A 57,671-nucleotide genomic window follows, 5' to 3' on the forward strand; every position below is an offset into this window, starting at 1 on the left:
CGGTTGTCGTTCCCGTCCGCGTCCGTCGAGGTTAATGTACCCGTCACCTCCTGCTGGGCGTTGCTTTCGATGACCGTCGCACTCGCTGAACCGTCAATCACTGCCGCGTCGTTGGTGCCTATCAAGGTAAGCGTGATGACTTGCGTTGTTCCATCAATTGAGCTTACGGTAAACGACTCCTGCTGCTCCTCTCCGTCTTTGAGTTCAGCAGTCAGTGTATAAGTCCATGAGCCGGAGTTATCAATAACAAGTTTTCCATATTCACCCACTTGTTCTTCAGCGGTAAACTGATTATCTGCGTTATCGATATCGGTTGAAAAAAGTTGACCTTTAGCAGTTGAACTCGTTTGGTCAATGCCTGTTGTTTCTGTAAGTTCAACAGAACTATCGCCACTGATCGACGCGAGGTCATTAATACTATTAACCGTGATACTTATGATGATTTCTTTTGTGCCACCTTCGCCGTCGCTCACAGTTACAGTGAAGCTGTCATTGCCAAAAAAGTTGGGATTTGGCTGATATGACCACCTACCATTATCGCTCACAGTGATCGAGCCATTCTGTGTTGCGTCATCTAGTGAATAAGATAGAGACCCGCTATCACTATCAGTGGCAATTATTTGTCCCGATAGAGGCCTGTCCTCGTCAACAAAGACTACTATATTTTCCCCTTCAGGAGAGCTGTTACTTGAGATGGGAGTTCTTAACGCTAAGAATCTTTCGAGAATGGCGAGGCTTTGTGAATCTGGGGAACCTGAAAAAACTTCAAAATTTTGCGTCTCAAACTTTGTGTCGGCTAGCTTTTCGTTTGCATCTCGATCAATGGTATTTGATGAGGTTATGCTAGAACCAGATGTCGTACCCGCGGCAGTAGCAAATTCATCGTCTAACTGAGTCGGGTCCACACCCTGTTCAATGGCGGCTAAGATTTGGTCTATGTCAGAATCGGCAACAGCTTGCTCTATATCAGGGGTAATGTTGGTTTGTTGATTCTCTCCGTCGACTCGCTTGAACTGCGCTAATATCTCCAAATCAGTATTTAGACTTTGCTCTACAACAACCTCACCTAGCTGAGGTAATTCTCCGTCAGCGAGAACGCGCACGTTGCCCAGGATATCGATGACGATGGTCTGCTCAATATCCGTACTGCCTGCCATCACAAAAGAACCAAAACTCATAAGTTATCCTTCATTTTCTGAATATTTTTATCTTTTTATTACCGCTAAACACTGGGACAAAAAAAACATTTCCCACATCTATAAATTATCACTTTTACATTTGTTCAAAAACTCATTTCTGATGAAATGACGTTGCAAAAGTAAGAATACCAATAAAAGTTTATGTCAACTAGTTGGACACACATCTCAATTTTAGCGGAAAATGACCATGTATGCGCACATTATCCTCAGTAGCTCCTAAACTTATATCTAAATGATATTTATGACATTATCAACAAAAATCCGCACTCTAATTTACTGGGTTTATTGTTTTAAAAGTGTTATTTTATTAACTTTAAATATAGCTTTATCTCATTTTTGAGACATAAAAATTGGTTAGTATCCTCGCACGCGAAGGTTTAATGAGGAGGTCCAGAGTGTATCGGAATTTATTGAGAGTAGTCGGGGTATCTATGTTTGTTGGCTTACCAGCACAAGCACAGACATTAGAACAAGCAGTAGCACATACAATAGCAACGAACCCCGATATCAAAGCGTCATACCACGAATTCAAAAGCAAAGCTTTTGACGCTAAAGGGTCATATGGCGGCTACCTGCCAAAACTGGATTTAAATGCTGGTATTGGACATGAGTCTGTTGATCTCGCCTCTGGAACAAAGAGTGACCTTACTCGTAAAGATGCAACATTAACACTCACCCAACTTTTATGGGACGGAGCATCTACGTTAGACAATATAGATAGAACCGTATCGGACGCAGAATCTGTTCGTTTTCAACTTATTTCTGACGCTCAAGATATTGCTTTGGAAGTAGCTAAGATTTATCTCGATGCTTCAAAAGCTTACGAAGTCTTGGCGCTATCTGAATCAAACTTAGCGGTACATAAAGAGATTTACTCTGACATCAAAAGGCGAGTTGATTCCGGTATTGGTTCTACTGCAGATTTATCACAAGTCGAAGCACGATTGGCAAAAGCTCACGGAAACTTGGTTGCTGCCCAAAATAACCTATTTGATGTGCACACTACATTTAAAAAAGTGGTAGGTCAGCATCCCCAAGGGTTAATTTTCCCCAAAGCAGATATTGCGTTTATTCCGTTTACTGTTGATCAAGGCTTGGCTTTAGCTTACGACCAGCACCCAGTAATAAGAGTCGCACAATCCGACGTAGATTCAGCGAAATATCAATATGAGCAAAGCAAAGGTGCAAATCATCCACGTATAACGTTTGAAGCAAATCAAACATGGCGACAAGATGCCGGCGGTATCGAAGGTGATAGTGATGAGTTTTCTGCTATGGTCAGAGTAAAATACAATCTGTTCAACGGCGGCACGGATATGAACAGAACAAGAAGCACGGCCCAACAACTGAACAAAGCAAAAGATCTTCGTGACCGTACTTTTAGAAGCGTCGAGGAAGGACTCCGTTTATCTTGGAGTGCCTTGGACCTAACCTTACAGCAGAAAGAGTTTCTGTCCGATCATGTTGATTCTGCTTCAGAGACTGTTATGTCCTATAAAAAACAATACAAACTCGGAAAACGCACCCTTTTAGATTTGCTTAATACTGAAAACGAATTGTTCGAAGCACGCAAAGGTTACCTTGATGCGAAGTATGATGAGCAGTATGCTAAATACAGAGTCATGAATGCCACAGGTAACCTACTAAAGGCGTTTAGAGTTGAAATTCCATACGAATGGACACAAGAGAAAAATTACTAATATGAATTATCGCTTATCCTTGATCATTGCCGTGTTTTTTTTAGCAGCTTGTTCGTCTAACGAGCAAGCAGACTATACATCAAAATCATTGAGCCAATACAAGGATATGGCGCTCGCCGATGACGATAAAGATGGAGTCATCAACGCTCGAGACCTTTGTCAACAAACTGAACAAGGAACAAGTATCGATAATGATGGATGCGGAAAATATACCAGGGAGAAAGGTAGCCATAATTTGCATATCTTGTTCGAAAACGATTCTTCCGAGGTGAGTCCCATCTATTTATCGCAAATACGCTCTATGGCAGACTTTCTTGATAAATATCCAGACACTTCTGTCGAATTACAGGGTTTTGCTAACCACTTAGGCAGCCACTCTCACAATCTAGAACTGTCAAAACAAAGGGCATCTAATGTCAAAAAGGTCCTGGTGCGCTATGGAGTTGATTTTGAAAGAATATCAATCGTTGGCTTCGGGGACGCAAAAACCAGTCACTCACAAAACAGTGCACAAGATAGAAAAGTCATCGCTACTGTTATCGGAAGTAAAGAGAGCTTAGATAAAGAGTGGACTATATTTTCTAAACTTGAATACTAGTTAGTTTCGTTTTGTTACCTGTAATGTTAGTCTATGCCCTATCAAATTAAATGAGACAACACTATGACTAAATTAACCTCAGATACCCAAGCAAACTTGGAGTTGTTCGTTGCTGAAACTAAAGCTTCACAACTAGTTTGGGGAATGCGCAATGAAGAGGGCTGGTTATCTTGTGATTCCAGCGAATTCGAAAACAGCGAGGTTATGCCTTTTTGGTCTTCTGAAGAGGATGCCAAAGAGCACAATATAGAAGAGTGGGCAGACTTTAAAGTCTTAGAAATACCCTTGGATATCTTTGTGGAAGATTGGTTACTGACTCTGGCAGAAGATGGAGTGCTCGTTGGTACAAATTGGAATGCGCAGTTGGAAGGCAAAGAGGTTGAGCCACAAGACCTCGCTAAAATGTATATCGATTAAAAAAAGCGCCGATTGGCGCTTTTTTGTTATTCATTGCTTGACTGCTTGGCAATCAGATCTTTGGTGATATTGTCTTTGTTGCTCAAGTAATCATCAAGCCCTTTTGTTCTAAGGTGACAAGAAGGGCAATCACCGCAGCCTTCTCCAATAATGCCGTTATAACAGGTTAGGGTTTTATCCTTGATTAGATCCAGTGCACCTAGGCTATCGGCCAATGCCCAAGTCTCAGCCTTATTTAGCCACATTAATGGTGTGATAATATTCAACTGTCGATCCATACCCTGTTCCAGAGCCTTCCCCATTGCTTGAACAAAATCATTTCTACAATCAGGGTAACCAGAAAAATCGGTTTCACAGACGCCAGTAATTAGATCATGCGCACCGACTTGATATGCATAAATGCCAGCAAGAGTGAGAAAAAGAATATTTCTGCCAGGGACAAACGAATTAGGCAGCCCATTTTCTTGCACATCATTCGATACAGCAATGTTATCACGAGTCAATGAGCTGGCTGCTAGATCATTTAACAAAGTAACGTCCATTACTTTATGGGCTTTGACGCCTAGTTCATCTGCAATACTTCGAGCAACTTCGATTTCGAGACGATGCCGCTGACCATAGTCAAAGGTAATAGTATGGACTTCATCGTATTGTTTTATCGCCTGCATCAGGCATGTGGTTGAATCTTGACCACCACTAAATACAACGACTGCTTTTTTCATACTATGACTCCTATTAAGCGATGCTTAGATACTTGTGTGTCTGAATGGATAGACGCCAATTTCTTTTTATGCATACTTCAATACATAATTCTGTTGCCCTTGGCTTCTGACTAATCGGCTGAAGAGCGATCTCAGTGTCTTCTGATAGCGATACACCCGACAATAAGTCGTCAAGGCGGTCAATATCTTTTTGAGTAGCCACCGGGTGTTTTAACTCGTTTGCTCGGATCAGAGCCGAAGGAAGAACTGGCAGTTTCCCCTTCATTGCTATCTTTGGTGACACTGTAACCCATGTATTTGGTGACGTAATCACTTCAGACGTTCCACTCGTCTCAATCTGACACTTACAATTAATAGCTTCAAAGGCTTCTGTTAGAGGAATCAAATCATAGATGCACGGTTCACCACCTGTAATCACAATATGTCTAGCCGTATACCCTTGGCGTAAATACTCCGACACGACATCATTAGCCGAAGCTCTGCACCAAGTCGGAGAGTCAGTTGTTTTCGAAAGGATCTCTTTGAGGGTTCGTTCATCTTTCGGACTGGCATCCCAAGTTTGCTTTGTATCACACCAAGCACAACCTACTGGACATTCTTGAAGGCGGACGAATACAGAGGGTACTCCAGTAAAAACGCCCTCTCCTTGAATCGTCTCAAACATTTCGTTAACTTTATACAACTTTTTCTCGGCTAATTCATAATCAAAGATTTTGCAGGATCGAGACATTAAAGGACAGAGCCCTTGAGGTCAACTAATTAGTACAACCCTACGATTTTTTGTCTATTTATTGGAATAATAAGACTCTTCATAATGATTGGAAAGTACTTCACTGCCGGAAGTTCTATCACCATGTTTGCCTTTATCTACAAACATAGACTGCCGATACAAAAATAGTATTGCAACTGGATATCTGAGCATTTCTAACGCAACCATTGCTTTCCCCTCAGAGACGAAAAAGTGAAATATAATGGTAAGTAAAAAATCAACCGACATTACAGCAAAAAAAGTGGTGTAAAACCTCTTATTCATCCATGCCCCAAACAACCTACCAGAGCCAGAATACGAGACTAAGATTAAAGTAGCTAAAATTATCATCAAGGAAAAAAGTGTGATTAATGGCCAAAATAAAGCCAAAATAAAACACGATACAAGAAGTACTGCTAAACATAGACGCACATGTTCTTTTAAGTAAGTCGAATCGATACCGAGCCACTTTTTGAATCCTAGGTACACCACAAATCCTATAAAAATACTTACAAGCCCATCAGCGAGAAATACTGAGCCTTCTAATACGACTAAGCTCATGTTTAGTGACAAAAATGAGAGGGCCAACCAAGATACGTACCTTCTCTCTTCTTTAAAAAAATCACGGACAAGAAGGCAGAAGAATGACCAATTAACCAAAGCAATGCTTGGTAAGCTGAACCAAGTTTTTGTATCTGTGATGTAGTAAGATGCAAAAATATTCGGAGAGGGATAATTTAGCGACCGTTGCAACAACAAAGCCAACATGTTTATCGTAACAGTAAAAATTAATAGCTTTAATCCAACTTGATAATCGATCCTCCTACAAGCCCACACCAAAATAAGAAATATCAAAATAGGTGAATTCAGCAACTTTGTCACAACAAGTAATATTTGAACTGTATATTGGGATGATTGACTGAGTGAAAAGTAGCTCTGTTCAAGCTGATTAAGAAAATTAACTTGAATATCTTCAACCAAAGACCGCTCTGTGTTGAATGAGGGTACATAAATAATCTCATTATTAGCCGCTCGGCTGAACATTTTCTCAAGCCATGGCAACTGTTGTGGAAGTCGATATTGTGATCCAACAATCGTCGAAGGATCGGCTATCATAGCAAGATTTACTTCCACACCGTAATGAGGTGCTTTCCAAGTTCGTAAATTGTTGCCTTGATACCGATTTTTTGGCTTAAGTGCTTGAACTTTTCCTGCAGGAACACAATCAAAAAAGACCGTCGTTTTGGAACGTCCAAGTTCCCTCATCGGTTTGACTAGTAACCCTGTTTCCTCATAAGTCTCGCGCCTAGCAGTGTTTTTTGGCGTTTCTCCATCAAGTAACCCTCCGGCAGGAATTGATATTTTATTGGTAACGATTTCTTGTGTAAAAACCATTTTATCGTTAAAACGAATAATACAAGCAGCACCTGATATTTCGTCAGGATAAGAAGAAAAGGAAGTAACAACCGAGAAGGTGAGAAAGATTAGATGGATTATTCTTGTTCGTAAAGACACGCTAATTCGAAACCAATTTTTTTCTTAACCAATGTATGTGATTAGAAAATCCACTTTTTGTGTAAAAGCCAAGTGCATTTTTATTAAAATCCCACACTTCAACGAAAACCTCAATCACGCCGTAATCTAAAAAAGTCTGTTCTAGGTGCATACATAGTTTTCGAGCTACACCGAAGCGTCTACTTTCTTTCTCAATAAAAAGCTCATCAATACTGCCCATTTGAACGGGTTTGCTTACACTAGAAATTAGTTCACAAAAATGCCCCGTAACGAACCCCAGAATCTTGTCAGAATGACAAGCAACAAAAACCAAACATTCGGGGTCATCAAGATAACGAGCAATGCTTTTTATTTCTTCAATATCTGAAGCTGACTTGAAGTATTCTGGGCATTGATGGTGGTGCTCATCATGCAAATCGAACATCATTTGATTAAGCGTAACTAAATCGTGAGCGTTCGCGGGTCGAATCGTAATATCATCCATGTTTAATATATAATATGCGAGAGACTTTCCTATAATACACAAAGAGATAAGATAAATCTCTCGCACCAACAAGATCGAAAGCTAATTCTCATCACTAAAACGAGTACACGCTTCCAATTTTTGTTGCTCAAACAAGAGGAACGAAAACCTCTCCCTTCATCAGGATTCGGGCACTTCTGCTCATCGTCGCTTTCGCGATAGACCAACTTGAGTCCTTCTCGATACCACAAGCGCCGACTGTTAATTTTCCCGATGGGTGACCAATAGAGATCTCGGCTTTAGCATTACCCATTAACCCACTCACTAAGGTACCAGGTATACTAGCCGCTGATGCCAATGCTACCGCGGCAGTACCCATCATCGCATGATGCATTTTTCCCATAGAAAATGCTCTCACAACTAAATCAATATTGCTGCTGTCTATTCGGCTATTACTGGATGATGTGTAGGTTTTTGAGGGAGATAAAAAGAGTATCTTAGGTGTGTGCTGTGATTCTTGGGCCTGTTCAATCGAATCTATCAGACCCATTTTTAAAGCACCATGTGCCCTAATCAACTCCACCTTCGCTAGCAGGTCTGATCGATTATTTACCTCTTCTTGAAGCTCTACACCTGATAAGTCGATATCATTTGCAGATAAAATAACCGATGGGATACCAGAATTAATCAAAGTACATTCAAATACCCCTACTTCTGGCACCTCCAACTTGTCAATTCGATTGCCAGTTGGAAACAGACTTCCATCAGAGGCACTAGGACTTAGAAAATCGACTTTGATCTCTGCGGCAGGAAATGCAACACCATCTAAATAAAAGTCTCCCGTCTCAACCACTCTCTGTTTTCTCACTGGCACATGCACGACGATCTCTTTGGCTAGGTTAACCTGCCAAATTCGTACTTTGAGAGTTCCATCCTCCTGCAGTCGTCCTCTATCTATCAAACCAGAGTGCACGGCAAATGGTCCAACTGCTGATGATAAATTTCCGCAATTACCGCTCCAATCAATAACAGGGTTTCCAATTGCAACTTGACCAAAAGTGTAATCAACGTCGTAACCTTCATGTCGACTTTTCGACACAAGGACCACTTTACTGGTGCTTGATGTTGCACCACCGAGTCCATCTATCTGCTTTCCATAAGGGTCTGGACTACCTATCGTGCGGAGTAAAATTTTATCCCTAAATTCACCGGGTTCTCTCGCCTCTGGAGGAAGATCATCAACATTAATGAAAACCCCCTTACTCGTTCCACCACGCATATAGGTTGCGGGTATTTGTAGTATTGATGTCATTATTTATCCTTATTGGCTCAAGAAGTCTTTGGCAAATCGTTGTAAAACACCACCCGCTTGATAAACATTTACTTCATCTTCGGTATCAAGGCGACATAACAAATCAACATTCTCACAGGCCCCATTTTTTCTAGAAACCCTAAGAGTAAGCGACGACCCAGGATAAATATCTCCAATCACATCGTAAGTTTCACTACCATCAAGCTGAAGCGTTTTCCTGTCGGTTCCTAATCTGAACTCAAGTGGTAACACTCCCATGCCAATAAGATTGGTTCGGTGAATTCTCTCAAAACCTTCAGCAACAATCACTTGGACACCAGCAAGTCTCACGCCTTTAGCAGCCCAATCTCGCGATGAACCTTGTCCATAATCCGCACCAGCAATAATTAATAACGGTTGTTTTCGCTCCATATAACATTCAATCGCTTCCCACATTCTGGTCACTTTACCTTCAGGCTCGATACGAGCAAGCGAACCTTGAATGATATTACCGTTGTCTCGAACCATTTCGTTAAACAATTTGGGGTTAGCCAGTGTTGCTCTTTGAGCGGTCAAATGATCTCCACGGTGAGTCGCATAAGAATTAAAGTCTTCCTCTGGTACACCCATGAAAGTGAGATATTCACCCGCCGCACTACTTGCTAAAATAGCGTTAGACGGCGAAAGGTGGTCAGTGGTGATATTGTCCCCTAAAATAGCTAAAGGTCGCATATTCTTAAGTTGGCGTTCACCAGCAAGAGCCCCTTCCCAATAAGGAGGCCTACGTATATAAGTACTTTGGGGACGCCACTCATAGAGAGGAAATTTTGGTGTATTTTCTTCCTCTAGCTTAAACATCTCAATGTAGACCTGATTGAATTGATCAGGCCTTACATGCTTATTTACAATGGCATCAATTTCTTCATCAGTAGGCCATAAATCACTTAAAAATATCGGCACACCATTTATGTCTTCTCCAAGGACACCGCTTTCAATATCAAAGCGAATACTGCCTGCTAAAGCGTAAGCAACGACTAAAGGCGGAGATGCCAAGAATGCCTGCTTAGCATAAGGGTGTATCCTACCATCAAAATTTCTATTGCCAGATAAGACAGCCGTTGTATAGACATCTTGATCTATAATCTCTTTTTGGATTTCAGGGTCAAGCGCCCCACTCATACCATTACAAGTCGTACAAGCATATGCAACAATACCAAAGCCTAAAGCTTCTAGCTCTTTTAAAAGTCCGGACTCTTCGAGATACAATTTAGCAACTTTCGAGCCTGGTGCAAAAGATGATTTAACCCAGGGTTTTCGAGTAAGCCCAAGCGCATTAGCCTTTTTAGCAACAAGCCCAGCAGCAACCACATTTCTTGGGTTGCTTGTGTTTGTGCACGAGGTAATTGCAGCAATGATTACAGCTCCATCAGGTAACGTACCGTTTGAAGGCTGTATTTGCTGACTAGTTGCAACACCTTGAGTCATAAGTTCAGACGTTGGCAAACGTCGGTGTGGGTTTGATGGCCCCGCAAGATTGCGGCACACATTAGAAAGGTTAAATTCAAGGACCCTTTCATACTGAGCAGTTAAGAGTTGCTCCGACCAAAGCCCTACGGTTTTGGCGTAATTTTCAACCAAAGCAACCTGCTTATCATCTCTCCCTGTTAGCTTCAGATAATCAATGGTTTGCTGGTCAATGTAGAACATTGCTGCAGTCGCCCCATATTCAGGTGTCATATTTGAGATTGTCGCTCGATCGCCGATGGTTAGGCCCTTTGTTCCTTCTCCAAAGAATTCTAAATATGATGAAACGACTCGCTTTTGACGAAGAAATTCTGTCAGCGCTAGAACAATGTCAGTTGCAGTAATCCCTGGCTGGCGCTCTCCTGTTAGGTGCACACCGACAATATCTGGTAGACGCATCATTGACGGGCGACCGAGCATGACTGTCTCGGCTTCTAAACCACCCACACCAATAGCAATCACCCCAAGAGCATCGACATGAGGCGTGTGACTGTCCGTACCAACACAGGTATCCGGGAAAGCAACACCATGTTGGCTCTGAACAACAGGAGACATTTTTTCTAGATTAATTTGATGCATAATCCCATTGCCGGCGGGTATAACACTGACGTTTTCAAATGCAGTTTTACACCAATCGATAAAATGAAAGCGATCTTCATTTCTTCTATCTTCAATGGCTCTATTTTTTTCAAATGCGTCTGACTCGAAACCAGCATGCTCGACCGCAAGCGAGTGATCGACAATAAGCTGAGTCTCGACAACAGGGTTCACTTTTGAAGGGTCACCACCTTGTTGGTTTATTGCATCTCTTAACCCAGCAAGGTCAACTAGAGCGGTTTGACCAAGAATATCATGGCAAACAACACGTGCAGGATACCAAGGAAAATCGTGATCTCGCTTGCGGTAAATAATTTGTTCAAGGCTCTGAATCAGGATATCAGAGTCACAACGCCTGACTATCTGTTCAGCCAAAACTCTGGATGTATATGGAAGCTTGTCGTAAGAACCAGAAGACACCGTATTTACAGCCTCACGTACATCAAAAAAATCAAGCTGTGTGCCCGGAAGTGGTTTTCTATAGGAAGAATTCATTTTCATACTACTTTCCTAGTATTAACCCAACCGGATTGAAGGGCTAATACCTCGATTAAATACCAATTATCTTTTCTCGATAGGAATCCAAATTTGCGATTCTGGACCTGTATAGTCTGCGCTTGGTCGTATAATCCTGTTATTTTCACGCTGTTCGTAAATATGAGCAGCCCACCCAGTCAATCGACTCATGACAAAGATTGGTGTAAATAATTTGGTCGGAATATCCATGAAGTGATAGGCAGAAGCATGGAAAAAGTCGGCATTGCAAAATAGACCCTTCTCTCGTTTCATTACTGACTCAACTCGCTCGGATACAGCGTATAAATAATTGTCGCCCACATCTTCGGATAACAATTTAGCCCATTCTTTTATTAAGGCATTTCTTGGATCACTCTCTCGATAAATCGCGTGGCCGAAACCCATGATTTTTTCCTTTTTATCAAGCATACCCATGATCTTTACTTCGGCTTCTTCAGGAGTTCTCCAATCTTGAATCATTTCCATTGCAGCTTCATTAGCACCGCCATGAAGAGGGCCGCGCAATGTACCGATAGCGGCTGAGATACACGAATGCTGGTCTGACAAAGTAGACGCACAAACACGTGCAGCAAATGTTGATGCATTAAACTCATGTTCCGCATAAAGAATAAGTGAACAGTGCATAACTTTCTTATGCATTTCACTCGCTTCTTTACCTGTTAACATCTTTAAGAAGTAACCACCGATGCAAGATTCGGTCTGATCTTCAGTATCAATACGCACACCATCATGACTGTAACGATACCAGTAACATATGATGGCAGGGAACTGTGCCAGTAAACGCTCTGTGACCTGATATTGGTCACCAAAATCCATTTCTTGCTCAAGGTTTCCAAGGAAAGAACAGCCAGTTCTCATCACATCCATTGGATGGGCAGATGAAGGAATTAGTTCCAGTACCTTTTTAAGATCATTCGATAAGCCTCTTAAACTACACAGCCGCGATTTATACTGATCCAATTGGTGTTTTGTTGGTAAGGTTCCACGTAAAAGAAGGTAAGCTACTTCCTCAAACTCGGCATTGTGGGCGAGATCAGTGATGTCGAAGCCCCGATAAGTCAGGCCCGTCCCTGTTTTTCCAACAGTACAAAGTGCCGTTGTACCAGCACTTTGACCACGTAATCCAGCACCACCTAATTCTTTCTTTAATTCAACAGGTTGAGACATGATGAAACTCCTTTTCATTCTTTAATCAAAGCTTCCAATTTAACTAAACTTATAAAGTCACACTAAATAATTAACGAAATATCAACCGTTATTTTTTAGACGAAAATAATCGGTCAAGTTTCTCTTCGTAGGCGTGGTAGTTGAGATGAGTGTAGAGCTCGTTTCGAGTTTGCATTGTATCAATAAGCTTTTCTTGATTTCCCTCTGTGAGAAGGTGTTGATAAACATTCTCCGCAGCTTTATTCATTGCTCTAAAAGCACTCAATGGATAAAGGACCATCTCAACACCCACTTGCGATAACTGTTCACACCCGTATAACGGTGTCTGGCCGAACTCTGTTATGTTTGCAAGGATTGGAATATTTCTACCAGTTCCACTTTTAAGCGCATCAGAAAATGTCTTGTATTGCTCAAGGTTATTTATTGCCTCAGGGAAAATCATGTCCGCCCCTGCCTCCACGTAGGCAATTGCTCTCTCAACTGCGAGTTCAAGGCCCTCGACTGCAAGGGCGTCTGTGCGAGCCATAACTACAAACGCATCGTCGTGTCTTGCATCCACAGCAGCTTTAACCCTATCGACCATTTCGTCTCTGGTAACGATGGCTTTATTGGGTCTGTGTCCACACCTTTTTTGTGCTACCTGATCTTCCATATGTACAGCAGCAACACCAGCACGTTCCATCGATTTCACCGTTCTGGCGATACTAAAAGCACCTCCAAACCCGGTATCAATATCGACCAAAAGAGGCAATTCACAAGCAGAGGTAATCCTTTCTGCATCTATCAGAACATCGTTTAGGGTAGTCACACCAAGATCTGGTAATCCGTGAGATGCATTCGCAACACCTCCTCCAGAAAGATAAATAGCTTTATGGCCTAGATTCTCAGCCATTAGCGCACAATAGGCGTTAATAGTACCTACTATCTGTAATGGCTTATTTTCGTGTATAGCTTTACGAAATTTTTGTCCTTGAGACATTGTCATCCTACATTCCTTTTCTAAAGACTATTTGTAATTAATTTTTGGCTCGCTGAAATATGACGTCGCATTAATAATTCTGCTAGTTCCCCATCTCTATTCCGGATAGCGAACAGAATTTGCTTATGTTCGTTTAAGGCTATAACAGAGCGAGACTCAGATTGGGGCGACTGGTATCTGTACATCCTAAGAAGATGATAAAGCTCATCACACAAGAGTGAGATTAACTGTTCATTTTTACTTCCTTTAATAACGAGATAGTGGAAATCAAAATCACCATACTGATGGAAATATGAAGCTCCATCTACCTCTTCAATATGTCCCAAGTGTCTCTCTAACAATTGCTCAAGATATTCAATCTCACTATCTGCCATATTCGAGGCAGCAAGCCGTGCGGCCATCCCTTCCAAAGCTTCGCGTACGGTATATAGCTCAAACAACTTATCTACGTTCAAACTAATAACACGAGCACCTACATGAGGAATACGCTCAACCAAGCCAAGCCCCATCAAACGCATAATGGCTTCCCTCAGAGGCCCTCTGCTGACTTGATACTGTTTCGCTAGCTCTGGCTCAGAAATCTTACTCCCAGACCCAATCTCGCCGTTGACGATCGCTTCTATAAGCGTTTTCGTTAGGCTTTGTGACTTCGTGTCTAACCTTGTCTCAGGTTCTGGGCTTATCTTCGAATTCATTTTTTACATCAAAATTGTCAACAATATAAAAATAATAATAGCAACTTATCTTCAATTTCCTACACATTCCAATCGAATTGTCGACAATTTGATCTTAAAAGCAAAATAACCATCAAGATGAGTTTTTAATAAAATACCAAGGGTCGAATGTGTGAATTTAGTCAGAAAAATTTAAATGAGGGTTATGACGATAAATAAAGTTCAAACTAGTATGGGTGTATGAAGAAGTCGAAAGGAAAAGATTTGATGCAACCCTGTTTGAGAAAATGGACTCATCTTGGGATGTTAGGGCTTTTAATAGGATGTTCTGGTTTTGATTTGGACAAAGCACCAGACCATTATCCAACTCTAAGCCTAGCGACATTTTCAGATGCAAATGTTCAATTGGCAAATTCTCCAAATATCGTTAAGTCTGCTTTAGAACACAATGAATTTGTCAAAATAGAAAATACAGACAAAGTAAACCACTACATACCGAGAATCTTTGCAGAAGCACATTTAAATGAGGTGGTCTCAGTTAATGATCTCAAAAACGCTCCCTTCCATTCTGCACTTGAGTTGATAGTCAAACAATTTACCTGCGAACTATACGCAAGTATGCAACCCTCTAACTCCGTTCAGTTTTGCCCTAGGGATCGTGACATAGTAACTAATAACTTGGGTTACTTACCGTTTAAAGATGGAGTACGTTATAACCATAGGCTAGTCATTGAAGAAGAAGACGCTAATAGCACGCTCCATATTGAGCTGTTTTTACGCAGCACTCTTGAACGGCCTTTTGAATCCGTTTGGGGAGCAGTTCATGAGTTGGGCTATTTCAAAGGCAGCCGCCTTGACCCAGAAAGCATAGTGCTCACCATAAACCTAAATGCCTATAAAAAATCAAGCAAGGAACATAATTGGCATCTTGCTCACTCAGAACCATTAGTTTTTTTTGTCATAATACCAACGGTTAAGGCTTTAACCCAACGACCCAATGAGATGGAAAGTATGGATTATGCCTATCGTTCCGCTCGGATATTAGTTGTTGACAGTCGACCAAAACAGCAAGAAAACAGATATTCAAACAGTATAGAAACCTTTCCTGAATCAGAATTTTAAATACAGATATATCAATAATTAATTATTATTCCTTTTTTTGTTGAATATATGAACAATTACGCAATAAGTTTTGCAATTCATTATTGCTACAAATAAATAATAGGAATCAATAATCAATTTTAATAATCAGTCTGTAAATTGACTTTGTTGACTTACATCTATCAGTAAATATGTGATTGCTTTACAACAATAAGGAGCTAATTAAATGCAGGTAAGCATCACAACAAATAAACGTTTACTCACTATATTAATCACATCAACTTTTATCTCTGGATGTCATTGGGATACTCCCGAAGAAGCAGCTAATTATGTCAGTGAAAATATTTCAAGAAATGATGTCGTCAGACATTTGAGTGAGCTAGAGTCCAGAGCATCAAAAACAGCACTGGGGAACTCTAGCACCAGAGCAGCCGGAACTGAGGGATATCATCACTCAGTAGATTATGTCAAACAAGTAATGCAAGATCATGGTTACAATGTATCAGTTCAAACACTGGACTTTCGCGCATGGCAAGAGCTTCCCGGTACCAAGCTTAGTGTTAACAACATAGACTTAACGAGTTCTCGTAACACACCGGATAACCTGACCGTAGACTTCACGACTATGTCTTATTCTGGAAATTCACTCGGTTTTATTGATAGTGCCGCTACTTTTATTACACCCGATTTTCAGTTTGATTCTCCCAACTATGACGATACAGATGGATGTGAACCTGAAGACTTTAACAACATCAACCTACAAGGAAGAGTGGCAATTATCCAACGTGGAGGGTGTAGTTTTAACACCAAAGCACTGAACGCGGAATTAGCAGGCGCTAAGGCGGTTATCATCTTCAACCAAGGTAACTCTGAGGGTCGTAAAGACGCGGTTAATGGTACCTTAGGCAGTGATACAGAGGTAAGTATTCCTGCCTTTGGCGCTCGGTATGAGTTAGGTGCACAGTGGTTCGAGCTGGCAAAAGATATTCAGGTTCCCGTCTCTTTTTTCATCAATACGAAAGACGAGTTGGTTGAGACTGAAAATGTCATAGCAGAGACAGTCGGAGGAAACAAAGACAATATCGTAATGTTGGGGGCACACTTAGACTCCGTACCAGAGGGGCCAGGGATCAATGATAATGGCTCAGGAACTGCCGGTCTTCTTGAATATGCCGTGACTATGGCCAAACTTGAAGCACCTGTTGTAAATAAGCTACGTTTTGCTTGGTGGGCCGCAGAGGAGGCTGGTTTAGTTGGCTCACAATATTATACAAATCAGCTATTCGCTCCCTTGCGCTCGCAAGCTGAAAGAGAAATTCTCGATGAATTAGGACTTGATGACCCAAGCCAATTGACTAAAGAGCAGCTTGATCTTGTTGAAAAAAGGTATTACGAACTTAACCGGGTGAAAATGTACCTCAATTTTGACATGATAGGTTCACCAAACTACATATTCGGGGTAATGGATGGAGACCTTTCGGACACAAAAGATAGTCCAGATAATGCCTATACCGGAGACTTTGTGCCACCGTTTGGGACCTCACATATAGAATCAATATTCAATCAATTCTTTAACCAACACTCTATATCAACCGTCCCTCAGGCTCTATCAAAACGCTCAGATTACGCAGGTTTTGCCGACTGGGGTATCGCTTTTGGTGGACTATTTACAGGAGCAGAAAAAACAAAGTCCCAGCAAGAAGCTGAAGACTTTGGTGGCGAAGCAGACACGGCTTATGACCATTGCTATCATCAAGCATGTGATGATTTCAATAATGTCAGCCAGACAGCGCTTTATACCAATACTCAATCTCTTGCTTACGTGACTACTTTTTACGCATTTAGCGAGCCCTTGTTTCCAGCACAACAACCAGACAAGGACGACAAAATAAAAATATCCAGTCAGTTAATCCCAGAGAGATCTAGATTACGTGTAGGAACAAGACTCAAAGCGACAAGTAGTCTTTCTGACCATGGGCATTTCCATGGCGATTTAGACCAAGATATTGATTGATACCCAAACAAATCGGAGATATTTAGCTAACTGAGAAAAGTTTACCTTGCAGATTTATTAGAGATTTTGGCATGCTGTATCAAAGTCGATAATGGCGTCTGCAAGGTAAAAACACTGCCACTTTGAGGCCTACTACATAACCAACTTTATTCACAAGCGACTCAGCAAAAAGCAACGTTTCATTCTAACCATCACTTTTACTCTCACTACTCATAACCAATTAAGTAGAAGACGAAATTTAAGCCTCCAGAAGTACTGATTTTTGAATACTGATTTTAAGGTATTTAATGGAACTGAACTTAAAATACCGAAAATGAATAATCAATATTATTTATTTAAATCATAATACCTGTTATTTTTTGATAATCTTCCATAAGTAAATCGCGTGAGCGTTACTTTAGGCCCTCTTTTACATAAAGCTCAGAAATAGTTTTAAGGAAGTATTATGGCTGAAAAATATTCAGCATCCGCAAGTAAGATGTCTGCTATTGATTATAAAGGGAAGGATCATAAGATAAGTGAATTCTCTGTTAATCAAACACTATCTGAACCATTTGAAATTATCGCAACTGTTATATCAAATAATTTTGACCTCAAAAATCAGCTTGGTCAATTAATGACAGTAAAAAACAATACTAATAATTCTAGCGAGATGGTTTCATCACAATCGTATAATGGTGCCATTATTAAGATAGATACAATTGGCTTTGAAAAAGACCTTCAATACACCGCCTATCGTATTACGCTCAAACCTTGGTTCGAGTTGTTAAAACATAGCCAGTCCTTTCGGGTTTATCAAAATCAAACAACAAAGGATATCGTTACCGATATTTTTGATAAAGCAGGATTCAAAGGTTGCTACAAAGTAGCAACCATGCCCAACACAAAGAGAGAGTACTGTCTTCAATATAATGAATCTGACTACGACTTTGTCTCGAGACTCTTGGCAGAAGAAGGCGTGCACTATTACTTCGAACATAGCTCTAGCGAACACACCATGGTGCTGCATGATGCACAAACACCATTTGATAAAGCGAAGAAAAACAAATTTGATATGGCTGATACCCCTTCGGGATCATTGCCCTTAATCGATAGGTGGGAAACAGGTCTGGCGTTCCATGGTAATAGTGTCGAACTAACGGCTTATGACTACGAGCAGACAAAACTTGTTACCAGTAAAGCTCAGAGAAACAATAATACCATTGCCAATAACACCAATCTTACCAACATATTCTACCCCACGTTAGGTATTTCGGGAGACAAAACAGATCTTGCGAATAATCTTGCCAAAAGACGTTCTGAATACTTGGCTCAAGAATATCAAATGGTATCCATTGAAGCTAAACATGATCTTTTTGAGATTGGGAAATGGTTCTCCCTCGCAAGTCATTTGGAAAGCGAGCAGTTATCTGATTATTCCGTCGTATCAGTATCATCGTATTACACTGACAACGTTGAATGTTACACAAAAGCTATAGCCATACCTAAAAGTACATCTCATTATCCTGAGCCTAGAGGAAAACAAACCGTAAACGGAATACAAAGTGCAACCGTTGCAGGCAAGAAGTTAGGAGATATCAATCAAGATGAATCCGGTAGAGTTAGAATTCAATTTCACTGGGACTCAGATGCTGAAGGAGATAAAACCAGTTGCTATGTAAGAGTTGCACAAATGTTAGCTGGTAATGGCTATGGTTCACAATTTATTCCGAGAGTCGGACAAGAAGTGTTGGTCTCTTTTATTGACGGCGACCCTGACCAACCCATCATCACAGGCAGTGTTTACAATAGTAAGAATGCCCCACCGTACAAAGAAACAAACTCAACAAAGTCTGGAATAAAAACAAAGCTTGACGGCCTTGCGAATGAGCTTTACTTCGATGACAAAAAGGACAGTGAACTCGTCTACCTTCATGCTACGAAAGACTTAAAAAGAGAAATTGAAAATAATCAGAACGACTCGGTCAAAGGTGAGCTTCATCAATCAGTAACTAAACAAATCGCTATAAGTACCGAAGACAACTATAGCCTAACCGTCTCTAAATTACTGTCTGAAAAAGCCAAGACGATCGAAATAGAAGCTGATGACAAGATCAGCTTTAAAGTAGGTAGCAGTAAATTAACCATGTCTTCTTCAGGTATTTTAATTGAAGCGACAGACATAAATATCAAAGCCTCCAGTGCTCTCAAAATGAATGGAGCCAATATTACAAGTAGTGCGAACGCATCGAATAAGCTATCAGGTGCTACGACTGCCATCGAGGCAAAAGGAAGTAGCTCAGTCAAAGGATTAAGTGTTTCCATAAAAGCTGATACAACGCTGAGTGCCGAAGGTTCTCTTAGCGCAGAGTTTAAGTCGGGCCTTAAAGCAACATTTAATGGTGGAGTAATGGGAGAAGTAAAAGGTGCAATCGTAAAGGTCAATTAATGAATTATAAAAAAATCCCGTATAAAGTTTGTAGTCAGGTTTTACCGCGTTTCGCGGCCTCAGACATAGCCAGAAAACATCTTGAACAAGACTTTACCATCGCAAAATCAATAGAAGTGATGGCAGAAAACGAGCTGCACAATGATCTCACCCAGTTCATAGCACATGCCTTACCGGTCAGAGAGGCGATTTGGTGGGCAAGTCTGTGCCTAATGCAAAGGAAAAAGGACTGGGATCAGACACAAATACAGTGTATTGAAGCTGCTAGAGAGTGGGTGCAATCGCCCAATGAGGGACTAAGACGTAGATCAGAGCTTCTATCTAATCGCTTGGGCCTAAACTGTGGTCCATCGTGGCTTGCTCAAGCAGTATTCTGGAATGGCTCCGGCAGTATTGTAAGCCCTGACTTGCCTTCAGTAATGCCTGATCCCTTTCTGTATGCAAAAGCGGTAGCTGGAGCGATTAATCACTCATCTGTTCTTCCGGCTTGGGATAATACAAACAGTATTATATTCAGTCGTTAAAGTACGCTATTGATATAGCAAACGGTGGCGATGGAGGAGAATCATGAGCTTAGCATCACGAATCACAGACATGCACGTCTGTCCTATGCAAACTCCAGCTCTTCCACCCATACCTCATGTGGGTGGTCCTATCATCGGACCGGGCGTTCCAACTGTTCTAATCGGAGGTATTCCAGCGGCAACAATGGGTGACATGTGTGTTTGTGTCGGCCCCCCAGACTCAATAATAAAAGGAAGTACTAGCGTATTGATAATGAATAAACCGGCAGCCCGGATGGGAGACTCGACTGCACATGGCGGTACAATTGTACTAGGTATGCCTACAGTATTAATTGGTGGTTAAGTGCAACTTTAGGTTGCACATATTGACAGTCTCATTTTTGAACCAGGTTCAATATTTCATACTCAAGTGATAGAAATGCAACTGAATGATTAAAAAAAATATAGACTAATCGGCTTTATTCCTGCAACTTAATTTATATAGCTAACAATAAGTTAGATGCATAGTTCAATCATACGGAATGCACATGGTAAATATCACTCAGTTAATGACTCCCATTACAGACGAGTCACCTTCAGGTACATATCTTAAGTTAGACAAGGCTACTTACCGTGCGCTTCGTAACTCCTACAATGCAGCACAATCATCGTTTAGACAATTAATCGAAACACCAGATGCGTCCAGTGATCAAGAGCTTTTGGCGATAAATGATAATGCTTGGGCTATGTTGCAAGACCTCACTCAAGAAGCTCTTTCAAACAAAACAAAAGATTTAGAAATTCTGGGGTGGTTTATATCAAGTCAGTTTTTTACCCCAGCCCCCTATAAAAACCTTGCTGACGCAATAACAGTACTTAAAGGCTTTATTGAAGACTTTTGGCAAGACCTACACCCCACCCTTCCTGACAATAAAATTCATAGTCAAGAGGCATCATCGAAACTACAAGAGGTCATTCAATTTCGTCTTCGTCCACTTGTACAGTTGGTAGGCGAAAGTAATAACTCAACGGCTTTTTTCATGCCTTTACAAATTACGAGTCTTATTGGGGAAATTAGCTTAGGGGACTACTTGCGTGCTGAGCGACATGGAAGCATAGAAGAACTTAAGCAGAGAGCAACTCAAGAATTTAATCAGGTAACCCAAGACAATCTACTCAACCTTGCAAAAGTCTTCACAGGTCTGAATGACGTAGAACGCTTGTTAAGCTCTAAGTCAAAGGACTGTGGAATACCGTCAATTAACTTTAGATTTATTAAAGACAATGTAAGTAAATCTATAAACGCGATACGTAGCCTTACAGGACAATTATTCGGCACTTGGCCTCTGGATGATGACTTTCAAATCAAGGATATTAAAGATAATCCTACCGTAGTCCTAAATGACATGAGCTCTCCGAGTCCAGAGATCCCAGATCCGAGCACAAGTATTGGCAGAGAAGTTACTTCAGTACCAACACAAATTAATACCCAAACACAGCTACAAAACCGTGACCAAGCATTTCAGCAGTTGAGACATATTGCCGATTTTTTCCGCGATACAGAACCACATAGCCCGGTATCATTTTTATTGGAAAGGGCTATCCGCTGGGGGTATATGAGCCTTCCTGAACTAATACAGGAAATGACAGCAGGCAACTCAACCGTCATCCAACAAATTAATCAGCTCACTGGCATGGATAATTTAGAGCAACGCCCATTGTCAGGAGCACCAATAGTAGAAACGAGTTCGACCTCAACTCACGAGGCAGTCACGCCGCAAGCTCTTTCTGAGCAATCTGATCAACTTAGTCAGGATTCCTCACAAAACACAACTAAACCACAAGCGAGCAACACCGAGTCACCATCAAGTATTAATGACTTTGAGTGGTAATCGCATTTTTATTTATTAAAGGAGAACAACATGGCTTCAATATTCATGAGAATCGAAGGTACTAACCCTAAAGGCGCAGCAACTGTAGAGAAAATTGGTGGTAAAGATGGTTTTTTTGCCATTGATTCTGTCACCTGGAACGCTGTGCGTGGAGTTGGTATCGATGTTGGTAATGCGAATAATGCCGACCAGGGCATGGTTGCATTGGGTGAAGTTAACATAACCCGCGGTTGTGATGGCGCTACTCCGCATCTAACCACCTTCCTATATGCGCCAGGCAGTGAAGGGAAAACTATCGAAGTTGTCATGACCAAACCTAACCGCGAAGGTTCAGGTGCTGATCCTTATCTGATTCTCACAATGAAAGCGGCTCGTATGTCAAGCTACAACATGGCTGCCACAAACGGTTCACTTCCAAACGAATCATTCAGCCTAACTTATACCGAGATTTCTAAAGCTTACTATATGGAAGCTGAAGGTGGAAAAATCGAGAAAGGCCCAGAAGTAGGCTTTGATGCGACTACAGCAAAAGTAACCTCAACAGCAAAATAAGCTAGGTGAAGGAGAAATATAGTGGCACTAAACTCCCAGCATAAACGTGTAAGTAAAAACCGAGTAAGTGTAACTTATGACGTGGAAACAAATGGCGCCGTAGAAACCAAAGAACTACCCTTTGTAGTTGGTGTAATTGGTGATTATTCGGGTCATAGACAAGACAAGCAAGAAGTGGATGAGCGCACTTTTTATAATGTAGATAAAGATAATTTTGATACCGTTATGAAGAGAATTGGCCCTGAACTCAGCTTAAAAGTAGACAATGTGCTTGCGAATGACGACAGTCAATTTGAAGCCAATCTAACTTTTAACTCAATGAAAGATTTCGAACCTGAATCTATTGTTGCGCAGGTTGAGCCACTAAAGAAACTCGTTGAAACACGTAACCAACTCAAAGTGCTGCTTTCTAAAGCAGATCGCTCTCGCGATTTAGAAAAGCTGCTAAAAGAAGTTCTTCAAAGTGCAGATACAATCAACGCGCTATCAGATGAACTCGGTTTAGTAAAAGAAGGAGCTGAGTAATGAGCACAGAAACCGAAGTTCAGGGTCAAACAGAGACCACAGAAAGTACTCTTAGTTTCTTAGACCGTGCGATAGAAGCAACAACTCAAACTCCTGCTGATACAACGAAAGAGCTATTTTCTGTACTTACCGAACAGGCTCTTTCTGGTACGGTAACCTGGGATAAAAACCTGACCAAAACCATTGAAAATGCCATTTCCGAGATTGACAATAAGTTGTCTAAACAGCTTTCTGAAGTCATGCAGCAACAAGACTTTCAAAAGCTTGAAGGCTCTTGGCGTGGGCTACAAAAACTGGTTAAAGAAAGTGAGCTTGGCCGAGATCTAAAAATCAGGATGGTAGACTTCAGCCAAGAAGAACTTCTTGAACAATTTGAAGATGCTCCAGCTATTGATAGAAGCCCTCTTTTCAATGCTGTTTATCAAGGTGAATATGGTACAGCAGGTGGTGAGCCATACGGCACGTTTATCGGTGACTATGAGTTCAGTGCAAAAGATGAGGATGTTGCTCTCCTTAGGTATATGGGAGAGGTATCTGCTGCATGTCACGCTCCATTTATTGCGGCTGCGAATGCAGAAATGTTTGAATTCAACGATTTCAAAACATTCGAAGAAGGCAAGCCAGTGGCTGCTGGTTTTGATTCACCTGCATACGCGGCTTGGAATTCGTTTAGAGAAAGTGACGATGCCCGCTATGTAACTTTAACGTTACCGCGCTCTATGGCACGCCTACCCTACGGTGCAAAAGGTTTAAGCACGAATCTATTTAATTTTGAGGAGTTAAATACAGACAGTGAAGGTAACCCTAAACCAGAAAGTAACGATCAATTAGTCTGGTCTAATGCCGCTTATGATTTAGGTCTTAAGATGACTCAGGCGTATACAGCATCTGGTTGGTGCACCTCCATACGTGGTTTGGACAATGGTGGTAAGGTTGAAAACCTACCAAATCTTACTTACAAAACTGAAGCAGGTGATTTGGTTCAACAGTGTCCGACTGAGGTCAATTTGACCGACGAACGTGAAAAGGAATTGAGTGACTTAGGCTTTTTACCAATCGTGCACTATAAAAACTCAAACTATGGTGTATTCATCGGTGGCCAAACCACGCAGAAACCCAAAACGTATACTGACCCAGACGCAACATCTAATGCGGCAATTTCCGCCCGTCTGCCTTATATCATGGCAAGTGGTCGAATAGCACATTATTTGAAAGTCATGGGACGCGATAAATTAGGATCAAACCTCGAAGCACCTGACATCCAGAGAGAATTACAGCTTTGGATTGATCAATACACTAATGCTGGTGCAATCGGAAATGAACAAAGAGCAAGGACGCCATTGGCGGAGTCTCGTATTGAAGTTGTAGAACAACCTGGCCGACCAGGCTCTTACTCTGCAGTTGCTCACCTCAGACCATGGCTTCAACTCGAAGAGTTGACCACATCGGTTCGAATGGTAGCAAAAATACCAGGCTAACTTACCATAATTACAGGTCGGATAACTCCGACCTGTCTATGCTCTACAGTGATATTAATTATGAACATCTACAATAACTTAGATTGGCAAAATAGATTTACCTCGGTAGATAACAAAGACAGTGATTTTTTAAGAGAATCACTGTCTTTGTTATGTGAAGTCATGCCAGAACTACTAGATAACCCCAATAGGCTTAAATGTGAATTGACGAGGCTAATGAGTCAAATTGACAAGCAGATTTCTCTCCAGCTTGACCTCATTATTCATCACTCAGATTTTGAATTGCTCCATTCTAATTGGCTCGGTTTAGAGGGTTTAATACAACTGCCAATCAATAAACAACGCACAAAATTGAAGTTGCTTAACATGAACTGGCAAGAAGTATCTTCCGACCTCAATCTGGCCTATTCAACTAAAGCAAGCACATTGTATAACAAAGTCGGCAACAAAGAGCTCAATACCCTTGGTGGAGAACCCTTCGGCTGCCTCCTATTTACGCATAAGATTTCGTTAGATATGGGCATTGAAAGTGACTTCGATGATCTTTTTACCCTAGAGCTTTTGGCAGATTTTGGAAAGCATACTCTATGCCCTGTTCTGCTATCACCCGATGACGGATTTTTTCTCTATAACAAGGCAGATTGGTTATCAGACGTCGAGCGTATAGAAAAAATAATGAGAGGCGATGATTATCTATCATGGCAGACTCTACGTCAGAATCCCTCATCCAAGTTTATTGGAATGGTCATGCCATCTGTAAAAATGCGTTCGGCCTATAAGAATGCGAAAGTTGGCTTTTTATACAACGAGTCTGGTGGAGGCTTGTGGGGCAATGCCGCTTTCGCTTTTACTTCAACCATAATGCGTGAACACCATAGAATAAACTGGTTTGGTTTTTTGAAATCTCGTTGGAACGACAAAGCACAAGGTGCAATAGTCAATGTTGAAAATCATCCCAGCCAATATCTCTCAAGCCCAGAGACGAATGTGGTTCTATTTGGGCAGTTATCAAATTTCTACGCGCAGAGTGGATTTATACCACTAACAAAAAGTGTATTGAGCGATAGATTTTATTTCAACGGAAATTACTCTATCTGGTCTGGAGAAAACATTGATAATGATAGAGTTATCGCACAGCTACAGACTACATTAATGTGTTGTCGGATTGCCCATTACCTAAAAGTTCAAGTCAGAGAAATTCTTGGTTCCTTTACATCTGCGAAGGAGTGTGAGCGCTTCTTGACTACTTGGATTGAAAAATTTTCAAGTAATGTTTCTCAAGCGAATGAGGAAACCCTGTCTAAATATCCATTGAGCTTCGCAAATATAAGCGTAAGGCAATCTGAGCATGATCTGGATGTTTTGTCGTGCACTCTCAGAATAACCCCTCAATATCAATACGATCACCTAAATAGTGAAATAGTACTTACGACCGAACTGGAGGACAGAAAAGCATGAGCTTTTGGAAAGCTTTCGTCCAACCTCACGAGATAAAGGCCTCAAACGAAAATATTGAAGATATTAAATACAACCTAACAAAACTTTTGGAATCAGAAGCATCGTTAGCCAGTATTGATGCACGTTTTAGTGAATTGCAGCGTTCTAATTTTCGCTTTGGTATTGAAGACATGCATTTATTGAGCTCTAACTTAGATCATGCTCAGCTTTCAGTGAGACTAGAGAGTTATATCAAACGATTTGAACCAAGACTGAAGAATGTTCTCGTTGAGCTTGGGGACCGAAAAGAAGGAGAAAACTCAATAAACTTTCAAGTCATGGCCAATATCAATACACCTCAAGGAGAAACGGAGTTGATCTTCGACTCGAAAATCTCTTTGAATTACCTTAATGCCTCGATGGCGGAAGACAATTATGAGTAATGACCCCCTTTTAAGGTATTATGAGCAAGAATTAACTCTAGTCAGAAGAGCTTTGGGGCAGTTTGAACAGCAGCATCCAGGTTATGCTGAGCGACTCAATATAAACCAAGGCAAAATTGAAGACCCAAATCTTGCTCGCCTACTGGATGGCGTTGCGCTGCTCAACGCCAATGTTGAAAAAAAGCTGGCCGAACAACTTCCCCAAGTCATTGAAGGTTTGCTTTCAATTTTGTACCCGAGTTACACACAAGTAGTTCCGAGTGTCGCCTATCTAAAATTAGATGACGACGTCATTCCAAGTGAGAGCTATACCTTACCAAAAGGTTCACAGTTCAGCGCAGAATCACAGGGGCAAGATTGTACTTTTACTACGGTCAGTGAACTTAAAACAACACCTTTTACACTAATTGACACTGCTGCAACGAGTGCTCCGTTTAAATTTAACCGTCCAGTAGGCACAGAAAGTACAACAGCTGTTATTCAGATTACTCTTTCCACCATGGATCAAGACGTTAACTTTGCATCCTTATGGTTAGACGACCTCGATTTTTTTGTTCAGGGCTTCGAAAATAATGCCGACTCATTAGTGGAAATCCTACTCGCTGAAACCCAATCCATTTCAATTTCGGATACTAAATTCGAGCAACACGAAGTCATAGAAGCAGACCAGTTAACAAGCCGAATTAGTGACAATAGCTTTCAGTTTTTACCACAACGAGGGAACCAATTTAATGGTTTCCAGTTAATAAGTGAATTTTTCTATTTTAAAGAAAAACGCCAATTTTTTAGACTAAAAGGCTTTGGTGATGCGGCAAAGAACTTTGATACTGATACGATCGTATTGAATCTGTTTATGCACTCTCTGCCAACAGAGTTTATGCGTTTATTTGATAATCACGTTTTTAAATTAAATATCGTACCTGCAATAAATATGTTTGACCATCTAGGTGAACCAGTTTCCTACGATCAAAGAAGCCTAAGTGTCCCTATAAATGCAGACTCAAGCACTGAAAGCTGCCTAGAAATTGTCGAAGTGTCAGAAGTATTTGAAATAACATCATCGGGTGAAAAGTTACTCACACCATTATATAAAGATAGCTACCGCTCTAACCCTAATAATGACCACTGGCAGTCGGTTCGTGGCAACGACAATAGCTTCCAACTTTTTATATGCTTAAAAAATAGCAACGAAATTGAATTTAATAAACTTTACGGGACGCGATTGAAATGCACAAATGGAAAGAGAGCATGTTCTGTAAATGGAAAGTTTGAATGTATCGAGAATATAGACTTACCAGGTGAATTCCATCCTATTTATCCGCCTAGTGCACCTATTGAAAGAGAAAGAGATCAACATTTACATTGGCAATTTATCGAATTATTGAATTCTAATTTTATATCGATACTACATGCGGATAATCCAGAAGAAGAACTCAAAAGGATGCTTAGGCTTTGTTCGAGAGAGCAAGTGAATACTGATGAAATTCTCTCCATCCGCTCGGTAAATATACGTTCACAAGTTTCAGCACTTCGTATTCTAGGTAAAAATGTATTTTCCCCCGGGACTGAAATAGAAATCACACTCGATACAGCCAAAGGATTTCTTGTATTTGGTGATGTATTAAATCGCTTCTTTCAACAGTTTTGTAGTTTTGACAGATATATACAGTTATCAATCAAAGTTTATGGGAAAGACGGCTACGTTAAACGCTACCCAAAACTACACGGAAGCCAGAAAGCACTGTGAGACAAAGATATGAGAATTATAAACGATTTAAGTAAAAACGCTCACAAATATGACTTTCCTCAAGCAATGCGTTTACTAGGTCATTTTACAAAGAATTACGTTACCAAGACTAAGTTAGTACTCAAAGCTGAAGCTATGCCAACAGGTGACGTCAGTGAAATACAGTATTTTTCATTCAAGAGCAATAAGATAAAAATACGCTTAGCCAAACAAGCCTTGTCTGGTGTAAAAGGAGTCATTCCGTATTACATATACGAAGAACTACTTTCTGCACTCCACCGCGATGAACATGCCTTAAAAGACTTTTTAGATGTATTCAACCAGCGTTACTTTGAAATGGTAGCGCAGTTAGAAATGATGGGCTCACTTACCGTTCAAAAAGAGTTACAACCTTATAAAACAGAGTTACTCAATAACATCGCAGCTTTGGGAAGGACAAAAGATAAATTTTTTCAATACTCATTATTGCTCGGACAAAAAAGTCGTAATCTAGTTTGTTTAGAGCAGATACTAAATGACTATTTTCCATTTAATATTGAAGTCGCCACAAAAACAGAGGAAAGAAGAAAACTTCCTATCGACTCTCTAACTCAAATCGGTACAAGTCGCTCATACAACAATTGCATAGGTCAAGGCTTTCTTCTTGGCAAAACTTGTTTGACTCATTTCAATCATATAACGGTATCAATAATGCCATCCAGTGAAGTTGAACTTTCAATTATTCAAAATGACGCTAATTTAGCTAACAGCATGAAAGAGCTAATAAACCATTACTTGAGAGACAACACTCCCGTCTCAATTTATCTTAAAGTCAAACGATCTTATTTATCTCGCCCGATGCTTTCAACACATTCATTTAAAGCAGCAAAGCTTGGAGAAGTGGATTGCCTGGCCCCGGAGAGAAAACCGGAAAAATTGGTCAATATTCTTCTTAAATAACGACATCCATTTTCTGAATCACAAAATAGATACACTTTAAATAAAGGAATCACCATGACCCAAGTAACGTTAACAAACTTAGTCGCTAAACTATCTCCTGAATTAAGGCAGGCTCTCGAAGTGTCTGCCGGAGCGGCTATGAATCAGGGTGTTCCCTCAATAGAAATAGAGCATTGGCTCCTCCAATTAATCTCCTCTGGTGAACACCATCTAATGAACTTAATGGCGGTACAAAAACTACACCAAGACCAATGGGTTCGGGAGCTATCGAATAAAATAAGTCGGCTTGCGAAAGGAAGTGAAGGACAGCCCACCCTAAGCCATGATTTAACAGAAATGGTCAAGGATGCCTGGATGATCGCATCGGTAAACTATGGCCACAATGAAGTCATAAGCTTACACCTAATACATGCATTAATTCAAAAGAATATAATCGGTTTACAGACACCTCCACTTGAAAGCCTTCAAGCAGTCTCGCTCGAGTCTCTACAGGGCCTCATACAGAAGGCAAATATCACATCAAGTGTGTCTAATAATATTACAAGCAGTGCTGAGAGCACAATGAATGCCAATGGTGCACTCAGCAAGTTCACTATAAATCTCACCCAGCAAGCAAAAGATGGAAAAATAGATCCCATTTCAGGGCGTAACCCTGAGGTAAGGAAAGCTATCGATATCCTATGCAGAAAGCGACAAAACAACCCCATATTAGTTGGTGAACCTGGTGTCGGAAAAACAGCGGTGGTTGAGGGTCTAGCTTTAAGAATTGCGGCTGAAGAAGTTCCGGGTGCCCTGCAAGGAGTACAGATACATTCCCTTGATCTCGGTTTGCTTCAAGCAGGAGCAAGTGTCAAAGGTGAATTCGAAAATCGCTTAAAAGATGTCATTAATGAGGTAAAAAATAGCGAGATTCCGATTATTGTTTTCATTGATGAGGCTCATACTCTTATTGGTGCTGGTGGCACTGCAGGACAAAACGACGCTGCGAACCTTTTAAAACCAGCATTAGCAAGAGGAGAATTCAAGACCATTGCAGCAACAACTTGGGCTGAATATAAAAAGTATTTCGAAAAAGATCCTGCCTTAACAAGACGCTTTCAAGTTGTCTCTATCGATGAGCCAAGTGCTGAAGATGCAAAACAAATGCTAAGAGGAATTGCCCCATCTTTACAAAAACATCATGGTGCTTTTATTGCAGAATCAGCTATCGAAGCCTCTGTTGACCTATCCATTCGTTATTTACCTAGCCGTCAGCTACCTGATAAGGCAATAAGCCTCTTGGATACCGCGAGTGCTAGGATTGCATTAACTCAAGGCGCAAAGCCAGAAGTAATTGAAGCACTCGAACAAACTATCCGATATCAAAAAAATGAAAGGCTTGCCCTCGAAAAAGAAGATGCACTTTTCGGGGCAAGAGCAGGAGAAATAGAGCAGCTGAATTCAGAAATAGCCGATAATGAAACTAGCCTAAAAAATCTTATGGAGCGCTGGGAACAAGAAGTGCACCTCGTTAATAAGGTAAAGAGCCTCCAAGATGAAATCAGTTCTAATTTAGGTCAAGACACAAACCTTTCGCCAAAGCAACAAGAGCTTAATGACACGCTTGAATATTTGAAAGATCTTCAAGGTGAATTACCCTTGGTGAATGCTATGGTCGATAATAATGCTATTGCTCAAGTTATTGCAAGCTGGACAGGTATTCCTGTTGGAAATATGATGAGTGATGAAATAGCAAAGCTGCTTGGTTTAGAAGATGAATTAAATAAACGAGTTATCGGGCAAGATGTAGCTAAAAAGGAACTCGCAAAAGCAATACGAATATCGAGAGCGGGACTGACAGATAGCAGAAAACCCATTGGCGTATTTTTAATGTGCGGCCCAAGTGGTGTCGGTAAGACGGAAACAGCGATGGCGCTAGCAGAAAGATTATATGGCGGCCACAATGACCTGACTGTTATCAATATGACCGAGTTTAAAGAGGAACATAAAATCTCCATGCTACTCGGTTCTCCAGCGGGCTATGTTGGCTTCGGTGAAGGTGGAGTTCTTACTGAAGCTATACGACGAAACCCCTACTCTGTTCTTTTACTTGATGAAATGGAAAAAGCACACCCTGGTGTACACGACCTATTTTATCAAATCTTCGATAAGGGACACATTAAGGACAGTGAGGGAAGAACCATTGATTTCAAAAATACCATCATAATTATGACCTCAAATGCCGCAGATCAAGCAATTTGTGACGTTTGCGATAAAAGTAAGACTCGTCCTGACAATGAAAGTCTTTTGGAACAAATACGCCCAGAACTTCAGCACTACTTCAAGCCCGCATTTCTGGGAAGAACCACGATCGTTCCCTATTACCCTCTAGATGATAGTGAACTATCCAAAATTACTGAAATCGCCCTAAATAGAATAAAGAAAAAGCTAGCAGAACAATATCAAGCAAGCTTTATTTGGGATGAAAGTTTTATTGACTTTATCGTGAGTAAAAATACCGATCCAACTACAGGAGGTCGTGCGGTAGAGCAAATAATAAATCGTTCACTAATGCCAAAATTAGCCGAAGAATGTATAGCAAGACTCAGTAAGCAAGAGCCCATTACTCAGGTCGAGGTGAAACGGGGTAATAGCGTGTTAGGATTTGAATTGACTATTAATTGATTAGTTTAAATTAATTTCACAACTATTAATTAGGGTCTTTCGACCCTAATTAGTATGATAAATATAAATAAGCCTTTGGTATTTGGGTTACATATCCTCTACCCCACAAATTTATATTTTATTATTTGGAGAACAAAAATGGTCAGAGTGATATCGCTCATTACTGTCTGCCTCATTAACTTTATATTTTCAGCAACAGCATACTCAGAAGTAAAAATTGGCCCACCGAGACTTTTATTGACCACGCAAGATTGGGGGCCCTACCAAACATTTGAAGCGGGAGAGATGGGAGGAGCTGCATTGGACAAAGTAAAATGCGTGCTTAACAAAATGCGGCAACCTTATCAGTTAACAATGACAAGCTGGTCTGAAGCACAGTTGCGTGTTCATACAGGAGGACAGCACGGTTTTTTTATGGCAACTCAAACAAAAGAAAGGGACACTTATGCAACACTATCATCCCCAATATCTGAGCAAAAACTAACTTGGTATTTTGGTCCTGGAGTTGAACCGAACGTCAATGAACTATCTAAACTGAACCTTATGTTTTCAGCAAAATTTGGGTCGAGTAAATGGTTTTGGCTTAAACGAAACGGTTACAACGTAGTCAAGCAACCCAGAGATGCAAAAGTCCTGCTGAGGCTTTTAAAACAAAGAGAAATTGATATCGCTCTCGAAGACCAAGCCGTCTTTGAGCAAGAATTAAAACAAGCGGGCCTTCCCACTGATTTTTTCCAAAATAAGCTTTTAAGAATAGAACCGATGGGCGTCTATTTCTCCAATCGATTTTTGAAAAAATACACGGGGTTTTTAAATAAATTTAACGCCAACATCGCAAATTGTGAGGGATAACAAGTGACCATCAGTATACACCTGATTTCTGTACCTGACGAAGAAGTTATAAATTCAAGGGTGGCGTATTTGCCGGAAAATGGCGGTTCAATTGGTAGAGCGACCTCATGTGACATTCGTCTGCCAGATCAGAGCAAACGTATTTCGCGCATACATGGAGAATTTAAACGTACTGAGAGTGGCTATTCTTTTGTCAACAAAGGCAAGAATACGCCTCAGTTGAATGGAAAATCCATGAGCCGAAATAAAGAGTACCCTCTAAATGATGGTGACATTATCAATTTAGAAAAATACTCCATGCTTGTTTCTACTTTGGTTTCCAATAACGGGAATAATAACTCCAAACCATTAGATTCAAACCCTGAAACAGACATCAAGTTTAATCTAGTTGAAGATGAAACTGACTTTTTAGAGTTAGACGAAATGCCTATTGAAAGAAAAAATAGTGCGAGTTTTTCTCATAAAAATATACTAAGTGATGATCCCTTTGCCTCTGATCCATTTGGAGATTTGGATGATAAAGATATCACTCCTCATATCGAGATTGATGATCTAAAACATGCCTCTAGGCTTGAAGCCCAAAGAGCGACGGAATACCTGCCCGCTGGAAGTAACTTAAACAATGAACATTTAGAAAAATCGCTAGAAAAACTTCTCAATCTGACTGAAAAACAACAAGCTTTGCAGAATCTGATACTAGACCATGATTCTCTCTTCGATGCTCTAGAGGTAACTGTAGAACAATTTCTTCAGCAATTTTCACCACTTGAACTTGAAGATCAATTTAAGGAATACCTCTCTGGGGGGCTGTTTGCAAGTAAAGACAAACGCTATTGGCGAATTTATAAAAAACACTTTCAACATCGTCAAGGTAATGGTGATTTTCATAGGCAATTTAAAGCACTATTTTTAGAGAACATGCGCAAGCAGAGAGAGAATAATCAATGAAAATTGGGTTACTAATTTTGGCATTATTATTGGGTGGATGCTCATCTGGTCCAAAACCCGTTACGTCCCCCTTTAGCCTAACTATAAAGGCTGATAAGACAATTAATCCCTCCGCATCAAACACAGCGAATCCGGTTATTGTCAGAATGTATCAATTGACTGATATCCAGACCTTTGAGCAGACACCCTTTATCGATTTATATGAGAAAGACTCACAGGTTTTAGGGGCAAACCTGATTTCAAAACAGGTTTTACCAGTGATTGTGCCTAATTCAGACATTAGTAAAGTAATTGAAATTAACAAATCCGCACAATATGTGGCCGTTCTGGTTGAGTTCGTCAATTTCAAAGGCAGTGAGACAAAATCTTATAGCGCTGTACCAATCGACGAAGAGCAATTTTTGCGCCTTCGTATCTCACAATCAAAGGTCTCACTTGAGACAGTCACTCCAGAAACTAGCTGGTGGAACATCTTTTAGCTTTATATAGGAATCTTACGTGGACGCGTTTAAAAAAGTAGTATGGCAAGAAGGCATGTTTATTGCGCCTCAGCACTTTCAACAACAGGACAGATTCGTGCAAGACTATGTTCGACAGAATGTAGAAATGCTCGCGGGCTTTTCCCCATTTTATGGTGTTACTGAGCTTACCATTAACCATGAATTATTAAAAATAGGCAAGTTATCAATAACGAGTAGTTCAGGTGCATTTCCTGATGGAACCCAATTTGAAATTAAGCATGAAATAGCAAGGGACATTCCACAGGGTAGTGTTGAAACGCGAGTTTTTCTTGCACTCCCTATCTCATTACAGGGGAATAATGATTACAGTCAAGAACAAACTGAGCAAAGCCGATACCTGACAAGGTCAATAAATGTTTTCGATACGTCTACATCAGAAAATGCCAGTGTAGAGATAGATATTGCACATTTAAATGTCTCACTCAAATTTGAAGGTGAAGACGCTTCTGGTTTTACCCTGATTCCCGTGGCCAAAGTTCTTGAGTGTAGTGATTCTGGTGAGATTATCTTAGACAGATCATTTATTCCCGCCTGTTTGCATTATGGTGCCTCACAACTCCTAGCAGAGAGGCTGAGAGAAGTTCACGCTCTCACGGCAAACCGTGCCACTACACTCCTACAAAGAATTCAGGTTGGACAAGGTCAAAAAAGCCCGCAGTCAATGCTACAAGACTATCTATGGCTACAGACTCTCAATAGCTGGCTACCATGGTTTGACCTAGCAATCGCAAACCCTAAACTTCAAACAACCGATATATACGCGCAACTCAGACGATTTGAAGCTCAGATTATGGCGCTGACGCCTGCTGTCCCTGAACAGTGTCAACCGCTAAAGCACGATCAACTTTATGAAACGTTTAACCCTTTATTTTCCTCTTTGCGCAATATGCTGACACTTGTGCAACAAGACTCGGTTATCGAGTTTAACTGGGACAAATCTCTTTTTGAAAAACGTCGATTACTTCGCACCTTAATTCGGGACACTTCAGGCTTGGCATCGAGACGATTCATCTTATCGGTCAAATCTAACATTAGTAGCAACGAGCTAAATGAACTATTTCCTATTGCAGCAAAACTCAGTAACAACACGAGAATAGTTGAAATTGTCAAAAATAGCCTGTCCGGTATTAAGCTTTCTCCGCTTCCCGTAGCACCTAGTGAATTGAGACCGATGCAAGGCGTCGCTTATTTTGAAATCGATACGTCGGATAGAATGTGGATTGAGATGCTAGAAAAGAGAGATGCAATTGCTCTTCACGTAGACTCTCGCGTCAGAGACATTGATATCATTTTGTATGCTCTGAGGTAAGTGTTATGAATCATTTAGATGATGAGACTTTAGTTTGGGACACCAAACAGTCAGAATTTTTGTCAAAACAAGACGATACTGATGAGAGTCATTGGCTGCCTGTCAGTGAATCCCGAGGTCGAAGTGAATTTTTATATCACTTCGACAAAGCAGAAAATCAACTTTTTAACATCAGTAGTGAGCTTTTCAGCATTACATTAAAAATTTCAACGCTCCCTGAGCCAGAAGATGTTTCTGCGCTCAGAAGACAGTTAGTTGGACTCATTAATGATATAAAGATCAAAGGTGCTGACTTAACATACCCCGTTGCCGTTATCGATAAACTATGTTTTCTATACGCTGTCGTGTTAGACGAACTTATTATCTATACAAGCTGGGGAGAATTTCGGGGATGGGAGAACAAAACACTTCTAAGTGAGTTATTTGGCATGCGAAATGGTGGTGAATTATTCTTTACTGTTTCCGAAAAAGCGATCCGTCAGCCGCATAAAATGATTGACCTGCTGGAAGTTATCTATGCTTTTGTAAATATTGGTTTTAAGGGTCAATATCGAGAAGCGGGTAACGAGCAATTAAAGATATTTACACAACAATTGCAACAGGTACTCGGAAAGTATCGCCCTACCAGCAACATCTTTTGTCACACTCGTGCGAAACTCCCTAAATCGCGTAAGCCAACAAGGCGAAAACGCTATCTTGCCACGACTGTATTTTTTTCCTGTTTAATCGCCACTAGCATTGCTCTCACTCATTTTTGGTACGAGAAAAGCTACGATCAGCGAGCTAGAGATTTTGAAAAACTCGCTAATTTCAGCAATCGATATATTATGTCTGGGGAGGTTAAAGATATCATTTTTGTTAGCAAAAACCTCAAAGTCGACTCTGAAAGTATGCAAAGAGAACCATTGATCGTGTCCCCAGACACGAGGCAAAATGATTCAAAATCACAAACAGCTGCTTTGCTCGTACAACTTGCCACTTTTTCGACGCAAGACAACGCAGATAAATTTATAAGCAAACTACCTTCCTCCAAATACTCTCCCAAAGTCGAACAAATCGGTTCGTATTTTAGAGTAATCGTAGAGAGCAACTCGACCCAAGAAGCCTACCAAATAAAACTTTGGTACACAGAAAAAGAGCAGCTCAAGCCAATCGTGGTTAGAAACACACGTACTGAAGATAAAAAACTCGGAGATTACGACATTGATAGCAAATGAAAAAATTGGCGCATCTTTGACAAAACGCAGTGTAATTTGGTCGACTGCTCTGGGCCTAATAACATTATTGATAGGAAGTGGTCTAAGCTGGTGGTTTGGTTACCCAGAAAAACTATTGACTGCAGTGCTGGTTACTTTATCGTCTAGTTTATTCGTAGCCCTAGTTACTTATCGTTTGATTAAACAGCTTTCATGCAAAAAAACAATCGATACTGAAACTATTTTGATTCAAAAAAGGGCTAAATTCCTTGCTCAAAACTTCAAACGTATGCTGTTTAGTCAGAGACGTAAGAAGCGCTTGGGAAGCATCTATGACTTGCCTGTTTATTTTTTGCTTAGCCAAGCCCCTCAAAAAGACAAAAATATCATCACACAGATGGGCTACGAAGCTTTCAAAGTTGATGATTTTGGCAATGGCATAGAATTTCCAGTTTTATTTTGGCTTAGTGAGCACTCAATATTAATCTCCATAAGTACTTCTGACGATCAACAGCCTCTTTATCTCAAAACTCTGACAAGCTGTTTAAATAAATGGCGTCCTCGACAGGCAATTAACGGAATACTAGTTACAACTGAGGTAAGTACACTCCTCGGAAACGTAGATGAGGTGAATCAATATGCTGATGATATAAAGTCAAAGATAAAAACATTTAATGAGCATTTTGGACTTGATTTACCTATATATAACATTGTTACCGAAATGGGCCAGATAAATGATTTCTGCCAGTTTTTCTCAGCATTTGATGATTCAAAAAGAAATGAAGTATTTGGCGCCACTTCACCCGTTTTAAAAACAGGAGGTATCGATGCAGAATGGTTCAACCAAGAATTTGATCACCTAATAAATCAATTAATAGCACACATAAATGCGGCTTTATCTGCTCAACTCAACCAAGATTATCGAAGCTCAATCTGCGCTGCACCCTATCAGTTTGGTCTATTAAAACAAGTGTTATGGTCGTTTTTACAACGCTTGTATAAAGGAGACCAGCTCAATAATGGTTTGGGGTTTAGAGGCTTTTATTTTACCCATAGTGGGCATGGTGAAAAGCAATACGACTTGCTTGCAAACGTTGTCAATGAATCACTAGGTAATGATAAATTTCTCCAGCATCAGCAATTACCTGTGTCACAAACACTATTCGCACAACATATCATGCACCAAGTTGTTTTAAATGAATCACAGCTCGTTGGGGTAAATCAACGAAAAGAAAATATGCTTCTTTTCTGGCAGGGTGCTTACACCTTCGTTTGTATTACTCTCCTTATCTCTGTTTTAGGTATCATAAAACTTGATTTTGACTATCAAAGTGAGAGAGAAACGAAAGCAGACGATATGCTCGATAAATATAAAGAGGCCATTTCTGCAACTCCTTATGATATTGAGAGTATGGGCGAAAATATCCCTAATTTATACACGTTAAACAGAATATACAATCTTTATCAGCAACCAGATCCTTGGTACACACTACCCTTTTTACCAAGTTCTAGTATAAAGCCGGAAGTGGTCAAAGCTTATTTTGATGACCTAGACAGAGTACTGATCCCTTCAATGGAAAATACATTAGAAAAAGACCTGTTTGTTTATGTCAACCTTGAGGACCAAGCAAAAACACTATCTCTGCTCAATAATTATCGACTTTTATTTGAACCCAAAAGAACAAATATCGATAAGTTAAAAACTTACTTTATGTCGACATTAAAAGAACAGGGTGAAGCGGATAGCGTGACACTGGCACAATTGAAAATTCTTCTTGACGACGTATTTACAAAAGATCTAGTTCCAAATAAAGAGAACTTCGACCTTGAAAAGCTGGCACGAAAGGTTATTGATCAGACAGGCATAGAAACCTTACTTTACGAACACATTCTTAACTCCGCAAAGTATTCTAAGAGGATAGATATACGCAGAGAACTTGGCGATAAATTCAACCGAATATTCACGTTCTCTGGCGATTACATTGGTTACCTTGTGCCATACCTCTATACACCGACAGGATTCAATGAGCTTGACTTATCGGCAAACTCACCGGTTTTAAAAGAGGCACTTCAAGCTTATGAGGGTATTGCTGGGCAATCTCCGAGTGCCTCAGAGTTACACCGTATAAGTAAAGATTTGAAAAAAATGTATCAAAAGGACTATATCAACTATTGGCGTAGCTTTGTCAGCCATATTAATGCAAAAGACATTACAGAAACTGATACACTCAAGTTGGCACTGGCGACACTTAAAATTAAATCGGATAACCCGATAGCCCGACTCTATGAAACCATTCACAAATACACATCGGTTGAGATAGAACTTTCCGAATCCGAAGTCAATAAAGAAGCGCCGCCTAAACAAGACCCAGAGAAAAAAGAAGCTGCTCGCCAGATTTTTATTGCATTTTCGAAATTTCATAAACAAATTTCTACCGACGAAAACGGCAGCAGACCAGTGGATTCATTAATTAAAAAAATTGATGATGTTGATACTTGGCTAAATAGGTTTTACGACGCGGAAAACCCACAAGAGCTTGCTTTTAAGACACTTTCAGCTGAACTAAAAGCACCTAATCCAGTAGTTTCTTTGGTAAGCAAGAAATCTATCGCACCCTTGGTATCCACCACTATACTGGAGGGAATGACTAAGCAGATAAATGAGATTATTCTTTCTCTGGCACATAGTTATTTAAATACCGCTTGGCAAACCGAAGTGTTTAGCCCCTATACAAAAACAATTGCTGCTTATTACCCATTCAATAAAACGGCTTCTATTGATGCAAGTACCTCTGATATTACTGCATTCTTTAAAACTGGAGGAACCCTAGATAAATTCTATCAAACCAAACTGAAAGCATTCTCAACACAAGAGCGTTCACCGTTTTTAGCTGGATTAGTTCCCAACTCAGGCCTAGCGCTATCACCGGATGTTTGGCAAATGATAAATAAAGCGGAAGATATACGAAGTGCACTATTTTTAAATGATCCCCAAAGCCTCTCAATTCAATTCCAAGTGAGGGCGAAAGAAATGAGTGCCGACCTGATCAAGTTTTCAATTAATGCTGACAAATCAATATTTAGCTATCAACACGGCCCTAAGCTTTGGAGCAAACAAACTTGGTCTACCCAGAAAATAAACAAAGACTCACTGGATTTCAGAATTGAGACTAAAAAAACTTCAGTTTCCTCAGACGAGTACACGGGAAGCTGGGCTTGGTTCAAACTGATCGAACCCAGAGTCATTTCCTCAACTTCGCAAACCACTGTTGCTGAGTTTACCCATGGCCAGAGTAAAGTAAAAATCGATATTCTCACAGAGGGACAAAACAACCCCTTTGTGCCCAACTTTTTCTCTGCATTTAGACTGCCAGCAAGTATCTGAAACTTTTGACTATGCATGGTATAGAAACGCAAGAGCAACGAGCGATTACGAACTGTCTGAGAGTATTGGGGCTTAACCAATACTCTCAGGTGAGTGCGAGAGTTTTTGCTGCACACCACCCCAAGTTTGGTAGGGTAATCATTAAATTTGCCCTATCAAGACTATCGAAAGAAAGACTCAATCTTGAGTCCGACTTCCTGTCAAAATATCGATCCAGCTTTTGGCCACAGTATATTGGTTTTGGATCAAACAATAACATTACATGGCTGATGAGAAAAATGGTTGAAGGAGAAGTACTATCGAACTTTCTTCTCAATAACAGCAATGTAGATATGGTTAGAAAACATATAGAAAAAGGACTTCAATCGATTCACAGCACCGGATTTATCCATGGAGATATCAAACCCTCCAATATCATTGTTGAAAAATCTGGTCATATCAAACTTATTGACTTTGGTGCTATCTTACCTATTGGCACTCGATATCAAGACTCACCAACAATGGAACTTTCCCCACGGTATTCATCAATTCAAGCTCTACAGCGTTATGGTGTTGTCGATAAACAACAAGACTTCATTGCACTTGCAATCTCTATCCAATCTTTGGCTGGTAGATCCCCTGCTCACAAACAGACGCTAGAACAAATATTTTCACAGAGAAAAGGAGTACACTTTCATGCACTCCCCTCTACTTATCAACATATGATGTCTCAACAGTTTAAAACGTATCTTCGCCTTAAAACTCACACCAGTACACCCACTGATTAAATCAGGATTTTGATTCACTGTCAGACAAGAGTTTAGGATTAATAACTAAATTTCTTACACCGTGAGCCTTACGTTCTTCAAAGGGGTTATTCCTCAGCCATTCAACAACCGTTGATATATTAACTTTGGTTACCATAGGTCTGACACTCCACGTCACCTGAAATGGAGAGCCTTTCTCGTTATAGCTAGGACCTGTTGTCGACCCAGCGTATTCAATCGGTTTGCCAGTATTACTCGGTAAATTAGGAGCTTGGTAGTAATCACCGGTTTGAGTGACTTTATTTAGCGTGGTGAAATCAAGCGCATTGTCATCATTAACGAGTACATAAACCTGCCCCTCTACTCTTAGCGCAGGGTTGCTAATACCATCTGCAATACATGCGCCTAATGTTGATCCAGGCTGAACGTCAGCAGACGAATAAACATAATGAACCTCAATGGTATCACCAGGCTTTAGTGATTTATCATTTTCAAATGGAATGAGTTCTGAGCTAGTTAGCGAACCACTATAAACGTACCCTGTCTCATTACCCTTTCCATCACCATTACCTGCATAAGTCGTAAACTCTCCGCCCTTATGTTCAGCATTCTTGTGAAAATGGATATTACATAAATTCATCTTTTTGAAATCTGGGGCGGTACCAAACACTCTATGATTAACGCCAGAAATATTATCGATATCGCGAGGTGCTTGGGGGCCAAAACCTTTTCCCTGAGTATTCTCTGCAAGCTTTTCTCTCTGTTCACTGATCACTTTATCGCTGACATGATGGCCAGCGTATGTAGCCGAGGAGTAGCCTAACAGTACCAATAAACTCGTTATAAGTTTCACTTTCATTTAATCATTTATCCTTATGTTGTGTGTTCATAGAGTTAGTCATTAATTCACTCAAAAAATCCCCTAATTAATTGTAAGAATATGTTTTTCTTATATTAATAATTTCAAATGAACATTTGAGCTTTTGTGATGTTATAGGTAAACCAACCCAAAACCTGACACCCCCCTACTGATCGTGTTTGACTAGTTAGATAGGGCAAAGATTAACTTAACGGGTATAGAGTCAAAAAAAAGTGAAGAAAAGAGAATAAATGAGACTTTGGGCGATCATCCAAGGTTTGGTTCTATACACCATGGCTGCCAACGCTTACGCATCGAAGATACGACGCTTTTAGGGACATCATGAATACTCCCGTAACAGTTAGAACATTCAATGACTTGAAACTGAGCTGAAAAATGTTCTGCCAAACGATAATAAGGTTTAATTTCCCAGAGCTCTATGAATGTGTTTGAGACTACGACACTCTTGTTTTCGAACAAAGCACGTTTTGTCATCATTTGGCACCAACGGTGAGCTTCGCGGGTCCTATGCACATCAAAACGGTATCTACCGCATTTATCGATAAAAAACATATCGGCTTCATAATGCAGTGCATCCATTGTCTTTGCGAGGGTACTTTTACCCGATCCTGGTAAACCACGAATAACGGTTAATTTCAGGGACATTCAAAACTCTTTTAGTGTTGAAAAGTACTTATTGTAAACAAAAAACTTAAAGGATAGCTATCGACATAAAGCTCAAACTAGTTTAATTTAGACACATGGACGTCTAGACACCCCAAAGGAGTACAACATGCCAATTAAAATTCCCGATCAACTACCAGCATCCGACGTTTTACGTTCTGAAAATATCTTCGTGATGCCGGAATCAAGAGCGGCAACACAAGAGATTCGTCCTTTGAAAGTACTCATTTTGAATTTAATGCCAAAGAAAATTGAGACTGAAACCCAATTTCTTCGCTTATTATCAAATAGCCCACTTCAAGTAGATATTGAACTACTAAAAATTGATGATCGGCCAAGTAAAACAACACCTTCAGAGCATCTCAACAATTTTTACCGTCAATTCGATACCGTTAAAAATCGAAACTTTGATGGCCTAATTATAACGGGTGCACCTTTAGGCTTGGTTCAATTCGAAGATGTGATCTATTGGGAGCATCTAGAGACAATAATGCAATGGGCTAAGCAGCATGTTACTTCTACATTGTATGTATGTTGGGCAGCACAAGCGGGGTTAAAACTTCTATATAATTTGCCCAAACGTACCCGTAAAGAAAAGCTGTCGGGTGTTTATCATCACCATTCTCACCAGCCATTCCACCCCCTACTACGAGGTTTTGACGATACATTTCTAGCACCCCACTCTAGATATGCAGATTTCTCGCTTGAATATCTTGAAAACAATACCGACCTCGATATCTTGGCGACGTCTGACCTTGCTGGAGTTTACCTAGCTGCGACCAAAGATAAACGCAATATTTTTGTGACCGGACATCCTGAGTATGATGCAAATACACTCCATAATGAATACATTCGCGATTTTAGTGAGGGAATGGAACCTCCTATCCCCGTAAACTATTACCCAAACAACAACCCGGATAATACACCTTATGCGAGCTGGAGAAGCCATGGCCACCTCTTATTCTCCAACTGGCTCAATTATTGTGTTTACCAACAAACACCTTATGATCTCGAACATTTCAGTGAAGAAAACTTCACTAAAGACTAAAAGCCGCCCGCCTCTTGCTGCCTAGACTTATATTAAGAAAGATATTGCTGCATGAGGCGGAAGTTCCCTATCGCTCGATTTAAGGCATCTTTACAAAATCTAGGTTGAGATAGGCGCTTTCTTGGAATGTTATTCTCTTTGAGGTTAACGTATTGATAGTGCCAGTACCTTAATGCCCAGCATCACGAAGTCGCTTAAGTTCAGTACTCTACAAAAAAGAGTATAATGCAGTATTTTATGTTCACTCTATCACGCAAGCAATAAATTAGAGTATAATCGGCCCAACACTTCGATATAAATGATTGACCTGTTAAACAACGAAAAAACTATCTATGCGTTTTCTCTGTTTCTTGTCTTTGTTTATTGTTGGTTGCACCGCTCCAACTCAACAACTTTACGGTCGTGCTGATGCGCGTATTGCGCTGGGGATTAAATATTTAGATATGGGTAATATGGTTAAGGCGAAATTTAACCTTATGTCTGCCCAAAAACATGCTCCCAGCTATTATAAAGTCACTCTTGCTTTGGCTCACTACTATGAAAAAGTCAATGAAAGTAAGCTTGCTTCTAACCTATTCAAACAAGCTCTTGAAAAAGAACCGAATAATGGAGAAATACTTAATAATTTTGCTAAGTTTTTATGCAATCGTGGACATTACCAACAAGCGAGAACTCTTTTTGCCAAAGCAACACGCCAATTGGAGTATCTTCATACTGCACTTAGCTATGAAAACGCAGCACTATGCGCTTTAAAATATAAGGATATTCAAAGCGCAGCAAAACTGTTTAATAAGGCATTAAATCACGACCCCAATCGTACTAAGTCAACATTAAATTTAGCTAAGATCGACATTGCCAATGGCAAAATACAACAAGCAAAGGTGAGGCTTGCAAGCTTATTGGGGGTAGATGTAAAAAGCCGTCGTATCTCCGAAATTTTAAATCAACTTGCAATGTCAAAGGATCCGAAGGACTAATTACACAGAGACTTTAGCCATTCATGTCGCTTTTCAATTGGGTGAAACGTCCAAGCAACAAAACGACTCTGCTTGTTACCCTGCTTCATTTCAATAATTTTTATCTCTTCTGCACCCACTTTTTCCAAATTTTTTCTTAACCAGCGAACATTTTCTTTTTTTGAAATCAATGTTGAGAACCACAAAACTTGAGAAGAAAAGTGACGACTTTCTAATGCCATGTCCTTAACGAATCTAGCTTCACCACCTGGACACCACAATTCTGCTCTCTGTCCACCGAAGTTAAGTTTATTTGCGCCCTCCTTACCCGATGTGAGTTCACTTTCCTGGCGACGTTTAGCACGGTTTTTAGCAAGATTATTGATTTTTCTATTTGTACCGGCTTGAGCCTCTTTTAAAGACTTGTGAAACGGTGGATTACAGATAGAGACTTCATAATACTCGTTTGGCCCTATGATTCCTTTAAAGATGCGACGACTGTCATTTTGTAAACGACACTCTACTTTATTTTCTAATATTGAATTTTCTTTTATGATCTTAACAACATTACTCACCGATACAGGATCGATATCCGAGCCCACACACTGCCATTGATACTGGGTGCAACCTATGATGGGATAAACCGCATTTGCTCCAGTTCCAATATCAAGAGCTCGAACACGGTTATGTTGTGTATCGGCATAGTCCTCAAATAATAAGTCGGATAAACGATGAATATAATCCGCTCGACCAGGAATTGGAGGACATAAATATCCTTTAGGTATATCCCAAAATTTTATTTTATAATAAAGATTCAATAGTGCCTTATTCAATATTTTGACCGAGTAAGGATCAGAGAAATCGATACTTGAAAGACCATTGGGTGTTACGATTATTTGTGCAGACAACGCAGGTTCTGCTTTCACTAGTCGGTCGAAATCATAGTTCCCACGGTGGAGATTACGTTTGTGTAATCCAGCTTTAGTCATCACTTTAATGACTTTTGACGTTGTTGAGTTCTCTTTTGCAGAAGAAGAGGTTTTGTAAGGCATATTAGTTTTGTTTAAGTTCCAAATAGATCATAAAAAGCCGAGCGTCTAATTCCAGTTGGTGATAATCAGGCTCCATATGGCAGCACAATTGATAAAACGCTTTATTGTGATCTTTTTCTTTTAAATGAGCCAACTCATGGACCACTAGCATTCTTAGTAACTCCTCTGGCGCACTACGAAAAATGTCTGAAATTCTTATCTCATTTTTTGACTTAATCTTACTTCCATGTGCACGATTCACGTAGGAGTGCAGCCCGAGAGCATTATTGATCACATGAATTTTTTTATCATAAATTACTTTACTGATCGGTGAAGACTTGCGCATAAAACGATTCTTTATAGCCATGGTAAAGTCATAAAGCGACTTATCGCTTTTGATGTTGTGTCTGTTCGGATATCGCTGTTCAAACCATTTTTCAAAACGCTGGCTCTCAATCATTTGGTTAACCGGTGTCACGATATGATCCGGATAACCTTTTAAATACCGTATTAGTGGCGACATAATCAAACATAAGGGAGAAAAAACCAGCGGGTATTATTACATATACCCAAGTGACTTCAAGATGCAGGATTCAGAGCGTTGTCTAACTCAACCTCAAGGTGCAGGATTCAAAGCGAGACTGCTACTTCGACCAGCTTGGATAAAAGAGTAACTTTGCCAAAAAACCAATATACGTTAGAATTCCGTAAGCCTGTTTACTTGGTTTTATTATGAAAAGACTCGTTCTCTATGTAAAAGATAAGTGCCCTCACTGTAAAGATGCCCAAAGGTACCTAGATTCAAAGGGTTATACCTACCGTTTGACTAACGCAAAAATGCAACGAGGCCGAAAGGAGCTCGACGCAATAGGAGCACGTTCCTTACCAGTATTAAAGATTGGTGATCGCTACATGATCGGCTGGAACCCGAAGAATTTTGAAAAAATGTACAAAAGTTAAGTGTATTGCTTAATAAACTCAATAAAGGTTTTATCCGCAATCGACAAATATCCATCCTTTCGCCAAGCAAGTGCCAAATCCATATGTACGTTTGGCGAAAAAGGTACTCCCACTACGCCTGTTTCGTTTTTAGTGACTAAATCCAACAGTGCAGTAATCGCAAACTCATGTTTAACAATACTCAAGATTAATGTCAGCAAATTAGTTTCAAACGAAAACTTAATCGCTTTACAACACTCGCTGGCTTTTTTTTCAATAAATTCACGATGAAAGTAACCAGACTTAAACATCACCAGTTCGTGGTCGAGAAATTGGTTAAAATCTATAGAGTTATGTTTAGCCAGTGGATGAAGCTCTGAAACAACTGCCACCATTTCCACTGTCAATAGATGGTCAGTTTCTAAATCATCAGGGACATTCTCATCATCGATCACACCAAGGTCTAATTCTCCTTCAAGTAACATTTGCCGAATATCTCGCGCACCTGCATCTACAAGCGTGAGCTTTAAATTCGGATACCGACTTTTGAAAGCCATCAGAATTTGAGGAAAAAAATATGACCCCATCATACTTGGCGCACCAAGTCTCACCTCGCCTTTCTCTAACCCCTTCAGCTCAGCAATTGCCAGTTGAGCATCTCCCATCTGCTGCAATATTCTTCTCGCGTGTTCATAGAGCACAATCCCCTCATCGGTTAGCGATATTTGCCGATCTTCACGACGAAACAATTCAACACCTAACAAATGTTCAAGTTTTTTGATAGAAATGCTGAGTGCTGGTTGTGCAATATGAAGGGCTTTGGCCGCCTGAGTGAAGTGGCGATGTTCAGCTACCGCGACAAAATGACGAAGGTGTCTCGAGTCCAAATCAAAGCTCCATAAACAAAATATATCACGATCATATTTATAATATATTTCATATATTATACTTAGACTGATAGTTTTCTCACATATCGGTTATTTTGGTGCAATAAAATGATAGAGAAAAATACTCGAGCCTATCGACGAATTACATTGAGTTTGGCATTAGGATCTTTCATCGTATTTTGTAATCTCTATTTATTTCAGCCAATGCTCCCATTTATGGCGACTCATTTCAGCGTCAGTGAAACTACAGTTAACTGGGTATTTGCAGCAACAACCATGGCTCTGTCTATATCACTTGTCCCATGGGCAGTTGCTTCTGAGTCGATAGGTAGACGCTGCACTATGTTTCTGGGACTTCTATCGATACCGATTATTGGGTTAGCAATGGCCTTCACCACATCATTGGTTGGTCTGATTATTTTAAGAGCCTTTATGGGGTTCGCTCTCGCCGCTTTTGCATCCGTTGCTGTCGCATATATGGTGGAAGAGTTATCTAGTAAAGCCTTTAATTACGCTATCGGGGGTTACATTGCCGCCAATTCACTGGGAGGAATCGCTGGCCGGATTGTAGGTGGAACCCTTACTGATGCATTTGGCTGGCAAAATGCGGTTCTAGTGATGACCTTATTCTCGCTATGTGGGGCACTTGCGGTGTTTTTTAGTTTGCCTAACCAACAGAATTTCACGCCTCAAAAGGGACTTCTTCGTTATCATAATCGCGCCCTTATTAAGCACATACGTAATAGAAAAATTTGGCTGGCTATGCTGATCGGTGGGATTAATTTTGCTCTGTTTGTCAATTTATATTCTGTGATGGGGTTCCGACTCGTCTCAGCCCCACATAATATGCCAATGACACTCGCTTCTTTGATTTTTCTCTGTTATCTGGCAGGTACGCTAAGCAGTAAGCTCACAGCAAACTGGCTTAGGCGCTTTCATAGCATCTCCGGGATGATCTTTGGTTCGCTTCTTAGCTTAATGGGCATGCTCATCGCCAATATAGAAACCATTAGTTTCATGATTGCTGGCTTACTTCTCATCAGCTTTGGTGCCTTTTTTACTCATACTCTCGCATACTCTTGGGTAAGTAAAAATGCAACGTACGCAAAAGCGACTGCAACAGCGCTTTACTTAGTGCATTATTACATCGGTGGAAGCTTAGGCGGTTTCTTCCTGATCTACTGCTGGCAACATGGAGGTTGGGGCAAGGTTACTGCTGGTGGTAGTCTACTCTTTGCCTTGATTTTTTTATTGTGTTTCTGGCTAAACCAATTTGACTCCAAAAATACCAGACAAAACAAAAAAAGTTCTGATATGCTTGCGCCAAATTCTAATTTGGAACCAAAATGAGCGCTCTAGAAAAACCGTCATCGAATACTGAATTGATAACAAGAGAGGTTGGGGATTGGCTAAATAACGTTGTTATTGGATTAAACCTTTGTCCTTTTGCCGCAAAACCGATGCGTAATCGTCAGATTAAAACTTTTGTAAGCCACGCAGAGACAGAAGAAACACTCTTGCAGGACATTCTCGAGCAATTATTGGAGTTAGAATCAACAAGTTCAGAGAAGATCGACACAACGTTAGTGGTTGTCCCCAATATGCTGAGCGACTTTTACGACTATAACTTGTTTATCGATTGGATCGAAGCTCTACTGCGGCAACAAAATTGGCAAGGTATTTTCCAGTTAGCAACATTTCATCCCAACTATTGCTTCGGAGGGACTGAACCAGAGGATGCCGAAAATCTCACCAATCGTTCGCCCTATCCAATTTTTCATTTGCTTCGCGAAGACAGTATGGAGAAAGTTCTCAAACATTACCCAGATCCAGAATCTATCCCTGATAAAAATATTGAGCGAGTTGAATCATTATCAGAGAACGAGAAACAACAACTGTTTCCTTACCTCTATAAATCGAGTTGAAACTCACGATTAATGTGCCCCGTCGGATAGCATCAAGCATAGTGCTTTGATACTATCTCCTTACTTTATGAAAATTGGGATGAATGGGAATGCTCCTTTCAAAACTGAACGACAATATCTTCCAACATTTATACCGCGATATTACCGAATTTCGCAGTGTCTTTGACCTTCCGGTAGCCTCACCGGAAAGCCTTGATCAGCAAGCGGACACCTTGCATACCTCTTTGGCAATTGAAGAGTTGACCGAACTTGCTGAAGCAGAGAATAAGACAGAGCAAGCCGATGCGATTGTCGACAGCGTTTATGTGCTGATGGGGCGTCTCGTTCACCTAGGGCATGACACTATTGAGGATAACTTATCCATCAATTATATTATCGATCTTTTATTAAATGTTGCCGCAAACCGTAACATTGATTTCTTGCCCTGTTGGGATGAAGTGCATTCGAGTAACATGAGTAAAGTGTGTCGCAGTGAAGCAGAATACGCCGACACTGAAGCGCATTACACCAAACAAGGTGTACAGCTAATGGCTGTTCAAAAAGGTGATTACATCATCGCCAAGTGTGCTCAAGATGTCGTAACCGATGGTAAAACAATTCGCAAAGGTAAAGTCCTTAAGTCCGTTTACTACCGTCCTGCAGATCTTGAACCTCTCACCCAATAATAAGCTCAACAAGCACCCTCTCTCGGGTGCTTTTCGTTTCTGATCACCCGGTATGAAATGTTGTAAGCTCTAAAGAAGGCTCAACAAAAAATGACTCCACACTCCTAAAACCCTCACTTCGGTAGAGAGAGATTGCTGGCAGGTTTTGCTTTGCTGTTGTGACCGAGCACACGCGATAGGTTGAAAGTACGTGCTGGACTAACTTTCGACCCGCACCTTGGCGGAATACTTTTGGATCAACAACGAGGCGATTAATGTTACTCCTTTGTCCTTTTTCAACCTCGACTACTCCAATCAACCTTCTATCTTGAAAATAGCCCCAAAATTCACTCGTTGATTCAGTGATTTGCTCTCTCTTTTCACCCAAAGGAGGAAAATCTACCAATCCGAGTAAATCGGCTTCCACCCTATACGACAAAAGTGATAAGTCCAAAATACTCTGCGCATCCGTTGAGTATGAATGATCCAACTTCTTTATCATTGTATTCAGTCCACAGTTTTGTTGTATTGCGTTATCCTTGCAATCACTTAGGTGACAACATTCTTAATCCTACATTTAGAGTCACTCGGCTATCTATGCTCATCTATAAGCCCCCTGCTAAATCCAAAAAATTCCCGGTAGAAAATGAAGATTTTTCACTTGCAAGCCAGTAGATCGCCTCAGCAACTTCTTCTGGCTGACCGCCTCGCTTCATCGGAATTGCCGACTTGAGTCGCTCAATACGTTCTGGCTCCCCACCATCAGCGTGCATGTCAGTGTAGATTAATCCTGGCCTGACACAATTGACTCGTATCCCTTCATTGGCAACTTCCAGAGAGAGACCTTTAGTAAGTGTGTCTATGGCTCCTTTAGAAGCCGCGTAGTCGACATACTCATTTGGAGACCCAGAACGTGCCGCACCAGAAGAAACGTTAACAATATTTCCGCCCTTTCCACCATATCGAGTGGACATTCTTTTTACCGCCTCGCGGCAACATAGAAAATAACTGGTGACGTTGTTGGTTAAAATTGCGTTTATCCTCTGAGCATCCATTTCTTCTAACCGCATTTGTGCTCGAAGTATACCAGCATTATTGACAAGCACAGTTGGAGCACCCAACTGCGTATCAACGGTTTGAAATAATTCAATTACTTGGTTTTCCTGAGAAACATCAGCTTGTACCGCGATACTATCACCACCTGAACGTTTTATTTCTTCAACTAATCGGTTTGCCGAATCATGATCTGACTTGAAATTGATACACACCGAGTAGCCTTTGAGTGCAAAAAGGCGCGCAGTCGCGGCACCGATTCCTCTTCCACCCCCCGTGACAATAACTACTTTATTTTGCATAAAAATATTCCTTACAAAAAAATCTTTATCTTTCTAATCAAAAGTAAGAATATCTCTGTCTTCGATAGTGTGACGTCCAACCCCAACTTTAAATATTTCGGAAAGTGATGTGGGATTCAAAACTTTATCAACATTCCCCACACTGTGCATAGTGCCTTTATTGAGCAACAGCGCACGATGTGCGTGCTTTAAAGTCCGATTAAGGTCGTGATTGGACATTACAACACTGAGTCCTGAAAAAGCTGCCCGCTCAATCAGAGCAAAAAGCAGAGCTTCCTGACCAACATCCAAAGAAGACGCGGGTTCATCCAAGACTAAGAACTTCGCATCTGGGTTGAGACTTGGCCAAACTTGCAAACAAGCTGCGCACAAACGCACTCTTTGCCACTCTCCACCAGATAACTGATGTATATATCGATGCAACTTATCATCGATGTTCAGTACCGTGGTCAGTTCCTCGACAACAGCTTGTGTTTGACTATGGCTAAGACTAGCGCAAGGAGGGATAGAGAGCGCCAAATACTGTGCTATGCCTAAATTGAACACAGGCCGCTGAAACTGGGTAAGATAAGCTCTCAACGATGCAAGCTGAGATAATGAAAGGCCTTTTATATCAGAACGTCCAATTAATAACTTGCCCTGAAAATCAAGTAAGCCAGCCATGGCTGCAAGTAAAGTACTTTTACCACTTCCATTTGGGCCAACAACGTGCAAAATCTCTCCAGCCTCAACTTTGAAAGACAAAGGTTGCAACCGTTCTAGGACAGACAAGTTTTTAACTTGGATCATGATTACGTACCAACATCCAGATAAATATGGGAGCTCCAATTGTTGTAGTAACAACACCCAGTGGCAACTCTGCCGCGTTCAGTGCCGTACGTGCAATCAGGTCGGAGATCAAAACTAAACTCGCACCAGCGAACGTCGATAGTGGTAAAAGGTAGCGATTCTCACAGCCAAACATCAACCGAACTAAATGAGGAACCACCAGACCAACAAAACCAATCACGCCTCCTAATGCAACGGCCCCCCCCACTAAAACCGCGATCGCAACGATCAACTTCCCACGATTCTTATCAACATCGACTCCCATTTGTTGGGCATGCAGTTCCCCTGTCATAAGTTTATCAAGCGTTCCACCTTGCAAACACATCCATATCATCACTGGTAGCATGATCAGCGTTAGAATGTGTTGATACCAACTCGCTCCACCAATGCTTCCCATTAACCAATACATCAACTGACGCAAATTAAAGTCATCGCTAAAATAAAAGAACCAAGTTAATACCGAGCTAGATAATATCCCAAGTGCGACACCAACAAGCAACAATCTCGATGTGGTAAGGCGCATAGTTTTAGCGATGGAAATGAGGATAAGCGTAAAAAGTAATGCACCTATGATAGCGGCCAGCATCAACCATGCCGGTGTGGCAAAGCTTGGAACAAAAATGAGTAACAAAGCCATGGCGACACTCGCCCCACCCGAAATACCAAGTACTCCCGGTTCCGCTAATACGTTTCCCAACAAGACTTGTAATACAGCACCGGATAGCGCTAATGCTGCCCCAATGACGATAGCAGAAAGCAACCGCGGTAGCCTGAGCTGGAAAATTAATTGCTGTTCAAAAGTGCTCCATTCACTCAATGGTGAAATGAAAACTTCTCCAACAGATAAATAGACGACACTCATTAAAAACATCAGAATCAGAGCTCCAAAGAGCCCACGACGCCAAATCATTTTTTTATGTTTGATTAAATCGATTAATGCCATAACGACGTTAAAAATGAGTACAATAGAAAATAGTGGCTCAACGATACCGTTAAGCCACTAAAATAGATAGTATCTTTGCAAGAAGAAACGCTAATCGTAGACGACTTGTCCTTGTTCATAGCGGGTCTTGACTGGACAAACCATTAACGCGGCTCTTTGACCGACCTCTACGTTTCGATTAGGAAACACGATGGCCTCGCCCTCATTTTTTGCCATCAGAGGTTTATCACCATCGTGGCCAAAGACCTCACCATGCTTAAATGAAGTGAAGTTAGCAACGTCATCACTGAACATAAAATCAAAATCTTCATTTAGTCGAACGATTGTGCGGCTAACACGGTACATCACTGGTTCTTTTGGTAAATGTTCAGGTTCTGAGTCATCAAGTAAATTGCGCAATGCAAGATCGAAACCGACTAGCTTGGATAGGTCATTCTCGCCAATGCGTGCCACTCTACCTAGTTCCACTGTTAACGCCTGAGCTCCAAAGTTCTCGGCGCTGAACCAACTGAAAGTACTTGATGGTGCGTTAGAGAACATAACGGCATCAAGCTGAGAGCTAGACACAAAATCCATTAATGCCTGGCTGCGAACAGGGTGACGTACTTTTGGGCTAACAGCGAAGGAATAATGCTTTGACAATCGAATCGCACAATGAAGATCTAAGTGCCATCTACTGCTTTGGTCAGTACCTTGATAGAATTCACTGACTAGGGTTTTGAGGTTTTTGGCAATATTAAGCTCTTTAGACGGTTCATAGTCTTTGTCGTCAAATAGACGATTAAGATTCATTTCAATGAAGCGTGTGTGAGCATTTGTTGCTTCTGGGTGAGCATTAATAAACAATAGTCTGTGCTTAACTTCCTGAAAACCATTAATAATGTCAGTCACTACTTTATCAACGATTTCCATTGGTGCCGTTTCGTCACCATGAATACCACAGGAAACAATGATGTGTTTGCTCTCGTCAGACAATGTCGGTGGAATGACCTCCAAAACGCCACGTTGATGCAGCTTAAGTACAATTCCACCTACACCAACCATTTCACTTGCTGGCATCTCTTGAGAGAGATCAAGACTGTCAAGAAGAAAAGATTGGCGAAAGAGGTTATTAGTCATGCGCTACTCCTTTATTGCACAGCGGACATGTTAATGAATTGTCATAAAAATTTTTGTAGGTGCGATCCCACTTATTGACACAAAACATGTAATTTAGCGCGATATTTTAGTTTGTAAAACAATAAAGCTATTAAGGTGATCATATTCTATACAGCCAAGCACCAACTTGGCTGGTTGATGATATCATGAATATTTATTATTGATCTAACAACAATTCAAACTGCTCTATCTTCAATTTAATGTTATCGATGCTTTGCTGCCAAAAACTTTCTTGAATTAAGCTTTGGCCTAAATGTTTTTGTGTCAGTTCCTCAGCTGTCATGCGCCCAGTATCTCTCAATAATGCAATATAATCATCATGAAAACGTTGCCCCTTCAACGATCTTTGTGAATAGACACTAGTGCTGAATAAGTAGCCAAAGAGATAAGGATAATTGTAAAAGCTCCGATGAGACATAGAGAAATGTAACTTGCTTGCCCAAAAGTAAGAGTCTGCTTCATCCATAGAGGGCCCATACCAAGATCGCCATGTTTGGCTCATCAGTTCACAGAGCTGATCCGCAGATAATTCACTTTCAGAGCGTTTCTGGTAAAGCTGTAACTCAAAATGGTACCGGACAGGTATATTAATCATAAAAGTGTAGCAACGAGAAAGGTCTTCCCACAAGATCTCTAGTTTATCCTCACGAGTTTCTGCATTCTCCAGTAAATAGTCTCGAACCACACTCTCTGCAAAGGTCGATGCCGTCTCAGCAAGCGTCATTGGATACTTGGTTTGATGGTGTGGCATGTCTCGCATTACCCAATTATGGTAGGCATGTCCTAACTCATGAGCCAAGGTAGCAATATTTGAGAGACTTCCTCCCCAGGTCATAAAGACTAACGGCGTACGTGTTGATGAAAACCCACTACAATACGCACCAAGACGCCTGTTCTCTGTCGGATTAGCATCGATCCAGCCTTTCTGTACCATTAAAGCAACAAAGTCGCCCATCTCCTTTGAAACCATTGAAAAAGCAGACTGCACAATGTTAATTGCCTCTTCAAAGCTGTAAACTTTAGGGGCTTCATTTGAGGTAGACGGCATACCTGCTAAATAATTCCAAGGTTTCATCGTTTGACACTGATGAACACGCGCCATTAACAGCCCAGCTTTCTGGCCTAATGACTTATTATCTTCCGTAACTTTCATCAAGGTCTCAAGACTCTGAGACGTGATTCGGCTTTGATGTAAACTTGCATCGAGAAAATGTATTTTTCGGCCTTTCGAGCGCTTCTCATTCTCGCTCAGTCTCCAACCAGAGAGACCATTTAGAATGGCAGCAAATGCTTCTTTGTTCATTTCCATCCCATCTTGTATACCTCGCCAGTTATTTTCCAATTGTTTAAAATCATTGCCATTCAACGAGTTGGCCGCCTGAGAGAGACTTATCTTTTCACCGCTTTCTGTTACAACTTTTAACGTACCAGTGATATTTTGATATAGACGAGCCCACCCATCTCGGCCATCAGTTTCCAATGCCGAAATCAATTGTTCCTCAGCGACACTCATAGTTTGCTCCACTTGGCTCCGCAACATTCGAATAGGAAAATCTTGCTCGGAAACTTCAGGATCCTCGTGGGTAAGAAGTTGGCAAATCTTATCATCAGATACTGTGAGCAATACCTGTTCTACCGGAAGATACGCTTGCTTTAATACTGATTTCAGCTTGGCCACTTGACCTGCAAGCTTATGTGCCTTTGTATCGAGCGTATCCACCGAAAGATAGCAATGTGAAAAAGTCTCGAGAGAGTCCACAAGCTTGTAACAGCTCTGATAGGTGATCATGGCTTGTTGAATATCTTCTATACAGTGATCATCGAAATTGAATTCTCGAATGCTTAACAACATTGAATTTATTGAATCAATATCCATATCAATTTTAGGATCGTCTAAACCCTGGTAGATAACCGATAGATTCCAGCTAGGTGTTGACATATTTAGGTTCATCCTTGTTCGGTTTGAGGACAAGTAGCGCATAGCCTCGAAGGTATCTCGAGAATGCCCTCACTATGCAATAAATTTAATAGTGACTTTTTGATACTGAGTTATACCCCGATTTAATGGCTAAATCATAATTTCTTGACAATATTATTGCAGATCAGACATTAACGACTATCTTTGAGGTGGGAGGAGATAAAACGGCACGATGTATGCTTGAAAAACAGGCGTAATATTTTCGAAACGATGGCGAAGGAGGTGTCATGTTTGCCAATCAAAAAGTGAAAAGACAAAAGCCAAATAAACCCAACCGTACTCAGAATCGAATTCCATTATCTCTCACTTAAACAGGTCGACGACCTCGCCTAGCGAGGTCAAGAAGCTCTTCACTCTTAGTGACTTTTTGATTAATTTCTGAATAAAATCACAGAATTTTATCCATTCTTAAGCCATTCTCAGCGCATATCGCCCAAGCAGAGCTGCTGCGCACTTTACTCATAGAATGGTTTCATGTTGGATAATCAAAAACAGATCAATGTCATTACTGCCGGTAACACAGGTTTGATTGGCAACGAGTTAACCAAACAATTACTAGACAGTGAGAATCTTGAGCACCTTTATGTCTTAAGTCGTGCTCAGTTACCCTTTTTTCACCCCAAATTACAGGTATTCGAAAGCCCCCAATTACATGCTCCAGAATGGGATGAAGCGATGCCTAAACCTGATTATGGTTTTATTTGTCTTGGAACGACTAAACGTCAAGTTGAATCAGCCTATGCCTTCGAACAAATCGACATTGAACTTGTTTATAACGTGGCTAAGACAATGAAAGCACTGGGTGTTAAAAATCTTGCTGTTGTATCAAGTTATGGAGCTTCTAAAATGTCTTTTTCCCACTATCTCCGATGTAAAGGACGTATGGAAGAAAAAGTAACAAGCTTAGGTTTTTCGAAACTCGTATTTGTTCGACCTGGCCCACTAAAGGGATTAAGAGAAAAGACAAGGCGCGATGAGATGCTCATTCAAAAAATCACAAAACACATTGAGCCGCTGATGATTGGGCCATTGGCTAATCTTATCCCTATTGATGCAGATGATGTTGCTTCTGCGATGCAAAAATCACTGTTCGAGCTTGATGCCTCCCACTTAAATATTCTAACAAGTATTGCAATGCGCAATATGCTCCAAGACACTTAACAATCCATAAATATACCCAAGTGACTTCAAAATGCAGGATTCAGAGCGATGCCACAGTGTTGAATTCAAGGAAAATAACGCAGCGTAATAGTGAACTCTTACCAAGTTGTTTGACGATGAAATCGGCACTGTGACACGCTCCCAAAGGGCGAGTTGCCTTGCTTTACATGCCTCGTTACCGATTTTCAATTTAGATGACTAGATTTTCAAATCGTTGCCTTGCCTGTCAAGCAAGCCATTCTCGCTGAGCCTAGCATCTTGAGGTTACTTGGGTATAACTATTAGTTATATTTAATAACTCAATATCATTTTATTTCGATTTTCAGAAGATTAAGCTGCACGCGTATTTTTCTTATTCAAGCGGTCATCATTATTTATCGCTTTATTTTCTGAGGACATCGATTTATGTCAGTTGCACTCATTGGTACTTTAGCTCTTTTTCTAAGTCTATTATGTTTTCTTAA

52 protein-coding genes and 1 pseudogene (1 of these 53 running past the window's edge) are annotated in these 57,671 nt (G+C 40.6%); 32 read left to right on the forward strand and 21 right to left on the reverse strand.

Annotation, left to right across the window (positions count from 1 at the left end; translation table 11 throughout):
- On the reverse strand, window positions 1–1,178 hold a 1,178-nt coding region (locus tag RH40_RS15735; protein ID WP_009602625.1), incomplete at its 3' end, for a cadherin-like domain-containing protein.
- A gap of 452 nt (window positions 1,179–1,630) precedes the next feature.
- On the opposite strand from RH40_RS15735, the gene RH40_RS15740 reads away from it, so the two are divergent.
- From RH40_RS15740 to RH40_RS15750, 3 genes are all read left to right on the forward strand, one after another.
- Window positions 1,631–2,899 (forward strand): TolC family outer membrane protein, encoded by a 1,269-nt coding sequence (locus tag RH40_RS15740; protein ID WP_009602626.1) that lies wholly within the window; start codon window positions 1,631–1,633, stop codon window positions 2,897–2,899.
- Between the two features lies 1 nt (window position 2,900).
- The gene (locus RH40_RS15745) at window positions 2,901–3,497 is read left to right on the forward strand and encodes an OmpA family protein (RefSeq protein ID WP_009602627.1); all 597 of its coding nucleotides are present in this window, start codon (window positions 2,901–2,903) and stop codon (window positions 3,495–3,497) included.
- A 63-nt stretch (window positions 3,498–3,560) separates the two neighbouring features.
- Window positions 3,561–3,914, forward strand: a complete 354-nt coding sequence (locus tag RH40_RS15750) for a DUF2750 domain-containing protein (RefSeq protein ID WP_009602628.1) — start codon at window positions 3,561–3,563, stop codon at window positions 3,912–3,914.
- 26 nt (window positions 3,915–3,940) lie between these two features.
- Here the strand turns inward: RH40_RS15750 and queC are convergent, their stop codons facing one another.
- The 9 genes from queC to RH40_RS15795 all read right to left on the reverse strand — a co-directional run bounded on the left by queC (window position 3,941) and on the right by RH40_RS15795 (window position 14,152).
- A complete protein-coding gene (queC, locus tag RH40_RS15755; RefSeq protein ID WP_009602629.1) occupies window positions 3,941–4,636 on the reverse strand; it encodes a 7-cyano-7-deazaguanine synthase QueC in 696 nt (231 codons plus the stop codon).
- A gap of 13 nt (window positions 4,637–4,649) precedes the next feature.
- The gene (gene queE, locus RH40_RS15760; protein ID WP_039954858.1) at window positions 4,650–5,300 is read right to left on the reverse strand and encodes a 7-carboxy-7-deazaguanine synthase QueE; all 651 of its coding nucleotides are present in this window, start codon (window positions 5,298–5,300) and stop codon (window positions 4,650–4,652) included.
- Between the two features lie 120 nt (window positions 5,301–5,420).
- On the reverse strand, window positions 5,421–6,899 hold the full coding sequence (locus tag RH40_RS15765) for an NUDIX hydrolase (protein ID WP_009602631.1): 1,479 nt from the start codon (window positions 6,897–6,899) through the stop codon (window positions 5,421–5,423).
- 1 nt (window position 6,900) lies between these two features.
- Complete coding sequence (locus tag RH40_RS15770; RefSeq protein ID WP_009602632.1) at window positions 6,901–7,383, reverse strand: GNAT family N-acetyltransferase; 483 nt, start codon at window positions 7,381–7,383, stop codon at window positions 6,901–6,903.
- A gap of 127 nt (window positions 7,384–7,510) precedes the next feature.
- The gene (gene prpF / locus RH40_RS15775) at window positions 7,511–8,674 is read right to left on the reverse strand and encodes a 2-methylaconitate cis-trans isomerase PrpF (protein ID WP_009602633.1); all 1,164 of its coding nucleotides are present in this window, start codon (window positions 8,672–8,674) and stop codon (window positions 7,511–7,513) included.
- A gap of 9 nt (window positions 8,675–8,683) precedes the next feature.
- The gene (acnD, locus tag RH40_RS15780) at window positions 8,684–11,275 is read right to left on the reverse strand and encodes a Fe/S-dependent 2-methylisocitrate dehydratase AcnD (protein WP_039954848.1); all 2,592 of its coding nucleotides are present in this window, start codon (window positions 11,273–11,275) and stop codon (window positions 8,684–8,686) included.
- Between the two features lie 60 nt (window positions 11,276–11,335).
- Window positions 11,336–12,478 carry a bifunctional 2-methylcitrate synthase/citrate synthase gene (gene prpC, locus RH40_RS15785; protein WP_009602635.1) on the reverse strand — a complete coding sequence of 381 codons (1,143 nt, stop codon included), beginning with the start codon at window positions 12,476–12,478 and terminating at the stop codon, window positions 11,336–11,338.
- An 88-nt stretch (window positions 12,479–12,566) separates the two neighbouring features.
- Entirely contained in the window at window positions 12,567–13,463 is an 897-nt protein-coding gene (gene prpB, locus RH40_RS15790; protein ID WP_009602636.1) for a methylisocitrate lyase, read from the reverse strand.
- A gap of 14 nt (window positions 13,464–13,477) precedes the next feature.
- Window positions 13,478–14,152: a GntR family transcriptional regulator gene (locus RH40_RS15795; protein ID WP_009602642.1), complete on the reverse strand. Its 675-nt coding sequence runs from the start codon at window positions 14,150–14,152 to the stop codon at window positions 13,478–13,480.
- Between the two features lie 219 nt (window positions 14,153–14,371).
- On the opposite strand from RH40_RS15795, the gene RH40_RS15800 reads away from it, so the two are divergent.
- From RH40_RS15800 to RH40_RS15900, 21 genes and pseudogenes are all read left to right on the forward strand, one after another.
- Entirely contained in the window at window positions 14,372–15,253 is an 882-nt protein-coding gene (locus RH40_RS15800) for a hypothetical protein (protein WP_174260328.1), read from the forward strand.
- 205 nt (window positions 15,254–15,458) lie between these two features.
- On the forward strand, window positions 15,459–17,246 hold the full coding sequence (locus RH40_RS15805) for a M28 family metallopeptidase (RefSeq protein ID WP_009602645.1): 1,788 nt from the start codon (window positions 15,459–15,461) through the stop codon (window positions 17,244–17,246).
- Between the two features lie 445 nt (window positions 17,247–17,691).
- Complete coding sequence (locus RH40_RS15810; RefSeq protein WP_009602647.1) at window positions 17,692–19,674, forward strand: type VI secretion system Vgr family protein; 1,983 nt, start codon at window positions 17,692–17,694, stop codon at window positions 19,672–19,674.
- Window positions 19,674–20,245: pseudogene (locus tag RH40_RS15815) on the forward strand (DUF6931 family protein). The gene RH40_RS15810 and the pseudogene RH40_RS15815 overlap by 1 nt, the downstream one beginning before the upstream one ends.
- A complete protein-coding gene (locus RH40_RS15820) occupies window positions 20,242–20,541 on the forward strand; it encodes a PAAR domain-containing protein (protein WP_009602650.1) in 300 nt (99 codons plus the stop codon). Before RH40_RS15815 ends, RH40_RS15820 begins: the two are co-directional and overlap by 4 nt.
- 184 nt (window positions 20,542–20,725) lie before the next feature.
- A complete protein-coding gene (locus tag RH40_RS15825) occupies window positions 20,726–22,069 on the forward strand; it encodes a type VI secretion system protein TssA (protein WP_009602652.1) in 1,344 nt (447 codons plus the stop codon).
- 30 nt (window positions 22,070–22,099) lie between these two features.
- Window positions 22,100–22,621, forward strand: coding sequence for an Hcp family type VI secretion system effector (locus RH40_RS15830; RefSeq protein WP_009602655.1), 522 nt, complete (start codon window positions 22,100–22,102; stop codon window positions 22,619–22,621).
- Window positions 22,622–22,642: 21 nt separating this feature from the next.
- Window positions 22,643–23,146: a type VI secretion system contractile sheath small subunit gene (gene tssB, locus RH40_RS15835; RefSeq protein ID WP_009602656.1), complete on the forward strand. Its 504-nt coding sequence runs from the start codon at window positions 22,643–22,645 to the stop codon at window positions 23,144–23,146.
- On the forward strand, window positions 23,146–24,624 hold the full coding sequence (tssC, locus tag RH40_RS15840) for a type VI secretion system contractile sheath large subunit (protein WP_009602657.1): 1,479 nt from the start codon (window positions 23,146–23,148) through the stop codon (window positions 24,622–24,624). The genes tssB and tssC overlap by 1 nt, the downstream gene beginning before the upstream one ends.
- Before the next feature lie 60 nt (window positions 24,625–24,684).
- Window positions 24,685–26,082 carry a type VI secretion system contractile sheath domain-containing protein gene (locus RH40_RS15845; protein ID WP_009602658.1) on the forward strand — a complete coding sequence of 466 codons (1,398 nt, stop codon included), beginning with the start codon at window positions 24,685–24,687 and terminating at the stop codon, window positions 26,080–26,082.
- Window positions 26,079–26,504: a GPW/gp25 family protein gene (locus RH40_RS15850; protein ID WP_009602659.1), complete on the forward strand. Its 426-nt coding sequence runs from the start codon at window positions 26,079–26,081 to the stop codon at window positions 26,502–26,504. The genes RH40_RS15845 and RH40_RS15850 overlap by 4 nt, the downstream gene beginning before the upstream one ends.
- Window positions 26,497–28,251: a type VI secretion system baseplate subunit TssF gene (gene tssF / locus RH40_RS15855; protein ID WP_009602660.1), complete on the forward strand. Its 1,755-nt coding sequence runs from the start codon at window positions 26,497–26,499 to the stop codon at window positions 28,249–28,251. Before RH40_RS15850 ends, tssF begins: the two co-directional genes overlap by 8 nt.
- A gap of 9 nt (window positions 28,252–28,260) precedes the next feature.
- Complete coding sequence (locus RH40_RS15860; RefSeq protein ID WP_009602661.1) at window positions 28,261–29,190, forward strand: type VI secretion system baseplate subunit TssG; 930 nt, start codon at window positions 28,261–28,263, stop codon at window positions 29,188–29,190.
- A 54-nt stretch (window positions 29,191–29,244) separates the two neighbouring features.
- Entirely contained in the window at window positions 29,245–31,854 is a 2,610-nt protein-coding gene (gene tssH / locus RH40_RS15865; protein WP_009602662.1) for a type VI secretion system ATPase TssH, read from the forward strand.
- Between the two features lie 138 nt (window positions 31,855–31,992).
- Window positions 31,993–32,706 (forward strand): transporter substrate-binding domain-containing protein, encoded by a 714-nt coding sequence (locus tag RH40_RS15870; protein ID WP_009602663.1) that lies wholly within the window; start codon window positions 31,993–31,995, stop codon window positions 32,704–32,706.
- Window positions 32,707–32,709: 3 nt separating this feature from the next.
- Window positions 32,710–33,654 carry an FHA domain-containing protein gene (locus tag RH40_RS15875; RefSeq protein WP_009602664.1) on the forward strand — a complete coding sequence of 315 codons (945 nt, stop codon included), beginning with the start codon at window positions 32,710–32,712 and terminating at the stop codon, window positions 33,652–33,654.
- On the forward strand, window positions 33,651–34,133 hold the full coding sequence (gene tssJ, locus RH40_RS15880) for a type VI secretion system lipoprotein TssJ (protein ID WP_009602665.1): 483 nt from the start codon (window positions 33,651–33,653) through the stop codon (window positions 34,131–34,133). Before RH40_RS15875 ends, tssJ begins: the two co-directional genes overlap by 4 nt.
- Before the next feature lie 19 nt (window positions 34,134–34,152).
- Window positions 34,153–35,484 carry a type VI secretion system baseplate subunit TssK gene (gene tssK, locus RH40_RS15885; protein ID WP_009602666.1) on the forward strand — a complete coding sequence of 444 codons (1,332 nt, stop codon included), beginning with the start codon at window positions 34,153–34,155 and terminating at the stop codon, window positions 35,482–35,484.
- Between the two features lie 5 nt (window positions 35,485–35,489).
- Complete coding sequence (gene icmH / locus RH40_RS15890) at window positions 35,490–36,701, forward strand: type IVB secretion system protein IcmH/DotU (protein ID WP_009602667.1); 1,212 nt, start codon at window positions 35,490–35,492, stop codon at window positions 36,699–36,701.
- Window positions 36,691–40,065 carry a type VI secretion system membrane subunit TssM gene (tssM, locus tag RH40_RS15895; protein WP_039954861.1) on the forward strand — a complete coding sequence of 1,125 codons (3,375 nt, stop codon included), beginning with the start codon at window positions 36,691–36,693 and terminating at the stop codon, window positions 40,063–40,065. The genes icmH and tssM overlap by 11 nt, the downstream gene beginning before the upstream one ends.
- Before the next feature lie 11 nt (window positions 40,066–40,076).
- Window positions 40,077–40,832 carry a protein kinase domain-containing protein gene (locus RH40_RS15900; protein WP_009602669.1) on the forward strand — a complete coding sequence of 252 codons (756 nt, stop codon included), beginning with the start codon at window positions 40,077–40,079 and terminating at the stop codon, window positions 40,830–40,832.
- Window position 40,833: 1 nt separating this feature from the next.
- Here RH40_RS15900 and RH40_RS15905 read toward each other — a convergent pair whose 3' ends face one another.
- Window positions 40,834–41,670 carry a delta-class carbonic anhydrase gene (locus RH40_RS15905; protein WP_009602673.1) on the reverse strand — a complete coding sequence of 279 codons (837 nt, stop codon included), beginning with the start codon at window positions 41,668–41,670 and terminating at the stop codon, window positions 40,834–40,836.
- A gap of 267 nt (window positions 41,671–41,937) precedes the next feature.
- Window positions 41,938–42,336, reverse strand: coding sequence for an AAA family ATPase (locus RH40_RS15910; protein ID WP_009602675.1), 399 nt, complete (start codon window positions 42,334–42,336; stop codon window positions 41,938–41,940).
- A 127-nt stretch (window positions 42,337–42,463) separates the two neighbouring features.
- On the opposite strand from RH40_RS15910, the gene metA reads away from it, so the two are divergent.
- Together metA and pilW are read left to right on the forward strand one after the other, a co-directional pair.
- Window positions 42,464–43,402 carry a homoserine O-acetyltransferase MetA gene (gene metA / locus RH40_RS15915; protein WP_009602676.1) on the forward strand — a complete coding sequence of 313 codons (939 nt, stop codon included), beginning with the start codon at window positions 42,464–42,466 and terminating at the stop codon, window positions 43,400–43,402.
- A 332-nt stretch (window positions 43,403–43,734) separates the two neighbouring features.
- On the forward strand, window positions 43,735–44,379 hold the full coding sequence (gene pilW / locus RH40_RS15920; protein WP_009602677.1) for a type IV pilus biogenesis/stability protein PilW: 645 nt from the start codon (window positions 43,735–43,737) through the stop codon (window positions 44,377–44,379).
- Here pilW and rlmF read toward each other — a convergent pair.
- Window positions 44,376–45,410, reverse strand: a complete 1,035-nt coding sequence (rlmF, locus tag RH40_RS15925; RefSeq protein ID WP_009602678.1) for a 23S rRNA (adenine(1618)-N(6))-methyltransferase RlmF — start codon at window positions 45,408–45,410, stop codon at window positions 44,376–44,378. The genes pilW and rlmF overlap by 4 nt on opposite strands.
- 1 nt (window position 45,411) lies before the next feature.
- Window positions 45,412–45,912: a M48 family metallopeptidase gene (locus RH40_RS15930; protein ID WP_039954850.1), complete on the reverse strand. Its 501-nt coding sequence runs from the start codon at window positions 45,910–45,912 to the stop codon at window positions 45,412–45,414.
- Between the two features lie 209 nt (window positions 45,913–46,121).
- On the opposite strand from RH40_RS15930, the gene RH40_RS15935 reads away from it, so the two are divergent.
- Window positions 46,122–46,349, forward strand: coding sequence for a glutaredoxin family protein (locus tag RH40_RS15935; RefSeq protein ID WP_009602680.1), 228 nt, complete (start codon window positions 46,122–46,124; stop codon window positions 46,347–46,349).
- Here the strand turns inward: RH40_RS15935 and RH40_RS15940 are convergent.
- Window positions 46,346–47,215 (reverse strand): LysR family transcriptional regulator, encoded by an 870-nt coding sequence (locus tag RH40_RS15940; RefSeq protein ID WP_009602681.1) that lies wholly within the window; start codon window positions 47,213–47,215, stop codon window positions 46,346–46,348. The genes RH40_RS15935 and RH40_RS15940 overlap by 4 nt on opposite strands.
- A gap of 108 nt (window positions 47,216–47,323) precedes the next feature.
- Between RH40_RS15940 and RH40_RS15945 the strand changes: the two genes are divergently transcribed.
- The 3 genes from RH40_RS15945 to RH40_RS15955 all read left to right on the forward strand — a co-directional run bounded on the left by RH40_RS15945 (window position 47,324) and on the right by RH40_RS15955 (window position 49,805).
- Complete coding sequence (locus RH40_RS15945) at window positions 47,324–48,565, forward strand: MFS transporter (RefSeq protein ID WP_009602682.1); 1,242 nt, start codon at window positions 47,324–47,326, stop codon at window positions 48,563–48,565.
- The gene (locus RH40_RS15950; RefSeq protein ID WP_009602683.1) at window positions 48,562–49,140 is read left to right on the forward strand and encodes a DUF1415 domain-containing protein; all 579 of its coding nucleotides are present in this window, start codon (window positions 48,562–48,564) and stop codon (window positions 49,138–49,140) included. The genes RH40_RS15945 and RH40_RS15950 overlap by 4 nt, the downstream gene beginning before the upstream one ends.
- A gap of 89 nt (window positions 49,141–49,229) precedes the next feature.
- The gene (locus tag RH40_RS15955) at window positions 49,230–49,805 is read left to right on the forward strand and encodes a nucleoside triphosphate pyrophosphohydrolase family protein (protein WP_009602684.1); all 576 of its coding nucleotides are present in this window, start codon (window positions 49,230–49,232) and stop codon (window positions 49,803–49,805) included.
- 43 nt (window positions 49,806–49,848) lie between these two features.
- Here RH40_RS15955 and RH40_RS15960 read toward each other — a convergent pair whose 3' ends face one another.
- The 6 genes from RH40_RS15960 to RH40_RS15985 form a co-directional block, all read right to left on the reverse strand.
- The gene (locus RH40_RS15960; protein WP_009602685.1) at window positions 49,849–50,286 is read right to left on the reverse strand and encodes a GNAT family N-acetyltransferase; all 438 of its coding nucleotides are present in this window, start codon (window positions 50,284–50,286) and stop codon (window positions 49,849–49,851) included.
- A 103-nt stretch (window positions 50,287–50,389) separates the two neighbouring features.
- Entirely contained in the window at window positions 50,390–51,139 is a 750-nt protein-coding gene (locus RH40_RS15965; RefSeq protein WP_009602686.1) for an SDR family oxidoreductase, read from the reverse strand.
- Window positions 51,140–51,172: 33 nt separating this feature from the next.
- Entirely contained in the window at window positions 51,173–51,928 is a 756-nt protein-coding gene (gene btuD, locus RH40_RS15970; protein ID WP_009602687.1) for a vitamin B12 ABC transporter ATP-binding protein BtuD, read from the reverse strand.
- Window positions 51,915–52,877 (reverse strand): vitamin B12 ABC transporter permease BtuC, encoded by a 963-nt coding sequence (btuC, locus tag RH40_RS15975; RefSeq protein WP_241209904.1) that lies wholly within the window; start codon window positions 52,875–52,877, stop codon window positions 51,915–51,917. Before btuC ends, btuD begins: the two co-directional genes overlap by 14 nt.
- Window positions 52,878–53,000: 123 nt before the next feature.
- Window positions 53,001–54,029 (reverse strand): succinylglutamate desuccinylase, encoded by a 1,029-nt coding sequence (locus tag RH40_RS15980; RefSeq protein WP_009602689.1) that lies wholly within the window; start codon window positions 54,027–54,029, stop codon window positions 53,001–53,003.
- A gap of 196 nt (window positions 54,030–54,225) precedes the next feature.
- Window positions 54,226–56,007 (reverse strand): M3 family oligoendopeptidase, encoded by a 1,782-nt coding sequence (locus RH40_RS15985; protein ID WP_009602690.1) that lies wholly within the window; start codon window positions 56,005–56,007, stop codon window positions 54,226–54,228.
- A 513-nt stretch (window positions 56,008–56,520) separates the two neighbouring features.
- Here RH40_RS15985 and RH40_RS15990 point away from each other — a divergent pair.
- Window positions 56,521–57,207 (forward strand): NAD(P)H-binding protein, encoded by a 687-nt coding sequence (locus tag RH40_RS15990; RefSeq protein ID WP_009602691.1) that lies wholly within the window; start codon window positions 56,521–56,523, stop codon window positions 57,205–57,207.
- A 405-nt stretch (window positions 57,208–57,612) separates the two neighbouring features.
- Window positions 57,613–57,671, forward strand: the beginning of a protein-coding gene (locus RH40_RS15995; RefSeq protein ID WP_009602692.1) for an L-cystine transporter. 1,309 nt of this gene lie beyond the right edge of the window; only the first 59 of its 1,368 coding nucleotides appear in the window; its start codon is at window positions 57,613–57,615; the stop codon falls past the right edge of the window.

Origin of the sequence: Vibrio caribbeanicus ATCC BAA-2122, from assembly GCF_000165125.1 — a bacterium.
In the GTDB taxonomy this organism is placed as follows: Bacteria; Pseudomonadota; Gammaproteobacteria; order Enterobacterales; family Vibrionaceae; genus Vibrio; species Vibrio caribbeanicus.

What these genes read in the sequence shown, in the direction of transcription:
- RH40_RS15745 (WP_009602627.1), top strand. Translation starts at nt 2,901, where the DNA reads ATGAATTATCGCTTATCCTTGATCATTGCCGTGTTTTTTTTAGCAGCT.
- RH40_RS15870 (WP_009602663.1), top strand. Translation starts at nt 31,993, where the DNA reads ATGGTCAGAGTGATATCGCTCATTACTGTCTGCCTCATTAACTTTATA.
- rlmF (WP_009602678.1), bottom strand. Translation starts at nt 45,410, where the DNA reads ATGCCTTACAAAACCTCTTCTTCTGCAAAAGAGAACTCAACAACGTCA.
- prpF (WP_009602633.1), bottom strand. Translation starts at nt 8,674, where the DNA reads ATGACATCAATACTACAAATACCCGCAACCTATATGCGTGGTGGAACG.
- RH40_RS15945 (WP_009602682.1), top strand. Translation starts at nt 47,324, where the DNA reads ATGATAGAGAAAAATACTCGAGCCTATCGACGAATTACATTGAGTTTG.
- btuD (WP_009602687.1), bottom strand. Translation starts at nt 51,928, where the DNA reads ATGATCCAAGTTAAAAACTTGTCTGTCCTAGAACGGTTGCAACCTTTG.
- RH40_RS15795 (WP_009602642.1), bottom strand. Translation starts at nt 14,152, where the DNA reads ATGAATTCGAAGATAAGCCCAGAACCTGAGACAAGGTTAGACACGAAG.
- queE (WP_039954858.1), bottom strand. Translation starts at nt 5,300, where the DNA reads ATGTTTGAGACGATTCAAGGAGAGGGCGTTTTTACTGGAGTACCCTCT.
- RH40_RS15750 (WP_009602628.1), top strand. Translation starts at nt 3,561, where the DNA reads ATGACTAAATTAACCTCAGATACCCAAGCAAACTTGGAGTTGTTCGTT.
- RH40_RS15830 (WP_009602655.1), top strand. Translation starts at nt 22,100, where the DNA reads ATGGCTTCAATATTCATGAGAATCGAAGGTACTAACCCTAAAGGCGCA.
- RH40_RS15810 (WP_009602647.1), top strand. Translation starts at nt 17,692, where the DNA reads ATGGCTGAAAAATATTCAGCATCCGCAAGTAAGATGTCTGCTATTGAT.
- RH40_RS15955 (WP_009602684.1), top strand. Translation starts at nt 49,230, where the DNA reads ATGCTCCTTTCAAAACTGAACGACAATATCTTCCAACATTTATACCGC.
- RH40_RS15910 (WP_009602675.1), bottom strand. Translation starts at nt 42,336, where the DNA reads ATGTCCCTGAAATTAACCGTTATTCGTGGTTTACCAGGATCGGGTAAA.
- RH40_RS15740 (WP_009602626.1), top strand. Translation starts at nt 1,631, where the DNA reads ATGTTTGTTGGCTTACCAGCACAAGCACAGACATTAGAACAAGCAGTA.
- RH40_RS15980 (WP_009602689.1), bottom strand. Translation starts at nt 54,029, where the DNA reads ATGACTAATAACCTCTTTCGCCAATCTTTTCTTCTTGACAGTCTTGAT.
- queC (WP_009602629.1), bottom strand. Translation starts at nt 4,636, where the DNA reads ATGAAAAAAGCAGTCGTTGTATTTAGTGGTGGTCAAGATTCAACCACA.
- pilW (WP_009602677.1), top strand. Translation starts at nt 43,735, where the DNA reads ATGCGTTTTCTCTGTTTCTTGTCTTTGTTTATTGTTGGTTGCACCGCT.
- acnD (WP_039954848.1), bottom strand. Translation starts at nt 11,275, where the DNA reads ATGAAAATGAATTCTTCCTATAGAAAACCACTTCCGGGCACACAGCTT.
- RH40_RS15905 (WP_009602673.1), bottom strand. Translation starts at nt 41,670, where the DNA reads ATGAAAGTGAAACTTATAACGAGTTTATTGGTACTGTTAGGCTACTCC.
- RH40_RS15930 (WP_039954850.1), bottom strand. Translation starts at nt 45,912, where the DNA reads ATGTCGCCACTAATACGGTATTTAAAAGGTTATCCGGATCATATCGTG.
- RH40_RS15825 (WP_009602652.1), top strand. Translation starts at nt 20,726, where the DNA reads ATGGTAAATATCACTCAGTTAATGACTCCCATTACAGACGAGTCACCT.
- RH40_RS15960 (WP_009602685.1), bottom strand. Translation starts at nt 50,286, where the DNA reads ATGATAAAGAAGTTGGATCATTCATACTCAACGGATGCGCAGAGTATT.
- RH40_RS15985 (WP_009602690.1), bottom strand. Translation starts at nt 56,007, where the DNA reads ATGTCAACACCTAGCTGGAATCTATCGGTTATCTACCAGGGTTTAGAC.
- tssC (WP_009602657.1), top strand. Translation starts at nt 23,146, where the DNA reads ATGAGCACAGAAACCGAAGTTCAGGGTCAAACAGAGACCACAGAAAGT.
- tssH (WP_009602662.1), top strand. Translation starts at nt 29,245, where the DNA reads ATGACCCAAGTAACGTTAACAAACTTAGTCGCTAAACTATCTCCTGAA.
- RH40_RS15860 (WP_009602661.1), top strand. Translation starts at nt 28,261, where the DNA reads ATGAGAATTATAAACGATTTAAGTAAAAACGCTCACAAATATGACTTT.
- prpB (WP_009602636.1), bottom strand. Translation starts at nt 13,463, where the DNA reads ATGACAATGTCTCAAGGACAAAAATTTCGTAAAGCTATACACGAAAAT.
- RH40_RS15850 (WP_009602659.1), top strand. Translation starts at nt 26,079, where the DNA reads ATGAGCTTTTGGAAAGCTTTCGTCCAACCTCACGAGATAAAGGCCTCA.
- RH40_RS15950 (WP_009602683.1), top strand. Translation starts at nt 48,562, where the DNA reads ATGAGCGCTCTAGAAAAACCGTCATCGAATACTGAATTGATAACAAGA.
- RH40_RS15900 (WP_009602669.1), top strand. Translation starts at nt 40,077, where the DNA reads ATGCATGGTATAGAAACGCAAGAGCAACGAGCGATTACGAACTGTCTG.
- prpC (WP_009602635.1), bottom strand. Translation starts at nt 12,478, where the DNA reads ATGTCTCAACCTGTTGAATTAAAGAAAGAATTAGGTGGTGCTGGATTA.
- icmH (WP_009602667.1), top strand. Translation starts at nt 35,490, where the DNA reads ATGAATCATTTAGATGATGAGACTTTAGTTTGGGACACCAAACAGTCA.
- tssJ (WP_009602665.1), top strand. Translation starts at nt 33,651, where the DNA reads ATGAAAATTGGGTTACTAATTTTGGCATTATTATTGGGTGGATGCTCA.
- btuC (WP_241209904.1), bottom strand. Translation starts at nt 52,877, where the DNA reads ATGATTTGGCGTCGTGGGCTCTTTGGAGCTCTGATTCTGATGTTTTTA.
- RH40_RS15845 (WP_009602658.1), top strand. Translation starts at nt 24,685, where the DNA reads ATGAACATCTACAATAACTTAGATTGGCAAAATAGATTTACCTCGGTA.
- RH40_RS15805 (WP_009602645.1), top strand. Translation starts at nt 15,459, where the DNA reads ATGCAGGTAAGCATCACAACAAATAAACGTTTACTCACTATATTAATC.
- RH40_RS15800 (WP_174260328.1), top strand. Translation starts at nt 14,372, where the DNA reads ATGAAGAAGTCGAAAGGAAAAGATTTGATGCAACCCTGTTTGAGAAAA.
- RH40_RS15990 (WP_009602691.1), top strand. Translation starts at nt 56,521, where the DNA reads ATGTTGGATAATCAAAAACAGATCAATGTCATTACTGCCGGTAACACA.
- RH40_RS15965 (WP_009602686.1), bottom strand. Translation starts at nt 51,139, where the DNA reads ATGCAAAATAAAGTAGTTATTGTCACGGGGGGTGGAAGAGGAATCGGT.
- metA (WP_009602676.1), top strand. Translation starts at nt 42,464, where the DNA reads ATGCCAATTAAAATTCCCGATCAACTACCAGCATCCGACGTTTTACGT.
- tssF (WP_009602660.1), top strand. Translation starts at nt 26,497, where the DNA reads ATGAGTAATGACCCCCTTTTAAGGTATTATGAGCAAGAATTAACTCTA.
- RH40_RS15770 (WP_009602632.1), bottom strand. Translation starts at nt 7,383, where the DNA reads ATGGATGATATTACGATTCGACCCGCGAACGCTCACGATTTAGTTACG.
- RH40_RS15820 (WP_009602650.1), top strand. Translation starts at nt 20,242, where the DNA reads ATGAGCTTAGCATCACGAATCACAGACATGCACGTCTGTCCTATGCAA.
- RH40_RS15935 (WP_009602680.1), top strand. Translation starts at nt 46,122, where the DNA reads ATGAAAAGACTCGTTCTCTATGTAAAAGATAAGTGCCCTCACTGTAAA.